Genomic DNA, 57,671 nt, shown 5'->3' with positions numbered 1-57,671 from the left:
GTGGACTGGAAGAGCCGATCGCACCGGAAGCGATTGCGATGATGCATGATTTCAACCGGGGGCTGCTGGATCAGAACTATTGGATCGTGGAAGAGCTGATGGGAGCGCAGGGCCATGATGTCATCGGATACCTGCCGCGTCCGAATCAGGCGAAAATGTGGTCGTACCAGGCTTTCGCCCACGGCTGCTCCAATCTGCTCTACTTCCGCTGGCGCGGGATGACGAAAGGGGCAGAGCAGTTCTGCTATGGTGTCGTCGATCATGATAATGTGTATGGCCGCAAATACAAAGAGGTCCAGTCGCTGTTCAGCGAAATGAAAGATTACGGCGAGCTGCTTGATGCACCCATCCAGGCAGATATAGCCGTTCTCTATGATTATGACAACATTTGGGCGTGGCGTTCCCAGATTCAGAGCCGCGACTTTGATTTTACCGATGAACTTGTCCGCCTCTACCGCCCATTTTACAACCAGAATGCAGCCATTGATGTCATACCGGCGTACCGTGATTTATCCAGCTATAAGGTTGTGGTCGTACCGGTGATGCACGTGATGGACGCGGCGCTTGCCGAGCGGCTGAGAGCGTTTGTACAGAACGGAGGGACCGTTCTCTTTTCCTACCGTACAGGGTTGAAAGGCAAAGACAACAACCTTCGTCTCGGTGAAGTTCAGCCGGGACTCGTCCGCGATCTTGTCGGCGCCCGGGTGGAGGAAATCGAATCGCTCACCAAGGATCACCATCTCGAGCTGGAGGGTGAAGGACGCTTCTCAGAAGTTCCCGGCACCGTCAGCATCTGGCGTGATCTGCTCGTACCTGAAACAGCGGAAGCTCTGTACCAGTACACGGATGCGTTCTATGACAGCTACGCAGCTGTCACGAAAAACAGCTTCGGAGAGGGGCATGTGTACTACATCGGCGGCGGGCTCAATGAAGAAGCTCTCGATCGGATTGGTGAGGAGATTACGGAACATCATCAGATTGAAACGATTTCTTCGGACCGCGGAGTTGAAGTGTACCGCCGCAGAAGTGGGAAGGACTCCTACTTGTTCGTGATGAACCACACCAGTGAAGAGCAGCGGTTCCAAGGAGAGTCGCTGGCACCATTTGAAAGCCGATTGATCCAGGAATAATATCGAAGGCCCTTCCATGTCCGGAAGGGCCTTTTTTTTGTATTTTCTGCGTGAGAGTAAAGATGGGAAAATGTCCTTCCATACATTCTTTTCAAAGGTCTACAGGGGACGTGCATGTTTCCTTGAAAAGAAAAGTTAGCTGAAAAATTCCCGGCACGGCGGTGTTTTTGTCGAAATGCGCAGTAAATCTGATCATTCTCCCAAAAAATAACTTTGATTTTAATATTCAGAACATTATAATGATTGGTATATTTATTTTCATTAAGGGGGAGAGGTATGAAACAAGAGCTTACGAATTTATGGAAAGACTGGCGTTTACATATGATTGTGCTCGCCATCGTCCTCCTGACAGAGGCGATCGGTACGCATTCCTTTACGGTCGGTCCCGGCGTAGTTCTGCTGCTGCCGATGCTTTATGCCATCATCATTGGTCTTGGATTATTTTTCACACCGCTCATTAAGGACAAACAGTCGAAAAACGCCGAGCCGCTCATCGTTCTTGGTGTCACGCTGCTGATTGCCAAAATCGGCGTGATCATCGGTCCATCGCTTCCACAGATTATTGAAGCAGGTCCGGCTCTATTGCTGCAGGAATTCGGGAACCTTGGGACGATCTTCATCGCCCTGCCTGTCGCGATCATGCTCGGGCTGAAGCGGGAGAGTATCGGCATGACCCACTCGGTCGCCCGTGAGCCGAATGTCGGTCTCATTATGGACAAGTACGGGTTCAATTCACCGGAAGGACGCGGCGTCATGGCCATCTACATATTCGGTACGGTATTCGGTGCGGTTTTCATGGGCTTGATATCCGGTTTTCTGGCCACACTGACACCGCTCAATCCGCTGTCCTTTGCCATGGCTTCGGGTATCGGAAGTGGAAGCATGATGGCTGCCGCCAGCGGCTCGCTCGTCGCCGCTTTCCCACAGATGGAGAACGATATCCTCGCTTTCGCCGGGGCAAGCAACCTGCTCTCCTTATCGACAGGTCTGTATATGAGTATTTTCATCGGTCTGCCGCTTACAGAGAAGCTTTATGAAATCATGACGCGCAGAAAGAGCACCAGCTCTCGCGTAGAAAAGGGGGCGTAAGCGATGCTGAAAAATATACAGGAATGGCTGCTCATGCTTGCGATTTTCGGAGTGACCGCCCTTTTGGGGAACTGGATCGGTTATGAGGTCATCGTCTGGGAGGCGGTGCCGGGCATGCTTGTGCTTATCGGCATCTGTCTCGTCGGTTTGATACTGGGAAAAGTGCTCCCGGGAAGCATCCCGAGTGTCGCTTATGTTGCGCTCGTCGGTGTGCTCGTGTCGATGCCGTGGATTCCGGGTTCCTCGTTTATCGTGGAGACGACGAGTGAAGTGAACCTGCTTGCGTTGACGACACCGATTCTTGCCTACGCCGGTATTGCCATCGGCCGCTCATGGGCGGATTTCGTCAAGCTTGGCTGGCGCAGCATCGTTGTTGCGATGTGTGTCATGCTCGGGACGTATATCGGTTCGGCATTGATCGCCGAAGTGATTTTACGCTTCCAGGGGATCATTTAAGGAAAAAGGCTGCAGCTCACTGGAGATGGTGACCGGCTGTTTATCGGTCCAAGTGGAACACCTATCAGTCTTTCCGCGCGGATATCGGTCGAAATGCTGATATATCGGTCAATCGAGCGTTTTATCGGTCAAAAAGCGGATAAATCGGTCTCCTGCTGGTTTCACACCTGAAATAAAAAAAGCTGCAGGATCATGTCCTGCAGCTTTTTCGTTATTCTTTTCCGGAAGGGACTTCACAGCCGTCTTCGGTGCAGGCCGCACCATTGTCTGTGGAAAGGTCTTCAAATGCTGGTTTGTTTTCTTCATCAAAGGCTTTCTGAAGGCCGTTGACGAATACTTCCGTCGGCTGCGCGCCGGACACAGCATACTTACGGTTGATAACGAAGAAAGGAACGCCCTGCACACCGATTTCATGCGCTTCTCGTTCTTCCATGCGTACCGCTTCTGTGTAAGCGTCACTGTTCAGGACGTCTTCCACTTCGCTGCGCTCGAGACCAGCGTCAACAGCGAGGCGTGTAATCGTCTCATAATCACCGATATCCTCAGAATCCGTCAGCACGGCTTTGAAGAAGCGCTCCGCTGTTTCCTTGCCGAGCCCTTTTTCGTTGGCCAGCTGAGCCACACGGTGGGCGGCGAACGTGTTCGTTGGAATCATCGTATCAAAATGGAAATCAAGACCGACACTTTTCGCCTGCTCGGTCATATTGGCTGTCATGCCGCGCGCCTCTTCCAGAGAGCGGCCGTATTTATGAGCCAGGTGCTCATGCATGACTGGTTCTGTGTTGCGCCCGGCATTCGGATCAAGCTCAAAGCTCTTATATTCAACTTCTACCGTTTCGTTGGGGAACTGCTTCAACGCTTCCTCGAGACGGGCCTTTCCGATGTAGCAGAAAGGACAGACGAAATCGGACCATACTTCTATTTTCACAGGGATCACCTCTACTAATAATTTCTCTTCCCATTGTACGAGTGTTGGAGAACGAATGCCATTATTCTGTTTGTCAGGCATTTGGTTGATATATTCGGAATTTCGTTGATATATCTGAGAAATAATCGATATATCGAGAAAATAATGGATATATCCACAAAAAAATCGATATACGCAGAAAATCATTGATATCGCCCGTCCGCCCCATCTGTGAACAAAAAGTGAAAGCCGCCGCGGGTGATTGCATCTCCTTTCCAGAACCATTAAGATAGAACTAGTGAAAGCGCCATCCCAGGGCGGCGCCGCTGATTTTTTGCGATAAAGGAGACAGCGCATGCTTAAAACACCCATTGGTAAATTGCGAGTGATGGGATTCCTTGAGGGAATGTCCTTCCTGGTTCTGTTATTCATTTCAATGCCGCTGAAGTATATGTTTGATTATCCGGAGGCCGTTTCTGTCAACGGCGCCATCCACGGCGGGTTGTTCGTCATCTATATGGCTGCCGTCGCGTATGTGACCTTCACCGTCCGCTGGCCGCTCAAATGGGCCGCAGGGGCGTTTGTGGTTGCGTTTATTCCGTTCGGGAACTTCATCCTGGATCACCAGCTGAAGAAGAACTTCACAAGTCAGCCGGACAGTCTGACCGCTTAATAAGCCGATAGACACCGAATCCCTTTCTGCTTCGATTATAAAAGCAGGGAGGGATTTTTTTATGATTACATTGGAAACGTTAAAATCGCGGAGCAGGAACAATATGGGGAACGTCCATCCGGAAGTGCAGAAGAAAGTGGAGAAGCTGTTAACGGAAGCGTACGAGCGGAGACTGTTCGTCCAGATCTCCTCCGGCTACCGGACGTATGAGGAGCAGGCGGCTTTATATGGAAAAGGACGTCCCGGCTACACGTATAAAGGGAAAACGTATGGCAGAAGCGGGACGATCGTGACATATGCCGAACCGGGAGAGAGCAACCATCACAGCGGCCGCGCCGTCGATTTCTTTTTAGTCACCCCGGATGGACGGACAGCCCTTTGGACGGTTGATCATAACTGGCGCTGGGTGGCGGAACGGGCGAAGGAAATGGGTTTTTCCTGGGGAGGCGACTGGTCAAGCTTCAAGGATTATGCCCATCTTGAGCTGCCGATCGTCCATTACGTCCGGCGCGGCAGTCAGGGGAGCCTCGTCAATGACGTCCAGAAGAAGCTCCGGAACCTCGGCTATTACACGGGGGAGATCGACGGAAGCTTCGGCCCGCTGACAGAGGAGGCCGTCTTCACCTTTCAGAAAAAAGAAGGTCTCCAGGTCGATGGGAGTGCCGGTCCGGAAACACTGCAGCGGCTGGATATCCGGACATACCCGGGTACACCGCTTAGAAAAGGGTCACGCGGGGAGGAAGTGAAGGCTGTTCAGAAAAAGACAGGCGCAGAAGCGGATGGGATTTTCGGAAGCCGGACAGAAACTGCTGTTCGCGCTTACCAGGACTCCCGCGGTCTTGAGGTCGATGGAATTGTAGGTCCGAAGACATGGAGGTCGCTGTTCGGGAGGTAAAGCACCCATTGCGGGTGCTTTTTTCGTTATGGTTCTTTTTGACTGGTTGACATTATTTGATATTTTTAGAATAATACAGGGTGTAATATTCAGTTTTTTCTAATTATTAAAAATTTTTACAGCGTTATGGTAACGCTTACACAAGAAGGAGGTGACATCCAGGTGCTTATTCCGCTGCTTCTTGCATTCATAACCATCGTTTCTGTTGTGGCTGCAGTAAGAAAGAGAAAACCGGTGCTGTTTGCCCTGCCACTGGCCGCTTTATTTGTCGCTGCGCTGATCAAGGTGATCATGGTTCCGCTGCCGTTCTGGGAGACGGTCGTTTTTATTTTCAACTTAAAAGGATAGGGAGGAAAATACATGAAGAAGATGGATCCAGAGCAGGCGAGGGCGTATTTCCGGCTGAGAACGACACTGATTATGATTTACCTCGGTATCGGTCTGCTGGTGTCCTTTGGCATCGTTTTGTTTGCAGAAAGTCTTTCGTCCTTTACAGTGATGGGGATTCCGCTGCCCTACTACATGGGGTCCCAGGGAGCCATTTTAACGTTTATCGTCCTTCTTTTTTTCAATGCCGTCATCAGCGATTATGTGGATAAAAAATTCGGCCTCGTTCCAAAGGAGAGCTCCAAGGAATCGGACCAGGCTGCCAATCAATAAGACAGGGGGAAAAGTATGGATGCTCAGTTTCTCGTTTCATTAGGATTAATTGTTGTGACGTTTGCCCTCTACATCGGCATCGCCATCTACAATAAGGCGAAAGAGACGTCGGACTTCTACGTCGCCGGCCGAGGGGTGCCGCCGGTGTTCAACGGCATGGCGATCGGTGCTGACTGGATGAGTGCCGCTTCCTTTATCGGTCTAGCCGGAACCGTCATGATTTTAGGCTATGATGGGCTTGCGTACATTATGGGATGGACGGGGGGTTATCTGCTGCTTACATTCCTGCTTGCCCCGCAGCTCCGGAAATACGGGCGTTACACAGTCCCCGAATTTATCGGTGACCGCTATCGCAGCAACACCGCTCGGCTGATTGCCGCTGTTGCGACGATCATCATCAGCTTTACATACTCTGTCGGACAGCTGTCAGGTTCAGGAGTCGTCATCGGCCGGCTGCTTGAAGTGGATACGATGATCGGGACCCTCATCGGTGTCGTCCTGATCGCTTTTTATTCGGCGATGGGAGGCATGAAGGGGATTACGTGGACACAGGTGGCGCAGTACCTCGTCTTAATTGTTGCCTATTTAATACCTGTGATCTTCATGTCGATGCAGCTCACACAGAACCCTGTTCCTTGGCTCTCCTACGGGGAAGTCATATCGGAAATGCGCTCCATCGATCAGGAGCTCGGGATATCGGAATACATCGTTCCGTTCACAGAAGCCTCCAAATGGCAGTTCATGGCACTCATGTTTACGCTCATGGCCGGAACCGCCGGTCTGCCGCATGTGATTGTCCGCTTTTATACCGTAAAAACGATGAAAGCCGCCCGTTGGAGCGGAGCGTGGGCTCTATTGTTCATCGGCCTGCTGTATTTATCTGCTCCCGCCTATGCTGCTTTCTCCCGGTTCATTTTAATGACGGAAGTTGCCGGTTCCTCGCTCGGGAACCTGCCGGCGTGGACGCAGCCGTGGGTCGATACAGGCAAGCTGTCCCTTGCGGATGGCAATAGTGACGGCGTGCTCCAATGGACCGAGCTTGCCATCAGTAATGATATCGTCGTCATGGCCACACCGGAAATCGCCAACCTCGGGATTTTCGTCATCGGTTTGATGGCGGCCGGTGCGATGGCAGCGGCCTTATCGACGGCCGGCGGTCTGATGATTGCCATATCGGCTGCCCTCTCACATGATATTTACTACCGGTCCATCAACCCGAACGCCAGTGAGAAGAAACGGCTGTCTGTCGGACGCTGGTCCATTGTCCTCGCAACGGTGGTGGCTGGTCTGATCGCCTTGAATCCGCCGGGGGCGATTACTCAGATTGTCGCCTGGGCCTTTGCGCTCGCTTCCGGCTCCTTCTTTCCGGCTCTGCTCCTTGGGGTATGGTGGCGCCGTGCCAACGGTCCAGGTGTCATCGCCGGTATGATCACAGGCCTCTCGGTTACGCTTGGTTATATTTTCGCAGCCAAGTACGGCGGGTTTACGATCCTTGGAATCATCGACACAGGGGCAGGCGTCTTCGGAGCCGCTGCCGCCATTATCGCCAACATCACCGTTTCACTGCTGACGGCTCCGCCGAGCAAACAGACGCAGGATGAAGTCACGGACCTCCGTTATCCGGAGCAGATCCAATACAAGAACGGCGAATATTATAAAAAGGATGCCCAGTAAAGGAACCTGATGGAAAAACGGAGGACAGACAAGAAAGAAACGCCTGCGGTATGGAGCGTCTCCACTGCCGCAGGCGTTTCTTTTCCCCGTAGGAGAGGAAACATGTTCCGTTTATGAAAATTCCCGGGTCCATCCGCCTTTGATTTTCGTGTCCCCTTCAAAGTACTGGACCGTAATCCGGCCGTCAGAAAATGAAAATTCGTCTTGAAGAAAATCGGCAAAGGCTTCGAAAATCTCTTCATCTCCATCCTCCGGTTCCCGGTTCAGATCGAGATAAATCGATGGAGCGGCCTCCACCTTACCGACACTCGGCGTATCTTCCGGCGTGTAGCGGTGCTGACTGCTCGTTGATTTTTCAAACTGGATATCGAGGTTTTCGACTCCTCCCAGCTGTTCGTCCAGATACGTCATGGACGTCTGTTTGACTTCGTCCTCCCATTTGGAGGACACATACGTATCCACCAGCTGGTTATCTTCATTCCGATAGACGAGAAATTCAATCCCGTCCTCCACATGCCTGACCTCGGCGGCGGCCTTGAACGGCTGATTGCCCATTGAATCATACATCACACCATATACTTCGGTTTCACCAGTAAATCGGTCCTCTGTATAGGCTTCGGCGTCTTCTTTTACCGCGTCCTCATTGTTGCCGCTGATGGCGATGAAAACCACCAGTACAGCGAGCAGGCCGACGGCAGCAAAAATCCCGGCACCGATGAGAAAGCGTCGCAGCGTTTTATTCATACGTCTAGCTCCTGTCCTTCATATTCTTTTGTTATTATTTCAAAAAACCCCGTCGAGGGCAATGATGAGCTCCCGCTGACAGTCGTTTTAGAGCAGAAGCAGGACAACCCTCCCACATTTCTGATAGACTATTGAAGTTAACAGAAATGCTCGATAAAGGAGGGAGAGTATGGCGATATTCTTCCAAGTCGTTCTTCCGGTCATCCTCGTCTTCGTGGCCGGATATATCCTGCAGAAAAGTCTGCATCTGGAGATTAAATCACTGTCTACGGTTACGTTGTACTTGATGCTGCCCTGCCTTGTGTTCAAAACTTTCTATGAAGCGGATTTCAACCGGGATTACTACATGATGATCCTCTTTTCCCTGACGCTTTTACTAAGTATTCTGATTCTGAATAAAATCGGTGCCCGCCTGTTCCGTTACGGGACACCGACGGAAAGCGGCCTGATCTTGTCCACCGCTTTTATGAATGCGGGCAATTACGGAACTCCGATCGTGCTGTTCGCCTTCGGGGAGCAGGGGTTCGTCTACGCGGTGACATTCATGGTGCTTCAGCAGATCGTCATGAACTTTTTCGGTGTTTATTATGCCGCCAAAGGCACCGCTGGGTTCAGCATGGCTGTCCGCACGATTTTGAAAATGCCGCCGACCCACGCCGTCTGGATGGCCTTGTTGTTTAAAGCGGCCGACGTGAACATCCCGGATAATCTGTATTCCAGTATTGAACTCGTCGGCGATGCGACCGTGCCAAGCATCATGATTCTGCTCGGAATGCAGCTGGCGAACATTACCATCAAAAATCTCGACTGGAGCAAGGTTTCCTTTGCGGCATCCATCCGACTGGTCGCTTCTCCTCTGATCGCCTGGGGGCTGACGACTGTTCTTCCAATGAACGACCTGATGGCTTCGGTCCTTATTGTAGCAGCGGCGATGCCGTCCGCCGCAACGACGACGATGTACGCTGTCCAGTTCGACGCCAAGCCCGACCTCGTTTCCAGCATCACGCTGGTGACAACCATCCTGAGTGTGGTTACGCTTCCGCTTCTCCTGACTCTATTGACGTAGAATAAGTCCGCCGTTCGCCGAGGGACTTTAGATATTCATTGTTTCTGCGATGAAAAGGGGGGCACGAGCCGCTTATCGGTGGATGCTTGCCGCGGGCACGGCCTCAGCTAACTTGGACAGGAAGACCACCTGCCCAAGTGGATCTTCGGCTCGTGCTGTTCCCGCAGGCGTCACCACCGAACGCTCTTCGTGACGCGAACAGACTATTCCCGCCTTCATTTGCTTTGAAAGAAGGACTTCCCCTGTTGAGTAGCTGGCTTTTAGGAGAAAGGAGCGTTCCTCCGGGAGTGGTCATTCAGTAATTTATGACCTATTTCTCAAGTGAATCTTCGGTATTCCCAGGATGAAAAAGCAGAAGTTCCACTTTCAAAGGAAGAACAAAAAAGGCTGTCGGGAAAAGTTATCGACAGCCTGAGGCTCCGCCAGTTCCGGCGGAGCTTTTTTATTCACTTTTTGAAGCATTACGTTTTTCACGCCAGAACAAATATAGATTCCCAAAGAAAAAAGCGACACTCAAAACGCCGCCGACTGCTGACATTTCCACCGTGTCGGTGAACCATCCAAGCAGCACATAAATGAGAAAAAATCCGGCAAATGCAAGATAAAGCATAATCTCTTCCTTTCCAAGTCAAACGTCCATCGTTAGTATAACATTCCTGGAAAGGTTATGCGGGGGGATACATATGGAAGCGGTAGACGGTGAATTGTTCCCCCATCTCGATGCTGTAGGATTCGATCGGGATGGCTTCGTAAAAAGTGCCGTCGATCTGCTCAATCGATATAGAAAGAACATATTCCTTATTTTCCATAATCGGTATAGGGAAGGGGTTCACGATTTCAATCATCCATTCATACGCGAGCCGTTCCACAAAGGCGTGGGTGTAGGTCGTCGGTGCCTCGTCGAGCCAGATGCTGGCAAGGGGAGTCAGGGAGCGGGATGTCTCTTCCAAGGCGATTCCTCCGTTTAGTTGATATGATAGTCGTTTTCCCTGTATTTTACATGTATAAACGCGCAAGCTTCGTTCTTAAGATCCTGCGCCGCCGGTAAAAGGTCGAGGAGCTGATGTTCATCCGGGCCGCAATCTCCACATTTTTATAACCGTTAAGAAGGTCGGAGAGGAGGCGCTTTTCAAAAGGAGATAGAGTGGAGGTCGGAGCAGGATCTGCCGCTGGGAGGGGTTTTTCAAAGGAGGCGAACGTATACAGCCGGCTCTGGGCCGCTGTTCTTTTTAGGTCGTTGGAGACGAGGGTTTGGTAGTGATGTCGGAGTTTGGTGTGGAAATAGGTGGAGAACTGACTTTTCGCAGGATCATAGCGTGCCTTGGCCGCGTGATAGACGAGGTAGCTTTCCTGGAAATAATCGTCGTACGGGGGTGGGAGGTGCAGGGTGTGCATCACCTTGTAAATGAGTTTTTCCAATTCGTGAAATTCCTGAATCTTTGACATGAGTCACTCCTTTCTACTTTTCTATTGTCCTACATTCGCCGCCGGCTTCCCAGCAGAAATTGCATTTTTCCTGGTGGAAATTATATTTTTTGAAAAAAGATGACACGAAAACTTCCATTTTCTTCGATTATAGAGTGAAGGCAGAAAATGAGAAGGAGTGAAGTCATGGATACGGAACAAGATTTTGAACAGCTGCTGGCCGAATGGGAAAGGAGCATCCATTACCACATCCGTAAGCTGCACATCATCGATGCGAACGGTGACTTTTATGCCGAAGGATTGTTTGCCTTATGGCAGGCCCACCGCACGTACAATCCCGAGGCTGGAGAATTTTCCACCTATGCCCACTGGAAGATCCGCAACGCGCTCATTGACCAGATCCGCCGCGAAAACAACCGTCAGGACAGGGAAAACCGGTTTGTAGAAGAACTCATCCACAGCGAAGATTACATATGGGAGGACGAACCGGTTGATACATACTTCTGGGACCAGGTGAAGAACCTGCTGACACCCAACCAGTGGAAATGGGTATCCCATCGTGTGAAGCAGGGCCGTTCTGTTGCGGAAACGGCCCGGATCGAAGGCGTGACCCAGGATGCTGTGAAAAACTGGGGACGTCATGCCCGAAATAAACTGAAGTCCTGCAGACACCTTCTTTAATCCCCACTCTTCCATCCCCATAAAAAAGTCCGGCGCCTTCCAGAAAAGCGCCGGATGTTCCTCATCGATCGATGGTTATGTTAATTTTCGTCAGTCCCATAGCCCGGGCAGCCTTGATCATCTTGGCTGCTTCCTGTTCGGCATTCTGGATATGGATTTCGTTCCTGGATATACTCAAGGTTGTCCCGCCAGACAACACGGTTGGTTCTTCCGGAGTCTCCTGGGCCAAGGCCAGCAGGGACTGGGGCTGCTGCTGTTCCGCCTGGATTTCTTCCTGACGCATACGATTGACGCGTCCACGGATTTTACGACCATGATAAACGACACTAGCATAAGGGCATCCCGTTTCGGCCGCGATTTCGCGATAGTTTTTATCAGTCTCACCGATCAGACGCTTCACTTCGCCAAGGTCATAATCGTACTGCTTACTTTTCTTTGCCACTCTCGAATCCCCCTTTTTTTCTTTCCATAAGCAATTGTATACAAGATTACAATATTTTAATAGTAGGTCCTATGAATTTATGAAATTTTTTTTAATTCCTGATATTTATAGTAGACTATTCATATGTCTTTCAGCTATTTTATTTAGAAAGTGTGAATGATTTGTATAAAAGGTTAATCTTTACTATCCTCCCATTTGCAGTGATGGGCCTGATTTTTTACTTTTCCTCCCAGCCCTATGGAGAACAGGATATGCGTCCATCGTTATCGATGTATCTTCCGCTCGATCTGCTTCGGCCGCTGCTGGCGCCGGTTTCGTTTACCTACCACGGGGAAGAGGTCAGTCTGGCCAGCCACGGCATCGACGGCATGGTGGAATTTTTCATTCGGAAAGGGGCTCATATCAGCATCTTTTTCGTATTGATGATTACCGCGTATGGAGCTTTCCTTGTGAACACACCCTGGAAAAAAAGGACAGCAGCCGTCAGCGCTCTGGTTGTAACGGTGCTGTATGCATGTCTGGATGAATACCATCAATCCCTGACGCCGGACCGTACCCCGTACATCGGGGATATCGGACTCGACAGTGTGGGGGCCCTGATCGGCCTGATCCTTATTTTGGCAGGGAACAGAAGAAGAAAATAAAAGAACCAGCGGGAATGAGCCCGCTGGTTCTTCGTTATTCAGGATTCGGCAGCTGGAACTTCGTTTTTCTGGATGGTTGTGACTCCATCCAGTTCAACAGCAAGCGCTTCGACCGTGTAGGAGGAAAGCTTATTTTGAAGCCGTCGTTCCTTCTCCTTCGTCCATTCATCAAAAACAGCCACCATCGTCGGTCCGGCACCGCTGATGTAATAGCCGAGCGACTGCTCACCTTCAAGGACCTCCGTAACAGCATCGAAACCAGGAATCAGCATTTTCCGGTACGGCTGATGCCACTGGTCGTTCTTCATCATTTTTCCAGCGAGCGCCCAGTCTTTAGAGGCAAGAGCAGCCACAAGGACATTGGCTCTCGAACTGCTTCGGACGCCCTCCTTATAATCGATCTCCAATGGAAGAATGCTCCGCGCCTTTTCGGTTTCCAAATGATAATCAGGAACGACCGAAAGCCACGTCAAGGAATCCAGGTCCTCTGTAAAATGGACATAGTCAAGGTGCTCGCCGTCATAGTTCGAGACCATGATTCCTCCATAGACGGCAGGTCCGACGTTGTCGGGGTGTCCTTCGATATCACAGGCGATCTTGAACTTCTCGTACCGTGTCAGCTCTAGATCCAGCAGCTGATCGGCAAGTTCAATGCCACCGACAACCGCCGTCGAGGAGCTCCCCAGCCCGCGGGCGACCGGCACATCGTTCGTCAACGTCACATGGGTGGGAGGGAGAGAATCAAAGCCGCGCGTCTGAGCGGCGGCCAATGCTGTTTGATAAATCAAGTTGCGCTTATCCGAAGGGATATGCGCCTGATCTTCTGCCGGAACAGAAAAATGCCACTCCTCCGCCGGCTCACAATCCAGGGTCACGTATTTGGAAAGCGCAATGCCGACCGAATCAAATCCTGGTCCTAAATTGGCGGATGTTGCAGGCACCCGGATCTGGAACCGGCTCATGACTGTACTCCTGTGACGGCGGAAGCGAACACTTCATAGTCGTTTTCAATCCGTGCCGGTTTGACAGGGCTCGTTTCAATCGCTGTCGTTGGATCTTTCAACCCGTTACCAGTCAGAACGTGGACGACTTTGGAGTCTTGAGGAATCGTACCTTCCTTCACTTTTTTAATCATGCCGGCAAGCGAGGCGCAGGAAGCAGGCTCGGCAAAGATGCCCTCCTTCTGGGCCAGCAGTTGATAAGCTTCGACGATTTCTTCATCGGTCACTTCATCAATCAACCCTTCCGACTCGTCGCGGGCCTGGATGGCTTTATCCCAGCTCGCGGGGTTTCCGATACGGATGGCTGTCGCCAGTGTTTCCGGATCTTCAATGACTTGATTACGGACAATCGCCGCAGAACCGCTGGCTTCAAAGCCCATCATTTTCGGCAGGCCGGACTGGAAACGGTCATGGTATTCCTTGAACCCTTTCCAGTAGGCTGTGATGTTCCCGGCATTTCCGACAGGGATGCTGAGGATGTCCGGTGCGGAACCGAGCGCGTCCACTACTTCAAAAGCGGCCGTTTTCTGGCCTTCAATCCGGTAAGGGTTCACCGAGTTCACCAATGTCACCGGTTCTGTTTCTGAAATTTTACGGACCATCTTCAACGCATCATCGAAGTTCCCTTTGATCGCAAAAATTTCAGCGCCGTACATGACGGCCTGGGCAAGCTTGCCTTCTGCGATTTTACCGTCCGGAATGACGACGATACAGCGGATGCCTGCACGTGCGGCAAAGGCGGCTGCTGCGGCGGATGTATTCCCTGTGGAAGCACAGATGACCGCTTCGGACCCTTCTTCAATCGCTTTGGCCATGGCCATCACCATGCCGCGGTCCTTAAAGGAACCGGTCGGATTGGCTCCTTCGAATTTCACATAGCCTTCGATTCCGAGGTCCTGGGATATCGCCGGAATCGGAAGCAGCGGAGTGTTTCCTTCGTGTAGCGTCAGTTTTGGTGTACGTTCATTGATGGGAAGAAACTCCGCATATTCATGGATTAATCCTTGCCACATGGTCATTCTCCTCCTTCGACACGGAAGACGCTGTCGATTTTTCTGACGGAATCCAAGGTTTTCAGCTCTTGAAGTGCTTTTTCGAAGTCTTCTTCACTGACTTTATGCGTCACCATCATCAATTCACGCTCGCCTTCCTGATCGGTGGCTTTCTGGGTGAATTGATCGAAGGAAATCGAATACTCGGCAAAAATATTCGTCAATTCCTTCAGCATACCGGATTGATCATCCACATGAAGACGGATGTACTTTTTCGTCAGTTTCTCGCTCTGGGCGCGCACCTGTTTCGGGAACTGTGGCTGGACGTAAGCGGTTCCCGTCGTGCCGAGTCGTATATTCTTCAAGACGGCAATCAAATCAGAAACAACGGCTGTGGCTGTCGGAAGTTTTCCGGCTCCAGGTCCGTAGAACATCGTTTCGCCGACTGCATCACCGTACACATACACCGCATTGAATTCATCGTTGACAGAAGATAATGGATGTTCAACCGGCAGCAGCGTCGGTTCGACACTGACGGATACACCGTTGGCATCGTTCTCTGCAATCCCGATCAGTTTGATGCGGTACCCGAGTTCTTCGGCATACGTAATGTCGTCAGAGGAAATGCCGCGGATGCCTTTCACATCAACATCCTCCAGACTGTACGGCATGGAGAAGCCGAGAATGGACAAAATCGTCATTTTACGAGCCGCATCAAGGCCATCCACATCAGCGGTCGGATCGGCTTCGGCAAAACCGAGGTCCTGCGCTTCTTTCAGCACGCTGTCGAAATCGACGCCGTCCTGGGCCATCTTCGTCATGATGTAGTTGGTCGTTCCGTTCACGATTCCCATCATTTTCGTAATGCGGTCGGAAGAAAGGCCGTCCATGATCGAGCGGATGATCGGGATACCACCAGCTACACTGGCTTCATAATAAAGGTCGCAGTTGTGTTTCTGGCAGGCTTCGAAAAGCTGCTCCCCGTGCTGGGCGACAAGATCCTTGTTCGCCGTTACGATATGTTTGCCGTGCTCAATGGCTTCCAGCATGATCGTCAAGGTGTGATCGATCCCACCCATCACTTCCACGATGACATCAATGTCCGGATCTCTCGTAATGTCCTCGTAGCGGTCCGTCAGTTCCGTTTCAGCCGGAACCTCACGTTCTTTCGCCATGTCACTGACAAGCACCGATTTAATCGTGACATCGCACCCCGTTTTATGTTCAATGCGTTCTTTATGATCGCGCAGAATTTCAATGACACCTGATCCGACTGTTCCCAGACCGAGCAGTCCTACCGTAATGGATTTGTTCATTCTTCACACTCCTTCTCTCTGTCTCCTATATATACACAGAATTCTTTGTATAAAGGACATTGTAACGGAAAGGAAATTGAAGTACAAGAGTGAATTATCCGACGATTACAAAGGGCGGACTCCAAGGTTTACAGGAAATTAACAATCGTGTGAAAAAGCCCTTTTAATTGCCTTGGAAACCCGCTTTTTCCAAAAGGCTTATTAATATAGTAGAAAAACAGGTTTTTCAGAAAGAAAAGAGAAAAAACACAAACCTGGAATGCATAATGGGGGAGTTGACGTTTTCCAGAAGGTGGATTATAACTAAGTGTGAAAAAAGAACCAGGAGGTGAGAACTATGTATCGTGGAGGTCTGTTTTTCTCTGGACTTATGATTAAGTATGAAAAGTACTACAAGATTCTGCTGCTCGATCTTGGATTAAGCGGCAAAGAACATGAATTCGTTCAAGATGCGCAGGAAGTGGTTCAGGATATTCAGAGGAAACTTGAGACGGCAGCAAGCGATCAGGAGAAGTGCGCCCTGTTTTACTCGGCGCTGAGGAAACGGCTGGTCGACATCTATGGCGGAAATGGAAGCACCCCCGTTTAACACTGCATCCATTGAAAGGAATGCCCCCTCATTTGAAAGGCCTCACGCATACAATCACCTCATCAATAGAAGAATCAGGCAGGGAAAATGGGAAAGTCACATAGAAAAAAAGACAGGGATTCGGAAGCGGAGAAATTCCATAAAAAACCTTGTCCGCTTCCCGTTCTGTCTGCAGGACTTATGATACAATACAGATAGAATCACTGGGAAATCAAGGAACTGATTCAATTTCTTTATCCGGATACATACACAAATTTTTGTCGTCTTGACAGGAACTTTCCCCGTTCATGACGAATGAAACGTTTAAGGCTTGACCAGTGAGCCGGAACTCTACATAACAGCGCGGAGCGGCCCGGCCGATCCGCCAAAAGACAAAGGAGTGTTGGACATGTGGAAAGACGAATACAAACGCTGGAAAGACTTTTCTGATCTTGATGAGAATCTGTCCGTCGAATTGGAAAAGATCGTAGAAGACGAGGCATCTTTAGAGGATGCTTTCTACAAGAACCTTGAGTTCGGTACAGGCGGTATGCGCGGGAAAATCGGTCCCGGTACAAACCGGATGAATATTTACACCGTTCGGAAAGCCGCTGAAGGTCTGGCTTCCTATGTCAATGACCAGGGGATGTCCAAGCGCGGCGTTGCCATTGCGTACGATTCCCGGTATATGTCGAAAGAATTCGCAGTTGAAACAGCGAAGGTTCTTGGACGCCACGGCATTCCTTCCTATGTATTTACATCCTTGCGGCCGACACCGGAGCTGTCTTTTGCGGTCCGTCACTTGAAGGCGGCGGCAGGTGTTGTCGTCACCGCCAGCCACAATCCTCCGGAATACAATGGCTTCAAAGCTTACAATGAAGACGGCGGACAGCTGCCTCCAGCCCAGGCGGAAGTGATGATCGACTTCGTCAACAAGGTCGAAAATGAGCTGAACGTAGAAGCAGCGGACCAAAAGCAGCTGGAACAGGACGGTCTGCTCCGCTGGGTGGACGAGGACGTCGATGCCGCTTATATGGAAGCTTTGAAAACCGTAAGTGTCCGCGGCGACCTGCCGAAAGATCTTTCGGTCGTGTTCACACCGCTGCATGGAACTGCCCGCCACCTCGTGGAGCAGGGCTTGAAGCAGAACGGCTTCAACTCTGTGCACATCGTCGAAGAGCAGGCCACGCCGGATCCGGAATTTTCAACGGTGGCTTCACCGAACCCGGAAGAACACCAGGCCTTTGAAATGGCGATCGATCAGGGGAAAGCAGTGGGCGCGGACATCCTGATGGCTACAGATCCGGACGCAGACCGTCTCGGCGTTGCCGTGCCGGATGAGAACGGGGAGTACAAAGTGCTGACTGGTAACCAGACAGGGGCCCTGCTTCTTGATTATATTCTCGGCCAGAGCGCTTCCATTCCGGAAAACGGCCTGCTTGTGAAAACGATCGTAACGTCTGAATTCGGCCGTGTGATCGCTGATTCCTACGGGATTTCCTCTCTGGATACATTGACAGGCTTCAAATTTATCGGAGAGAAAATCCGCGAGTACGAACAGTCCGGCGAGTACAAGTTCCTCTTCGGCTACGAGGAAAGCTACGGCTATTTAGTGAAGGATTTCGCCCGTGATAAAGATGCCGTCCAGGCTGCTGTACTTGCCGCAGAGGCGGCGGCTTACTGGAAGAGCCAGGGGAAAACACTGGTGGAAGCCCTGGATACGCTGTATCAGAAGCACGGCTATTTCCTTGAAGACTTGAAGTCGGTCACATTGGAAGGAAAATCAGGAGCGGATACGATCGAGAAAATCATGAACGATTTCCGTGAGGCGGACATTCAGGAAGCCGGCGGAAAGAAAGTCATGGCAGTGGAGGATTACTCCACAACGGTCCGCCAGCTGGTACAGGAAGGAACCACAGAGGAAATCGATCTTCCGACCTCCAATGTCGTGAAGTTCATTCTTGAGGATGACTGCTGGTTCTGCCTGCGTCCATCCGGAACAGAGCCTAAAATCAAATTCTATTACGGAGTGAAGTCCACTACACGCCGTGAAAGTGAAGAACTGCTTGCGTCCGTCAAAGCTGCGGTCGACGAGCGTCTCCACGCCATCATCTAATCAAATGAAATCCGGTCTCCTTTTCAGGGGACCGGATTTTTAATTTCCTTCTTCCTCTCATAGAGGCGCCCCCCCCCTTTTTGTAGGTGGGTGGTCACGTTCCGCTTATCGGTGGATGCTTGCCGCGGGCACGGCCTCAGCTAACTTGGACAGGAAGACCACCTGTCCAAGTGGATCTTCGGCTCGCGCTGTTCCCGCAGGCGTCACCACCGAACGCTCCACGAGACCTTACCCAGTAAGGATCGGAAAATCCTTTTCAATTCCGAAAGAAGCGCAGACCATTCAACTCCTGCGGAAAAACGGACGGCCGAGGCCCCGCAGGGCGGTCTCCCCGAGGAGACTTGGCCGTTCGTCCGCGGAAAGGGAATGGTTTGCGCTCCTGGAGGGCCTGGAGGATATCGGTTATGCCTGCATTCTGAAAATCCGGTCTCCTTATTCAAGGGGCCGGATTTGTTCCGCCTAACTTTGCGGATCCATCTAGAAAGGGCTTTCAATTGATTGACAAATGAGCGATAATAGAATAAAATACTGAAAATTCAGATATAACATAAAAAGGGGTGGGCCCATGTTGAACATAAAGATGTTGAAGCCATATTATGTTAAAGAAGATAAACGTTTTATTCGCATCGTCTTAGCCTACCAGTACTTTTCATTGTTTATTGACGACGAACTTTATCAGTTTATTCCAATGGAAGCAAGAGAAATAATCATCGACCGCAATCGTCAGAAGGTGCACAATGTCTTCGATATTTTCGTGTTTCAGCGCGGTAAAAATATGGTGTATGTATCCGTAGCGGATTTGCTGCAGCTGCCGGAATTTCTGACACACCTTCATTCGATTGTGTCGCCGTATTATGAAGAGGGGATTGACATCAGCCAGCAATCATCTAAAGAAGTGAGAGCCATCATCCGTGAATTGGAAAAAGAAAACCTCCGGCGCCTGATCGATCAGGCCATTGATGAGGACGATCAGGAAGCTTTCCAAGTGCTGACCGAGAAATGGAAAGCGATGCATTCATAGGTGCCGGGCTGATTATTTTGGCCCGGTTCTTTTTGTCTGATATACTATTCTACATAAAACCACAACGATTTTCCTAAAAATACTGAAATATAAGTGATAAATGTTAAAAACATATGAATTTTTTTCAAATGTGGTGGCGTATAATCCATTATAATAGGTTTATACTTACAGGATTAGGAAAAGAAGAACCGGGAAACGGGGAGGTTAACAAGATGAAAGCGATGCCTAAAGATCGTCTGCTGGATGATGAGTGGATCGACTTGATACAGGAAGCGAAAGCTTTAGGCCTGAGTAAGGAAGAAGTAGAAAATTTCCTGCGCGGCGGAACGGAACTGTATAAACTAGTATAACACCCTTTATTTTTCAAGGGTGTCTTTTTTTATGCCTCCCATTATAATGAGTATATAGTAGTAGTTGGAAGGAGGGTCGGCATGAAAAACTTTGAAATGATCAATCTGCTCAAAGATTGTGCCATTGCATTCAATATACCAGTCCATTTAATCGATCGAAAGAACGCAGCCATCTTTCAATATCCTGACACTTTTCTTAAACCACCGGAAGAAATTCTGGAAACCCGCCATCCTTATCTTCAGGAAGCAAGGAAGATGCCCGGCACCCTGCACCTGTTAAAGGATCCTTTTAACCAGTATGCTTTTTTTTATGCGTATGAAAATCCACAGAAGGAAACCGTGGTCGCCCTGCTCGGTCCATTCCTCCATGAAATATCAGACTATAAAGAGGTCCAGCTGAGTTTGATTATGAATGATCTTTCCTCCTCTCTTGCAGAGGAATTTGCCGGATACCTGGATCATCTGCCGGTAAGGACGCCGAAGGAACTGGCATCCATCCAGCGCGTCTTACAGCATGTGCTGCCAGGGAAAAAGGAAAAAGAGAAGAAAGATCCAACAGAGCCTGATCTTCTGCATCATTATGAAGAATATGCGGCATCGCTTGAATCCTACCCGGATACGGTGGCGTCGAAGCAGGAATTCATGGAACGTTTCAAACGTGGGGAAAAACAGGCAGTGGAAGCGTATTATGCATTGATGGACAATAACCTCTCTCATATAAAAAATCATGTGCGTTCCTTTAAAAACCATCTGATCCGTCTGGTTACGGAATTGAGCCTTCTTTGTGTAGAAAAAGGAGCGCAGCCGGATGAAACAGGGTCATTAAGTGATTTCCATATCAGTTTTCTGGAGACGAAAGAGACCGTCGAGGAACTGGAAGGATTGGAATCTATCATTCTTCGTTCGTTCCTGGAAAGAATCCAGGGGGTGGGGAGGCAGTCCTTTTCTCCGTTGGTGGAGCGCGCACAGAAATATATTTTCCAAAACCTGACGAAAGATTTGACGTTAAAGGAAATTGCGGAAACATTGAACGTCAATCCGAATTATTTATCCGGCGTCTTCACAAAAGAAACCGGCGTATCGATCACCCAGTTCATCAATCAGCAGCGGATTACCGAAGCGAAAGAGCTCTTATGCATCACAGAGCATTCGCTTATGGATATCAGTATGCTGCTCGGCTACAACAGCCAGAGTTATTTCACAAGGGTTTTCAAAAGTGTGGAAGGGATCGGTCCGAAAGAATTCCGTCAGAAATATCGAATAAAGGAAAAGTAATCAGCTGATCCAGTTTCAGCTGATTTTTTGTGAGGAATTGTTCTTAAAAACGGACTATTTGTGAGTATATAGAAGATACAAGCAGGAATGTGTGGAATATATGTTCTTTATAATGAAAAATGGTTGTTTATTTCCAATGGAACAGCGTTTATAATATTCTTAATAACGAACAAAAAGATAGGTTAATTATGTCAGGAGTCATCTGACGATGGAAGGTGAGGTAGGTGGAAGTGACGCCGATTGGTGAAAAAATCCGTATCCTGCGCACCGGCAGAGGTTTATCTGTCAACGAGTTTGCCAAACGTTCTGGTGTATCCAAATCGTATATCAGCAACATTGAAAGAGGGGTACAGAAGAACCCTTCCTTAATCGTGATGGGAAAACTCGCCCGGACGCTGGAGGTACCGCTGGAAGAGTTATTAACGCATAAGTATGCCGAAGAAACGGGGAATGGACAGAGCCGATAGCGGACGAAAGGAGACGATCATATGGTGAAACAGGAGGAATACAGAGAATGGGTGACTCTGATCAAAGAAGCCAGACAGCTCGGTCTGAGTCTGGAGGAGGTCAAGGATTTCCTGGAGAATCCCCGGGTGCCGGAACTTCTCACCGAAGGGACGGGGGACTGTGAAGGGTAAAACCGTCTTCACGAGAGAAGCAGGCTGGCGCAATGTCACAGCGGTTTCCCCGCGTGTCACGGACAAACGCAGAGCCTGCACACTCTCTTCCATAGTGGATCAGTATTCCCAGCTGCTCATCAAGCCTGGATGGGATATCTTTGTGATCAACGGCAGGATAGGAGGGAGAAAGAAAGAAACGGTTCAATGGGAAGAATCGTTCATGAAGGCTGTGACGGGGGATGAGTCCCCGCTTTCCTACCTGCAGGCGTCCCTCTGTTATCACCATCTGCTGGAATATACGAACGAGACGTCCGGAGTCATCACCCAGGCCGTCCTCGACGATAGGTATGCCCGTACACTTGATCTGTTCGGTGCTTGGCCGTTTGGAAAGCAGCTCCGCAGCTTCAATCCACTGTTCTTCTATGATTCTCTTTTTCATCCGGCTGTCGTCTTTTTTACGTACCATCGTGAAGGTGGTGCGGTCATACGGAAACATGTCCATCGTTTCGCTCATGGAAGCTATGAGCTGAAGACATTGACGCGCAGGTGGGCAGCCATTTCTTAACCGGCCTTTATAAAAGGGCCGGTTTTTTTGCGATGTCGAAAGATCAACGGCCTTTTCTACCATTTTCTTCTTTTCATTCTGACAAAAATAGATTATGATGTAACAAAGTATTTTGAATTTTATTGACAGATCATTCCGAGAAACGTAGAAAATATGGGGACGCTTATTCCAAGACGGCATACAGCAGGAAGTGTCCTTACATGAGGACCGTCGGAAAAAGGCGTTTGATACCGAACCGTTAAGTAAATAGGAATATATAGGAACATCATAAATGAAAAGGTGGGTCGTATGGAGAATCTTAAAGAAGTGCTGGAGAACATCATCCAGCGGACGGAGAATTCCGAACTGTTATCATCTCAGGAAGTCATCAACCAGCTGATTCAGCAGCTGCAGGAATAGATCGTGTGGAGCATCGCTGAGGACTATGGCGGTGTTTTTCCATGTTCCGGGTTTTACATAAGCTGAGAAAAAAGGCTCACGGGAAAGATAACGGAATCTTCGCGTGCCTGTGATATACTAATACCGACAAGAGTAAACTTACCAAGTAAGCGAGGATTTCTATGAACATTACTGTTGAAATTATCGTAGCGCTGCTGCTGTCGATGGCGGTCAGCTATGCGCTTGTATTCCCTGTTATGAAGCTAGCTGTTAAATGGAAAATGATGGATTATCCGGAATTGCGTAAAATCCATAAAGAAATCACCCCGCGCATGGGCGGGCTGGCAATCTTTGGAGGAGCAGCCGCCGGCATGCTGTTTATCCGCCCGGATATGCCGTATATAGGACCGATCATCATCGGAGCGTTCATCATCGTCTTGACCGGATTATTGGACGACCGCTATCAGATCCGGCCGATCTTCAAGCTTGGCGGCCAGGTGGCTGCTGCGGCTGTTTTGATCTTTTCCGGTTTGAAAGTGGACGTGCTTAGTATTCCGTTCATCGGAATGGTCTCTCTGAGTGATCCCATCAGCATCATCTTTACGTTTCTATGGATCATCGGTATTACCAATGCCATCAACCTGATTGACGGCCTGGATGGACTGGCGGCCGGTGTATCGACTATATCCCTGATCAGCATCGCGGTGATGGCGCTTGCCATTGAACCGCAGATTTCCATTGTCTATTTATGTATAGTTCTGATCGGAAGCAACATCGGGTTCTTGTTCCACAACTTCAACCCTGCCTCGATTTACATGGGGGACACAGGATCCCTGTTTTTAGGTTATTCCATGGCCGTCATTTCCATGGTCGGTCTGTTCAAGAACGTGACATTGTTCAGCTTTGTCATTCCGATCATCGTCCTTGCTGTGCCGGTGTTTGATACGTTGTTCTCGATTTTGCGGAGAATGATCAACAAGCAGAAGATTATGATGCCGGATAACAAACACATCCATTATCAAATTCTTGCCGCCGGCTTCAGCCACAGAGCAACGGTTCTGATCATTTATGCCTTCAGTGCCTTATTCGGCCTGCTGGCGCTCTTATTTTCGCTGACATCCTTCGGGATATCGCTGATCATCACGTTCGTCCTTTTGTTTCTGCTTCATCTTTTTGCAGAAATGACAGGAGTCGTCTACCGCGGCAAGCGGCCGATCATCGGTTTGTTTTCGAAAAAGGAACGCGAAAAAAACAAAGAAAAAGAAAAAGCATAATAAAAAACAAGGCTGTCGAGACTTTATCGACAGCCTTGTTTTTTTCTGATTTCTTTTTTTTTTCACCTTGTTCATTTGTTATCCTATAAAAATTGTAATTATAGAAGAGCTTGTCCCGGAAAATCACTTACTCCGTCATAGGTTTCTCTTTTACCTCCCGAAAAAGTACGGCCCTGCTATTCTGAAGACAATGGACGTCCTTCCCTGGATCCTCTTGTATGATTCAAAATGATGTGCATCGGGTTATTTTATGGCATCCGTTCCGAACGTGAGTTTCAACGGCAGATTCAAAAAAACGGCTGCTTATGGATGATTCTCAAGGTTGAACTTCACGGACTCCTTCCACAATATGAAAGAATTTTTCCTCCATCCAGCAGAGGTGAGCGGGGTGAAGGAGAGTCTTTTTCGATGATAAAGAATTCCTAAGGAGCGGTGCCCCTTTCACTCCTGCGGAAGAACGAGTGGGCCGAGATCGCCGAGCGTGGGTTTTGCGAGGAAGCTCGGTCGCTCGTCCGCGGAAAGGGAAGGGGCTTTCGCTCCTGGCGGTAAGAAAAAAGCTTGTAAAGAAACAGAGGTTTCTCTACAAGTTGAGGAGCAGCGGCTTCCCTTGCTTTCTTTAATAGGAATCGACATCTCCGGGTGTGATGAACCATTTATCCGGGTCATTCATGTCGGTATTGTCCGATTCGATTTCTTTTCCGACGAGCGGCATCGGACTGTCTTTATGGACGAATCCATTCTTTTTCATCAGGTGCGCCGGCATCATCGACGGCAGAGCCCATGACTGGACGACATCCGCTTCCCTCAGGACGTTGAGCGCTTCTTCAAGGAGAGCCCGCCAGGCGTCGTCATCGACCGCCAGCCAGTCGACGATCATCCCGTTACGGAAGCGTCCTTCTTTTTCATGCGTAATGACGAACCCTTGCAGCTGTCCATGCTTATAGAGGGCGGTCATCTTATAGGGATGGACAGGATGGTCGAAGTAGCGCCAGTTCAAGTACGCGGCATCACGGACGACGAGTCCGTCCGCCGTATGTTTCGTCTCTTCAGCCAGGTTATCGAACGCTTGGTCGCACCGGGTGATCCGTTTTACCTCATAGCCGTGCGGTGTTTTTTTCGACTGCCGGAACATTCCATATACACGGTCCAGCGGCTTGAGGACTTTCAATGGGGACAGCTTGGAAGCGAGCAGGCTGACAGGCTTCTGCACATACATCCAGCGCGGCATATCCGTCAGATGGCTCGCACCGGTGTAGCGCAGGAATAATTCCTTCGCTTTCGGGGCAGGAAAACCATACAGGTATGTGATGCCGGCTTTGCGTCCTTCTTCGATCAAGGCGTCATTCAAGTGTTTGTAGATGCCTTTGCCGCGGGCATCGGGATCCACCATCGTGTCGACACGGACACCGACCGTTTCGATGCATCCTTTGATGTAGGCGCTCATCAGCCATAAGCTGATGTGGCCGAGGATCTTCCCGTTTTCCTCGAAGACGAGGATGAAGGGTTCTTTATGTTTAGGGTTTTGTTTGAATTTCCATTCCCAGGCGTCAAGAGGACGCTCCTGGTGGAAGGTCTTTTGAAAAAGGGTCTGAATCTGGGATTCATCGCCTGGTTGATAACGGCGGACTGCCATAATGCTTCTTTCCTTTCCGTATAAAAAAATACTTCCCAAAGTATAACAAAGAACGCCCGTGGATGGCAGAAGGTCTCTGTTACAAGTTCGTGACGTTTCATTAAATCCCGATGGCATTCAAGCGACATTTTTATCTCAAGATAGAACTCTGTCATAAAATCAGCTATAATGGAAGGTAATGTCATGGAACGTTTGACCGTGTACGGCTGACGGGTATTAGATGATGTCGAAAGCATTGCATAAACAGGTTCTCACCCCTCTCCATCACCGGCAGACGTCATAAAGATAGGAAGTTGTCGAATGATATAAGGAGAAGGGCTGCGGAATCATTCAAAAAATACATGATAAAACAATAGATCTAAGGAACCGCATCTTGATTATGGATGGGCCAGAGAAAGGGAGTATTGTTGTATGAAGAAGTCACTATGTGTAGTCGGATTAGGATATATTGGTCTTCCTACATCCGTCATGTTCGCCATTCACGGGCACAAAGTGCATGGAGTTGATGTGAATCAGAAAGCTGTCGACATGATTAATGCCAAGCAGCTTCATATAGAAGAGAACGGTCTGCAGGAACGCCTGGAGGAAGCGGTTGACGCCGGTAACTTCAAAGCGGCGGTGGAGCCGGAAGAGGCCGATGTTTTCATCATCGCCGTCCCTTCCCCGATCCGCGAAGATAAAACCGCCAACCTCGATTATGTACGTAAAGCGACAGAGGCGATTGTCCCTTACGTACGCGAAGGCAACCTTGTCATTTTGGAATCCACCGTTCCTCCACGTACCGTCGAAGACGTGATGCTTCCGGTCCTTAAGGACACCGGTCTTGAAATCGGAACTGATTTGTTCGTTTCCCATTCCCCGGAGCGCGTCATTCCAGGGAAGGTCTTCCAGGAGCTGGTCGAAAACGACCGGATCGTCGGCGGAATCAATGAAAAATCCTCCGAAATGACGAAGGATCTTTACCGTTCTTTCGTTAAAGCGAATATCCACTTGACGGATGCGACAACAGCGGAAATGGCCAAGGTCATTGAAAATACGTACCGCGATGTGAACATTGCATTTGCCAATGAGCTCGCCTTGATCAGCGACCAGATCGGTGTCAACGCATGGGAAGCGATCAAGCTTGCCAACTATCACCCGCGTGTGAACATCCATACACCCGGCCCGGGTGTCGGCGGTCACTGTATAGCTGTGGATCCTTGGTTCCTTGCTGAAATCCAGCCGGATCTTTCCCAGATGATCCAGCTGTCCCGGAATACGAACGATAACATGCCGGTGTACACAGCCAATCAGATCGAGAAGCTGATGAAGGACCAGTTCATTCAGGATCCGAAAGTGGCCTTGTTCGGCTTGTCCTTTAAAGCGAACATCGATGACCAGCGTGAAAGTCCGTCCTTGAAAGTGATTCTTGAGCTCGTTGAAAAAGGAATCAGCTTCAAGACGTTCGATCCGCATATTAAAGAAAACGTCGCCTCCAACCAGACACAGGATATGGATGAAGCGCTTGAAGGAGCGGACATCCTTGTCATTCTGACGGATCACGATGAATTCAAGAAGCTCGACCCAGCCTACATCAAGAGTAAGATGAACAACCGCGTCGTTTATGATACGAAGAACGCCCTGAACCTCGATAACTGGACAGAAGCCGGTTTTATCGCCAAGCGTCTGGGTGACTCCAAAAACGGATAAAGATCAGGTGAAATCATGAAGGAAAAGTTTTTAGGTGTAGACGTCAGCAGCCACTCGTACGAGCAGCTGAAGCAGAATGTATTGGATGATATCAATGAAAAGCGCCAGTCTTTCATTGTGGCGATCAATCCGGAAAAGATTTTGAAAGCCCAGGAAGATCAGGATTTAAAGGCGCTTTTGAACAAAGCGACGTACCAGATTCCCGACGGTGTCGGCGTTCTTCTGGCTTCCAAGCTGAACAAAGGCGGCATCAAGGAACGTGTAACCGGGATTGATATGCTGCTTACCCTTTGCGAGCAGGCTGCAGACAACGAAAAGTCCGTCTTTCTTTACGGGGCGAAACCCGGCGTTGCAGCGGAAGCGAAGGAAAAGCTCATCGATCAGTATCCGAACCTCCACGTTGCCGGTGTACTGGACGGTTATGAAAAAGATGAACAGAAGGTCATCCAGACGATCAATGAGTCTGGTGCCGATATTCTATTTGTAGCCCTCGGCAGCCCCCGTCAGGAGTATTGGATCGTCGATCATATGAAAGAGCTCAATGTCAGCATTTTCCAAGGTGTCGGCGGCTCCTTCGATGTCATTTCCGGCCGCGTCAAGCGCGCCCCGGCGCTTTTCCAGCGTTTCGGTGTGGAATGGCTCTACCGGCTGATTTCTGAGCCGTGGCGGATTAAACGCCAGATCCGCCTTCCATTGTTTCTGCTGAAGGTATGGAGAGATAAGTAAAAAGAAAAAGCAGCGGTGCTTGCACCGCTGCTTTTTTATGTGGACGGATTTCGTGATGATGGAAGCAGGGGGCTTTCATCACCGTTAGAAAAAAGGGGAGGTGGAAGTAGTTCGATCCTTCTACGTGATTTCTGTTACTTTTGAACTTAAAAAGTTAAAATTGCGCAAAGATACGCCGAGGTATGTTGTTTGCCGTCGAATCCTCTTATATAATGAACATATTATTCTCGTAGAGGCTTATTTTGGAAATACATAGAGAATCATGTAGAAATTTTTCGGAATTTCTTCCCGAATATTTAACCCTTTCGACAAATAAGCCGATATACAAACTACCGGCACGTATTCATCCATCGGATCGAATGACCATGAAAGTTTGCATCATTAGACACACTACTACCCTATTGACTATATACCCGACTAAACAAACCAGCAAACCTACCATTATATACGATTGAATCACACTTTTTATGGGATCAGAGCCAAAACAAAAGGAGGGGACTGCTCCGCTAAAATCGCTGCATGAAACCATATATCACTGTCCGTCCACTTTAGACTCTAGCTATCTATGATTCATATTATGCAGGAGGTTCATATGAAAAAAACACATATAGGCGGCTTCTTTTTGCTGTTCGCACTTTTTGTCATTTACCCGGCCCAGGCACAGGCTGAAAAAACAGTTATCCTTGATCCGGGTCATGGAGGAAGGTTCTCCGGAACGACCGGATATTCCGGTATATCCACGGGTTATTATGAGAAGCACTTCAATTTGGAAATGTCCAAAGAAATTAAGGAAGAGCTCGAGGATGCCGGCTACGACGTACATATGACACGCACAGATGACAGCCATTTTGCCTGGAATCTGCACGATGATCTGCAGGCGCGTCTGGATATCGCCCACGACGCGGTGAATGGAAACAATGATAACTCAATCTTTTTGTCTGTGCACTCGAATGCACTTCCATCCAACCCGTATATGAGAGGGTATGAAACCTATTTCTTTGATATTGATGAAGGGATTAACAAGACCTATCCGCCATCCGAGGAGCAGATCGAATATTCACCGGAAAGTAAGCGGCTGGCTTACACCGTCCATGAAAACATTCTTGATGGAGCCCCGTTGAAAGAAGGGCGCGGCCTTGTCCCATCCGACTTGTATGTTACACGGAACGCCCACATGCCGGCAGCTCTTTTAGAGTTCGGTTACATGTCCAACCCGGATGAAGAAGCCCTGATTAAAACATCGTCCTTCCAGCAGAAAGCAGCGGAGGCTGTCGTTGACGGTGTCAATGCCTATTTCCAAGTGTATGAAGTGTACGACATGGACGGCGAACGGCTTGAAATCTTTTATGATCAACAGGACGCGATCGATTACGCCAAAGACGAAGCCAACGTCTATGTTCTTGATAAGTACACGCAGGAAAAAGTCTATGATAATACGAAAAAACGGTATGGCGCTTATCATTCCAACCAGTCTTCTGTAACGAAGCTGTTCGTGAAAAAAGAAGACGCCATCGACTATGCCGATGACTGGAAGAATATGCGCGTCGTTGATAACGAAGAAGGCGAAGTCGTCTGGAGCAACTACTTGGACAAAAACTATGTCGTCGAGCATTCCAACAAAGGGGCCCTGTACGAATCCTACAACCTTGATGATGCTGTCACTTATGCGGTGAAGTGGAAAAACACATCTGTTTTGGATCAAGCCCAGGACGAAGTGATCTGGAGCAACTATCTGGATAAAGACTACACGGTTTCCCATTCTGACAAAGGTGATCTGAAATCCTTCTACCGCGAACAGGAAGCGGTCGCCTATGCCGAGCAGTGGAAGAACACGAAGGTAATGAACGATGGAGATGTGGTCTGGTCCAATATGGATGACAGCTACAACTATTCGTTTGAAACGACTGTACTTGCCGGTAAAGACCGGATGAAGACAGCGATTGAAGTGTCCAAGCAGCTGTATCCGAATGGGCTGGACGGAGAAAAAACGGTCGTCCTTGCGACAGCGTTTGAGTTCGCCGATGCCTTGTCTGCCGGTCCGCTCGCTGCTCAGTATGACAACGCTCCGATTCTGTTGAACCGTGACGATGAACTCAGTGACGATGTGAAACAGGAACTGCAGCGGCTGAATACGAAAAACGTCGTTATTCTGGGCGGGACGAACGCCATCTCTGAAGGCATTGAAAAAGAGCTGAAGCAGAGCTATAACGTCGACCGCATCTCAGGATCCACGCGTATCGAAACGAATCTTGAAATCAATGAAAATCTGAAAGGCGCAGAAGGTGTGTTTGTTGCATCAAGCACCAGCTTCCCCGATGCCCTGGAAGCCTCCTCTGTCGCAGCAGCCAATGGCTGGTCCATCGTTTTGACAGGAGAAGATGAAATCAGCAGCGACAGCTTGAAGTACTTGACCGGGAAAGAAGTCGTGATTCTCGGCGGAACCGCTGTAGTTTCGGAAGATGTTGAAAAACAGCTTGTCGAGGCGAACGGAGCGGATCGTGTGGAGCGTCTGTCCGGAGCGACCCGTTATGAAACCGTTGCGGCTGCGCTCAAGTACTTCCAGGATGACATGAATTCCGATACCGTCCTTGCGGCGACAGGTAAGAACTACCCGGATGCGTTAACAGCTTCGGCGCTGTCCGCGAGAACGTCCGCACCCCTCGTACTCGTTGGGGACAAGCTGAACCCTGAGCTTGAAAAACAGCTCGATCTATACGGCGGGGAAAACGTCGTCGAACAGCTTCAAGTCATCGGAGCTGTCGTGGATGAGGACAGCCAGAAACAAATCGCTGACCACTTAAACTAAATCAATCAGTACTTTTTTGAACAAAGGAGAGGGATTGGATGAAGAAACTCAGCTTTATCGCCCTGTTCTTTGTTCTTCTGCTTTCAGCCTGTTCCGGCACCGATGTCGACCAGGCTGAACAGCTGGAAGAACCAGAGAACAGTGAAACGGAACCAACGGAAGAAGAGACCCCATCAGAAGACACCTCGTCAGAAGAAACCCCTTCAGAAGATACGAAGGAAGAAGCAGAACCTTCTGAAGAGGAACAGACGGAAGAGGCTCCTGAGGAAGAAGCGCCTGCAAAAGAAGAAGCGCCGACCGAAGAGGAATCTGACGTTGAAGAAAAGGATCCATCAGAGGAAACCGCTGCAGAGGAACCGACAGAAGAAGAACAGCCGGAAGAAACGACGGATGAAGACGAAGATACTGTCTCTTCCGCATCCGATGACTCGGAAGAAACTGAGGAAGCAGGCTCCTCCGCCGGTCTGAAGGCGTACATGCCGAAAGGGCCGATGACGAAAACATTCACACAGAACGAAGATTACAAAGTGAAACATGAAGTGGTGGATGTGAACGACCGCTTCGTCCAGCAGATTGTGACGTTCGGAGACATGGTGACCCTGCAGATTCTTGAATTCACAGAAGGCAGAATTGCTGTTGTCTACCAGGAGTCCAACCCGGAGGATACGTCCAGTCAGCTTGATTCATTTGAAGCGCATGAAACGATTGATGTTCTTGTTGATGCCACCGGCAGCTCCGCGAACTTCCAGATTCTTGATGAAGCTCAGACGACTGCTACGCCTTATGGAGAATTTGAAAATGTGTTCGTTGTTCAACGAACGTCCGGTTCCAAGGTGACATCGATGTACCACTATGCCCCTGAGTACGGCCTGATCCGTGAAAAGGTCGAGGACAAAGGGGACAACGGCTATACGATGACATCAGAACTGACGGAGATTCAGGAATAAAAAACGATAAAAGGACGGATGAGTGTGAAAAGACTATTAACATGCATTTCTGCTTTTCTATTGGCCTGCCTGACCGCCCCAGCCTTTGTTAGTGCAGAAGATTCCAACACATGGGTCGTCGAGGAGAGCGAAGCTTCCTTTGAAATCAATGACTCTGTGACCGCTGACGTTGAAAACAAAGAACTTGAAACGAACCTTTCTGTAACCAAAGAAGGGAAAGAACTGCTTGAAGAAACGACACAGCTCAGCACGATTACGGATCTTATTCTTGTTGAAGAAACGCTCGTTGTCGTTTATCGCGCCGACGGGTCAGCTCAAAGTTTGTTCTTTGATGCGTACAACTTGTCTAATGGAAAGATAGTGTTCGAATCCGAAGCCTATGACCGCTCGACATTCGAACTGTCCGGAGAAGAACTTATGATACAATATCCGATTCTTGATGAAGACAGCATCGATACAGAGCCGGAAGCCCTGGCGGAAGATGCGTTCACGATTGCCGGCGGTGACGTGACGAAAGGGAAAACAGAGGAAAAAATGTCTCTGCAGAACACGGTCACATCTCAAGCCGCGGTCAATGAAAAATATAAGAATCCGAGCTATGCCGAAATCAACCGCATCTTGACCGAAGAAGCCGAAAATTTCGATATTCCCCCGGAAATAGTCAAAGCGATTGCCTATCAGGAAAGTGGCTGGCAGCAGTACTGGGATCCGGGCCGCACGCCTGTCACCCATTATCAAAATTCCTGTACGCCTTCAAAAACACGAGGAATTGCCTGGGACGGAACGAACCTGAAGCTTGGTTATGACTGTATCGGAATCGGCATCATGCAGGTGTCCGACTACCGCTTCATTGAGAACGACCAGGAAAGAAAAGAAGAAGTGTACAAGCTTTCCACTGATATCCGCTACAACATTCGTGAAGGGCTGAAGATTCTTGAGTCCAAGTGGAACTATGCCAACTACGATCTTATTCCTACGGTCAATGACGGCGACCGTGATGTGATTGAAAACTGGTATTTCGCTATTTTAGCTTATAACGGCATTTCCGAGCGTAACAACCCGATTACGAACGGGTATATTGCCTATCAGGAAAAGATTTATGACCGCATGCGCAACTATGGATTGTTTAACGTCACCCCATTCCCGACGCACAAGCTGAACCCTTATCAAGACGGCATCATGCGTTTTGAAGAAAGCAACGTGGAAACAACCGGACCTCTTCATACGACGAAGCATGATTTCGGTACGGGGGAAAAAGTATACGTAACCGCAGGAAGTCTAAATGTGCGCAAAGCACCAAACAGTACAGTTGTCACAAGCCTGAAACGCGGCGAGCAGGTCACAGTGACCGGCGCCCCGGTCGGCTATGACAGCAACACCCAGCACTGGGCATGGTACCCGGTGAAAACGACAAGCGGGAAAACCGGCTATGTCGCCTCCAGCTACCTGTCTGCCACCCAGGAGCCGGACAGCTACCGTCTTTCCGGGATCAACCGTTATGAAACAAGTACCGCCCTGTCCAACTACGGCTGGCACTGGAACGAACCGAATGTCGCAGTGATCGGACGCGGGGATCTGCCGATCGACTCCCTGACTGGAAGTGTACTGGCCGCTTATCACAACTCTCCGCTTCTTTTGACACAGACGGACCAGCTTCCAGCAACCGTGGAAAAAGAACTGGAACGTATGGACCCGACGAAGATTTACCTTCTTGGAAGTGAAGGAGCGGTTTCCGCTTCTGTTGAAAACCAGCTGAAGCAGAAATACGGCTCTTCGAATGTCGAGCGCTTGTCCGGAGCCAACCGCTTCGAAACCGCTTATGAAGTGGCCGACGAAGTAGCGGATGAAGTGAACGTCGATGAAATCTTCATCACAACCTCTGATGAAACATCAACGGACGCCCTTTCCATCGCCCCATATGCCGGCGATGAGAACACACCGATCCTTCTGACACTGCCGTACAAGCTTGAAGACAACGTCATCAACTTCATCCGTGAAAACGGCGTGGAAAAAGCGACAATTGTCGGCGGTACAGGGGCTGTCCACCAGACCGTTGAGAACCAGCTGAAAGGTATCGTCGACACGGTCGAGCGTGTGAGCGGACCTGACCGCTACAGCACAAGCGTGCAGATTGCCGAGAAGTACTTCAACGACCACCGCCTGGAAGAGGTGTTCTTCGCCCAAGGGGAGGAAGTCGTCGATGCTCTTGCCGGCTCACCGCTCGCCGCTTCCTACGAAGCACCGATTCTTTTGACGAGAAAAGACAACGTACCATCAACCGTGAAGAATTACTTGAACCATCTGCCGATCAGCCCGGAGAACTACTACCTGGGTGGAAATGCAGCCATTTCCGAAGAGGCCGAGGTGGAGCTGGAAAGTATCCGCCGCTGATATAATAGAAGAAAACCGGCTGTTCCCTTGAGGAGCAGCCGGTTTTTTTGCGTTGGCGGGGGGTGTGCGGGTGGATATCGGTCGGAGCGCGGATATATCAGTCAAATCCGCATTATATCGGTCGAATCACGGATATATGGGTCGCCACCCCTGCGCAGCCGCCGCCCTTCATAGCACATATCAACGAAAATCCGCCGATATCAATGATTCTGCGGATATATCAATGATTATCCGCATTTATCAATGATTATCCGCGTATATCGATTATTCGGCTCATATATCAACGAATTCCACGATAGATCGACAAACCCACATCCCCGCCGATCCACCTCAACCCCCACCCCACTCAGGTCGCATGAGCTTCTGCCCATATATGGAAAAGATATGACTAGACGATTACGATTCGTTTAAGGTTATGGTAAAATCAACAAGTATGGATTATAGTGTTACATAGCGAAATTTGTTTGATTTTAGCAAACGTGAAAGAGGTATTTGTGTGAAATCTAAATTAGGTTTAGCGAGCATACTGTTTATCGGCGCCACTCTGATCCTGAAAGTCTCCGGACTGATCCGGGACATGGTCATCGCCTACTACTTCGGGGCAAGCTACGTGGCGGATGCGTACCTGGCTGCCTTCATTATTCCGAATATGCTGATTTTATTCATGCAGAACGGGATGAAGAATGCGCTCGTTCCGAGTTATATCCAGGCGGCGGAGGAACAACGCGGCCGCTCGCATCTGGGACAGGTCTTCAAAGGAACCGCCGGACTTGCTCTTGTTCTTTCGATTATCGGAATGGCCATCGCACCGGTGCTGATTCCCCTCTTGTATCCGGATTTCAGTCCGGAAGCGAGTCAGATCGCCATCTGGGTGACGGTCATCTTCTTTGCGTGTATATCGTTCGTCGGCATGAACTCGGTGCTGGAGGCGTTCTTTGACGCGGAAAACAAGTTCTCCCTGTCGATCGTTTCTCAAATCATCGTCATTTTAAGCTCGATTGCCGGCGCATTCCTATTCGCCAACCAAATCGGGGCGTACTTGCTGGCGATCGGTTATGCGGTAGGTACCGTCCTATCCCTCATCTTCAAGGCGTTCATCGTCGTTCCGCAGAAGTCGTTGACGCTGAAAGAGAAATTCGACTGGCCGGAAGTGCGCCAGTTTTATTGGATCTTCCTGCCTGTAGGACTGACGGTTATGGTCGGCCAGGTGAACCTGCTTGTCGGCTCGGTCTTTGCCAGCTACCAGGGCGAGGGAGCGGTCATGTACATCAATACGGCGAAGAACTTCGTGCACATGCCGCAGGCGATCTTCGGGGTGACGATTGCAACGATTATCTTCCCGTTATTATCTAAAGCGATTACAACGAACGATACCGGGCAGTTTAAAAAGGGTATCGAAAAAGGGCTCACAACGATGTACCTCGTGTTGATGCCGTCGATCATCGGCATGATGCTCTTGATGCCGAACTTGATCGAGCTGTTGTATGAAGGCGGTGCCTTTGATAACAAGGCGACCGAAGCCACGACCCAGGTCGCGTATTTCTACTTCGGATCCGTCCTGTTCTTCAGTCTCAACAACATCATCAACAAAGGCTTTTATACTATGAAAAAGGGCCACCTGATCCTCATGATCAGTGTCGGTTCCATCTTATTGAACGTCGTCTTCAACTTCGTGTTTGCCGAATGGCTCGGCTACCTCGGCATCCCGCTTGCGGCATCTGTGATGGCGCTCTTCTATACAGGGGCATGCCTCATCGTTTTCACAAAGCTTGTCGGTGGACTCAACTTCAAGTCCATCCTCATCGATTACGCGAAAATCACAGCCGCAGCCGCGCTTATGACGGGAGCCGTCCTGGCCGTCAAACCGCTGATTACAGGTCTTCCCAACCTATTCATTATTATCATCGTCGCCGTAGTCGGCGCGGTTGTCTTTGTCGGATCCGCTTTTGTTATGAAGTCGGACGCCTTTATGTTTCTACTCCATAATGTTACGAAACGGAAAAAGAAAGGAGCAACGTCATGAGTCGTAAAGAATTGTTCATGAACGCGGTGCGTCCGGTCAACGCACCGATGACGAAATTCATCCTCGGCCGTCACTATAACGCAGACCTGATGGCGCTGAAAAATGAACCGGTCCAGAAGGTGCTCGTCCTCGCGCCCCATATGGACGACGAAACGATCGGGCCGGGCGGCACCCTCCGCCAGCACGCCGATCAGGGAGCAGAGGTCCATTGTGTGTTCATCACGGATGGAGCGAGCAGTGTTTCTGAGATGAGTGCGGAGGAGCTGAATGCCAAGCGCCGCCAGGAGATTGACAAGGTCAAAGACATCCTCGGACTGACGGACGTCGCCTACTTGAATCTTCCGGACGGCGGTGTATCAAGCACCCCGGATGCGATTCAATACTTGAAGGAAAAGATCGAAACCCTGAGCCCGGACATCATCTACACGACGCCGTTCATTGATGCGCATACCGATCACAGCGCTACCGCCAAACTGCTCAGCGATACGCTGAAGCGGATGGATAACGTACGCTCGAAAATCCGCATGTATGAAATCAACTGTGCCTTCCCGCCGGATTCGATCAACTGCCTCGTCGACACGTCCGAGCAGCATGAGAGGAAAGTGGAGGCGACGGAAGTGTTCGATTCCCAGGCCATCGCTTTTGACGGCTTCCTGGAGCTGAACCATTACAAAGGAAAACTGGCGTCTGATCCTGTAGAGACTGCGGAGGCGTTCATCGAATGGGACAAATCCAACTTCGTGAAACACGTCGATGTGCTCGATCAGATGGGCTATGATTTCCCGGAGAAGTTCAAGCAGGTCAACCGTACCGATACACTGCTGTGGGCGATTTTCAAAAACTACGCCATGAAGAAGGATTTGTACCGCAAAACCATCAACTAATCATCATAGAAAAGAGGTGTCCCCCATGCCTATCCCATGGAGAAAACTATACTTCGTGTTCGTCGCGCTTGCGCTTTTCTTCATCGGCGCAGCTCTCGATAACACGGTGATCGATCTACTGATCATGCTGTTCTTCGCCGGCTACGCACTCTTCAAGCCGAAGAACTCGCTGCTGATCTTATTTACGTATTTCCCGATCCGCCCGTTTCTGCTGGAATTCAACCCGGCATTAAAAGGGATCGGCGACATCATCATCTTTGCGCTTTTATTCCGTGTCCTACTCATGTACCGCAAGGATTTAAAAAAGCTGTTCCAGTTCTACTGGTTTGAATACGCCTTTTTCGGCTTCCTTATTGTCGGAGCGGTATCGGCGTACCTGACCGGTGTATCCCTGACAGCGATCATCTTCCAGATACGCGGCTTTCTGCTGTTTTACCTCGTGTTCTACATAGCAAGAAGGCTGCACATTACGAAGGAAGACATCAACAAGTTTATTCTCACGACGCTGATCATGACCTTCCTGATCTGTATCCACGGCATGGTTGAAAAGCTGTCCCTACGCGGCGTCTTTCTCCCGCAGAGCTGGCAGGATATGCCGCTGTCTGCAACGAACCGGATCCGTATTTACGGAATGACAGGAAACCCGAACGTGCTGGCGTATTACCTGTCCTTTTCCATCATCATCATCATGTACTTCCGCAACCGTTTTACAGGCAAATGGCTGTGGCTCACCTACGTTTCCCTTGCCTGCCTGTTCGGCGTCTGGAGTCTCACGTATTCACGTGGAACATGGATCGCGTTCGCACTTGCGCTTGCGATTTACGTTGTTGTAGCAAGAAAGTGGAACTTCCTGAAGCCGCTGCTCATATCGCTCGCCGCCGGTGTAATTCTTATCGCTGTGCCGGTCAGTATCGGAACGTCGATCGTCGAGAACACCGACTTCGGAAAAGAGAAGAAAGAGAAGCAGTCGCAGTATGACGACAGTGAAGGAAGCTTCAAAGACCGACTCGGCTCAACGATCGATAAAGAAACACGTGAGCAGTCGAGCCAGTCCGGACGTATTTGGATTGTCAGCAAAGGCTTTGAAATTTATCTCGATCATCCGATCATCGGGACCGGCTTTGCTACGTTCGGGGACGGGGCGACATTGAGCTATGATTCACCGATCTACGATGACTACGGCATTGAACGGGAGTTCTTCTCGGACAACCAGTACATCCAGATCATCACCCAGACAGGGGCCGTCGGTGTCATTTTATTCGCCATCTTCCTGCTGAACATGCTGTACCACATTTGGAAAAAGCGGAACGAAACGCTGCTCGGTCCGGTGCTCCTCGCTGTTCTGCTTGCGGCCTATGCCGCCGGGATGGTGTACAACATCTGGGAAGGCGATTCGTTCACGATCTTCTACTTCGCCATGCTCGGCTACCTTTTGAATATGCGGCCGGAGCATGAATATGACCTCTAATCGAGGAGGGCGCTTATGAGTAAACGTGTGCTCGTCATCAGCAACATGTATCCGAGTCACCGCACACCGACGTACGGCATTTTTGTGAAAAATCAGGTGGAGGCCCTGAAGGAAAAAGAGATCTCCGTTGATACCGCCGTCAACCGTGATAACCGCGGAGGGAAAGGCAGCCTCATCCGCAAGTATGTGATTTGGCTTTTGAAAATCCTTGCCCGCTTCATTACGAAAGGGCGGTCGTATGATGTCGTGCATGCGCACTACATCTTCCCGAGCGGCCTGCCCGGACTGTTGTTCAAGAAGCTGTTCAAAACGAAGCTGATCGTCACCTCCCACGGCGGTGATCTCGATCAGATGGCGAAAAAAAGCGGCCTGATCAAGAAGCTGACGAAAAAGATCCTTCATGAAGCTGATCACGTCATCGTTGTGGGCAAGGCATTGAAATCGGAAGTGATCGACGGCTTTGGGGTCGCGGAAAACAAGGTGTCCCTCATTAATATGGGGGTCGACCGCCGTGTCTTCCAGCCGGTCGACAGTACCGAAGCGAAAAAAGAACTCGGGCTGAACCCGGATCATTTTCACATCCTGTTTGTCGGCAACCATATCAAGGCGAAAGGGCTCACCGAGCTTCTGGAAGCCGTACAGAACATCCAGAAGCAGAATAAACAAGTAGAGCTCCACCTCGTTGGAAGCGTCAAAGAAGAACGTTACCTCCAGGAATTGAAAGAGAGCGTCCAGCAGGAAAACAGCTCCCTCGTTCATTTTCACGGACCGAAAGACCAGCAGACGGTCGCCACATGGATGGCAGCGGCGGATGTGTTCACCCTGCCGTCCTACATCGAAGGCTTCGGTCTCGTCGCTCTTGAGGCGATGTCGTGCCACACCCCTGTGGTCGGGTCCGATGTCGGTGGTCTTTCCTACCTGCTGGCGGATGATCACGGTGTGCTCGTTGAGCCGAAGAGTGTGTCTTCCTTACAGGCCGGCCTGCAGCGGGTGATGGAGGATGAGCTCTTGCGTAAGCGGCTGATCGAGAACGGCGAACAGGCAGCCGAGGAAAGCGATACGGAGCGGCTGCTAAATGAAATCATTGATCTTTACAACCGTGCATAGCCTGCCGGTTTAGATGAACCATAAGGAAGGGAAGCGGACGACGGCTTCCCTTTTCTTTCACCTCGTTTAAGGTGGATTACTTACATAATCCTCTGACATGTTTTATACTATAGGCGGTGTAAATGAATCGTACAGAGAAACAGGAGGTAACAGGAAAATGGACGAACAAAGCAACCAAAGTCAGCTTGGAATCGATTCCGCTCAGCTTATGGATGATATGACTTTCGTATTATTCGGAGCCAGCGGCGATCTTGCCAAACGTAAAATCTATCCGGCTTTATACAATTTATATGTCGAAGGAAAAATGCCGTCCTCTCTATCTGTCGTAGGCTTAGGCCGCCGGCCGTATTCCCAGGAGGACTTCCGTGAAATCATCAAGGAGTCGCTGTCTACGTTCTCCCGTAGAGAAGCGGATCCCTCCCATATGGAAGAGTTTCTGGAAAGCTTCCGCTACTTCATCTTTGACGCAATGGAACCGCAGTCGTACGCCGACTTGAAGGCTTTCATTGAAGAGCGTGAAACAGAGAAATCCATTCCACAGAACCGTCTGTTCTACTTATCTGTGGCGCCGAGCCTTGTCGAGCCGATTACGGCATCGCTTCAGAAGAGCGGCATCACAGAAACCGACGGCTGGAAAAAGCTGATCGTGGAGAAGCCGTTCGGCAGTGACCTGCATACCGCCCGTCACCTGAATGCTGAATTGAGAAAAGCGTTCGATGAAGAAGAAATCTTCCGCATCGACCACTACTTAGGCAAGCCGATGGTGCAGAACCTGGAATCGTTGATCCGTCCGAACCCGATTCTGAAATCCTTGTGGAACCATGACCAGATTGCCAACGTACAGATTACCGCCAGTGAAACCGTCGGTGTCGGTACACGTGCGGGTTATTACGATAAATCCGGAGCGATCCGCGATATGGTGCAGAACCATTTGTTACAATTAGTGATGATGACCGCTCTTCACCACCCGGAAAAGCTGTCCGCCAAGCAAATCGAAGAGAAGAAATCGGCGATCATGCAGGCACTGCGTCCGGTTGATGAGGGCAATATCCAGCAGGATGTCGTCCGCGGTCAGTATGAAGCAGGCGAAGTGGACGCCCAGTCCGTTGTCGGCTATCACGAGGAAGATGGTGTCGAAGAAGGATCCAACAACGACACGTACTTCGCTGCCCGTCTGTACATCGATAACGAATACTGGAAAGGCATTCCGTTCTACATTCGTACCGGAAAGCGTCTTAGCCAGAAATCGACCCGCATCATCATCGAGTTCAAGAACGAAGTCGAGGATGAGCCGGATTCCGAAGGCGCTACATCCAACCTGCTTCTGATTGAAATCAACCCGAATGAAAGCATCGGTCTGCGCGTCAACCTGAAGGATGACGGCAACGAGAAATTCGAACCGGCCTACGTCAACTTCACGAAAAACCTGGATGAGCAGCCGGAAGCGTATGAAAACCTGTTGAATGACGCCATGGCAGGAAACGCCACGTACTTTGCGCACTGGAACGAAGTGGAGCTTTCCTGGCAGTGGATTCAGCCGATTCTTGAGGCCTTCGAAGCCGACGAGCTTCCGCTTCATACGTACAACGCTGGATCCCACGGACCGGAAGCAGCCGAGAAACTGCTGAACGAAGACGGTTATACCTGGTGGGAAGTATAAATTACGGATAGAGAAGGGGACTGATTGAAACATGGAGAAACAGAACATCGGTGTCATTGGTTTAGGAGTCATGGGTGCGAACCTTGCCCTGAACATTCAAGATAACGGATATAAAGTATCAGTGTACGACTACTGGACAGACCGTGTCGATGAGCTCGTCCAAAACAAAGAAAACACCGGCAACGTCAGCGGTGCCTACAGTGCCGAGGAATTCGTGGCTTCTTTGGAATCCCCACGTAAAATCCTTATGATGGTCAAAGCCGGTGAAACAACCGACAAAGTGATCGAAAGCCTTGTGCCTCACCTTGATGAAGGAGACATGCTGATCGACGGCGGGAACACGTATTACGAAGATACCGAGCGCCGTGCCGCCTACTTAGAAGAAAAAGGCATCCACTTCATCGGTACCGGCTTCTCCGGCGGAGAGGAAGGCGCGCGCCGCGGTCCTTCCATCATGCCCGGCGGACCAATCGAAGCTTACAAAGAAGTGCAGCCGATCTTCGATGCGATCGCAGCGAACGTTGAAGGTACAGCGTGTGCCGCCTACATGGGACTCGGCGGTGCCGGTCACTATGTGAAAATGGTGCACAACGGTATCGAGTACGGCGATATGCAGCTGATCTGTGAAGCGTACTTCATTATGAAGAACGTCCTCGGCCTGTCCGCTCAGGAACTTCACGAAGTATTCAAAGAGTGGAACGAAGGCGAGCTGGACAGCTACCTGATCGAAATCACAGCTGATATCTTCACGAAAGTCGACGAAGAAACAGGCAAACCGTTGGTTGAAGTGATCCTTGATACAGCCGGTCAAAAAGGAACAGGAAAATGGACGAGTAAGAGTGCCCTTGATCTAGGTGTACCGCTTCCGATCATTACCGAGTCCGTATTCGCCCGCTTCATCTCTGCAATGAAGGAAGAGCGTGCGAAGGCAAGCAAGTATTTGACCGGTCCTGAAGTGAACTTCACCGGCAACAAGGAAGAAGCGATCGAATCGATCCGCAAAGCGTTGTACATGAGTAAAATCTGCTCCTACGCGCAAGGATTCGCTCAGATGCAGTCCATGAGTGAAGAAAAGGGCTGGGACCTTCAGTACGGCGATATCGCCATGAACTTCCGCGGCGGCTGCATTATCCGCGCGCAGTTCCTGCAGAAGATCAAGGAAGCGTATGACCGTGAAGACCACCTGTCCAACCTGCTGTTGGACCCGTACTTCACAGACATCGCAACAACGTATCAAAAAGAGCTTCGCGAAACGATTGCGCTTGCAATCCAGAACGGTGTTCCAGTACCGGCGTTCTCCAGTGCGCTTGCTTACTACGACAGCTACCGCACAGAGAAACTCCCTGCGAACCTGCTTCAGGCGCAGCGTGACTACTTCGGTGCTCACACGTACAAGCGTGTCGACAAAGAAGGAACGTTCCATACAGATTGGATGAATATTTAATAAACAAAAACCCAGGCCAAGCGCCTGGGTTTTTTTATGCTGTCGAGAAATTATAGAGGCTCTTGTCGTGTTTACGGCCGCGCATCGCTTATCGGTGGATGCTTGCCGCGGGCCCGGCCTCAGCTAACTTGGTCAGGAAAACCACCTGTCCAAGTGGATCTTCGGCTCGTGCTGTTCCCGCAGGCGTCACCCCCGAACGCCTATCGTGTCATCACCGGTGCCCCCGCCCGTCGCCAGGGTTTTTGGTGTGTACATGTGTTAAAATGCCATTTTGTGGTATATAAGAACTATACAAATGATGGGAGATGAGGATATGAACGATAAGATGGCAGCAGGTTTCTGGGTGAGGCTGGGCGCAAGGGTCATTGACGGACTTTTAATAGGTATCGTTGTTGCGGCGCTGAACTTTATCATTTTTCAAGGCTTCAATCAGGACACTCCTGCTTTTAACTCCGTTGGAACCCTTTACTATGTTATCCTGCCGGCGCTGTGGGCCGGGTACACCTTAGGGAAGAAGGCCGTCGGCGTGCGGATCGTGAAACAGGATGGCACAGATGTAGGATTCGGCAAGATGATTTTGAGAGAAGTTGTCGGTGGACTTGTCTACATCTTAACCCTCGGCATTGGAGCGATCGTCAGTGCCTTTATGGTCGGGATCCGCGAAGACAAACGCGCCATCCATGATTTTATCGGCGGCACGTATGTGACGCATAGGGAACCGGAAACATCGGAAACAAGTCAGGCTGTTGAAAGCTCAAATATCTGAACATAAAAAAAGGAGACGACCTGAGGTCGTCTCCTTCTACTGTGGAAAAGTGTTGTCTTATACGTGTTTTATATCATTATTCACGTTCCGCTTATCGGTGGGTGCTTGCCGCGGGCCCGGCCTCAGCTAACTTGGTCAGGAAGACCACCTGCCCAAGTGGATCTTCGGTCCGTGCTGTTCCCGCAGGCGTCACCACCGAACGCTCCTCGTGACTTCAACAGCCTGAGGTTCGTTCTAAAGCTGTTTTTTATTCCGATTCTGTTTCTGTGCTTTCGGATTCCTCAGCTTTCTTTGCAAACACGGCACTGACCTGTTTGTTGCGGTTCATCTTTACGGACGTGCTGGCGCTCGATCCTGTGACGTCCCCTTCCCAGCGGACGAAGGTGTAGCCTTCATCTGGTACGGCCGTGACAGAAATGGACTGTCCTGCTTTCACCGTTTTATTGGACGCCTGTATCGTTCCTTCACCGATGACCGACATTGTCAGTGAGTAGCTCTCCGGCTCAGGCTCCGGTTTTGGCTCCGGCTTAGGTTCAGGTGTTGGTTCTGGATCAGGTTCGGGCTCTGGTTGAGGCGCTGCTTTTCTTTCAAAGTTCGCTGCCACAACCTTGCTGCGGTTCATCTTCAACGTGATGGAGGATGAGGAGGAACTGGCATCCCCGCTCCATCCGGTGAAACGCCAGCCATCCGCTGGAATTGCAGATAAGCTTACGTTCGTTCCATCTTTGAACTGGCTGCCAGACGCACTTTTCTGGATACGACCCTGGCCGTTAATCGCCACATTCAAGGAATAGGTTTCTACAGCTTCTGTCTGTTCTTCTTCCTCTTCCTCGGAATCCTCTTCGTCTGTTTCTTCATCCACTTGTGTAAAAACAGCGCGAAGCGTTTTGTCTTCATTCATCGATACAACGATATCAGAGGTTTCTGAAGTGAGTGATCCTTCCCAGTGATCGAATTCCCAGCCGTCAGCGGCACGGGCACGAAGCGACACTTTAGCGAGGTGTTCAAAATCTGTTTCCAACGTGTCCCGCACGACTTCGCCTTCTCCGGTCTTTGCCAGCGTCAAGGTGTGTTTGACAGGCTCAAAGACAGCTGTCACATTCATATGGTCTTCCACCGTAAGGTTAACTGAATTCACGGTACCATCAAGATCATTTTCCCAGCGGACGAATTCATAGCCTTGAGCCGGGTGAGCCTCTATTGTAATGTCTTCGCCGACACTATAGCTTTCCTGATCAGGATAGACCGTAACGGTTCCCTGACCCTGGGATTTTGTTTGAACGATTTTAGATGACCCTTCAACGAAAATGTCGATTTGTTCCTCAAAATCTTCTAAGCGGACGGTCAGTACATCCTGACCTTCTTCTACTGCAGTCAACGTGGCTGTCTGATCCTGCTGCACATCCAGTTCAAACAGCTGCTTTTCGATCGACCATTCGGGTTGGATGCTCATTTCTTCTCCGTCCGCATCATACCCGGTCACCGATAAGTCGAGGGTTTCTCCAACCGCAAGCGGTTCGATTTCCTCCGGTGTCACTTCAACCTCGTCCAGCAGCTGGTCTACGACTTCCACTTCTATATCTTCTGTGTAGGATTCCCACTCGGCAGTAACCAACACTTTACCGAGTTCCTCTGCAGAAAAAGTCGTCCCTGTGACACCTTCGACCGTGACCAGTTCACCAAGGCTGTCTTCTTCCTTCGTCCACTGCGCCTCAAGAGGAATGAACTTTCCTTCTTCACTCTCCCAGGCTAATTGCAGATCACGCTCATAGCCTTTCTGGACACGAGGTCTTTCCGTTTGTATGGAAATCTGTGATTCCAACGTTTCCATGGCTTGTTTGACAGCATCCGAATCGTTTTCACTGTATTTGATACCTTTTTCTAAGGAACTGTACGCTTTTTCTACATCCTGCAGCTGCAGCTGAATGTCGGAGGATTTTGTATACAGCTTTCCTTCTTCCGGTGTTTCATAAATCCCATCCGACAAAGTCTTTACAGCTTTTGAGGATTCCTTTACAGCGACAAAAGCATCCGCAAGTCCCAGTCTTGCATCTACAAATGCCGGGTCTTTCTCTAATACAGATTGATATAAGTCAATGGCTTCTTCATAGTTTTCCTCTTCCAAAGCTGTCTGGGCTTTTTCATATGTACTGTCCACAGAGTTTGCGCCAACGCCGTTCATAGTAAAAAAGACACCCGCACCAACAGCGAGCACTGCGATGACAGCAAGTATGAGCACTTTCTTGTTCAAATGGTTCCCCGCCTTTCTTTCATACATAGGTTAAATGTCTCTTCATTATACAGGAACAGATGAAAGATTTGGTAAATGTCCCGTTAATTTGTCTAATAGAGCAGAATGATAAACAATCAAATTAAGCGATTTGAACTAATTTCGACAAAATTCTAAATAATGGATAGCGTCATGCCGATACTTTAACAAGATGTGGTACAAGAGGTTTGTTAACATTTTGAAAAAATACGCAATCCTCCCTCTTTGAAAGAATAAGAGTGTGCTATAATGTTCCTATCTGTAAATTCGACAAATATTGGAGGTTTATTAATGGAAGAGACCATTTCCTTGAAAGAAATTTTCGAGGTGATCAAAAAAAGAGTGTGGCTGATCGTCGGCTTAGCGGCTGGAGCAGCGGTCATCAGTGCCTTAATTACATTGTTTGTTCTGACACCAACGTATCAATCATCGTCCCAGTTTATTGTGAACCAGTCCAGCAATCAAGACCAGAGTGCTGCTTACGATATCAATGAGATCCGCTCGAACGTCGAACTTATTAATACATACAACGTTATCATTCAAAGTCCGAGAATTCTGGATCAGGTGGCTGATGAATTGAACCTTGATATGACAGCAGGAACTCTATCCAGCAAGTTGTCTGTCACAAATGCCGAGCAGTCCCAGGTTGTGAACGTTACCGCAACGGACGAAAATGCTATGCTTGCGGCTGATATTGCCAATACAACGGTTGAAGTATTTAAGCAGGAGATTCCACAGTTGATGAACGGAGTAGATAACATTAATGTCCTGTCTACAGCTGAGGTGGGATCGAATCCAACACCGGTAAGCCCGAATACCGCTTTGAACATTGCGATTGCTTTAGTGGTTGGGTTAATGCTTGGTGTAGGCCTTGCCTTCCTACTGGAGTACCTCGACAACTCGATCAAGACTGAAACGGATATCGAAGATGCACTAGGTCTTCCGGTTATGGGTGTCGTTTCCACGATCACATCCGATGATACGGTGGATCTAGGGAAAGCACGGAAGTCAAAGAACCGCGTATCTGAAATGAGGGGTGAATCTGTTGGCACGTAAGAAGAAAGCAGCAGCAACGACGACAAATACAAGAGCGAAAAATCTAGTTACAAAGAACAATCCTAAATCTCCAATTGCCGAACAGTTCCGGACCATCCGGACGAACCTACAGTTCACATCCGTTGATAAAGACTTGGAAACGATGGTGGTCACGTCAGCCAACCCTTCAGAAGGGAAGTCAGTCACCACTGCCAACGTGGCTGTTGTCTTTGCCCAGCAGGGGAAAAGAGTCCTCCTCGTAGATGCGGATTTGCGAAAACCGACGATTCATTATACGTTCCGTGTACCGAATACGATTGGTTTGAGTAATTACTTGATTGGTGCACAGAAGGTATCTGAAATCGCTAATCATACCGACTTAAATAAGCTGGATGTCATCACATGCGGTCCCATTCCACCAAACCCATCAGAGTTACTTGGCTCTAATAAAATGAAGGAATTCATTGAAGAAGCCAAACAGACATATGACATGATCATTTTTGATACACCACCGGTTCATGCCGTCACCGATTCCCAGGTGCTTGGTAACTTCGTTGATGGAGTCCTTCTCGTTGTTCGTAGTAAACAGACTGAGAAAGATTCTGCAGTGAAAGCGAAGGAGCAGCTGGAACAGTCCCAGGCCAATATCCTTGGCGTCGTGTTGAACGACCAGGACATTAAGTCGAGCAACTACTACTATTATTATGGGCAATAAAAAAGAAGGTCTCAGGCCTTCTTTTTTTAATAGACTTACTGGTTATAACTTCAGTCACATAATTCTACAAAGTAATAACAAATGTCATTGTCTTGTTCTTCATATCCATGCTTATTCTTGATATAATCGTCGTTAGTTTGTAAAAAACTAGTTTGATAGGTTGGAATAAGAAAGGGGAGTTTACCATGATTGATATTCACAGTCATATTCTGCCTGGTGTAGATGATGGTGCTCAAACGATTGAAGAAAGTATACAGATGGCCAAAGCAGCGGTCGCCGATGGAATTACAACCATTGTAGCAACACCGCACCATAAAAATGGTACGTATGATAATTATAAACATGACATTTTGATTCAAGTGGCTGAACTGAATCGGACGTTTCAAGAACAGGGTATCGATTTAGAAGTGCTACCCGGTCAGGAAAACCGTATCTACGGTGAAATGGTTCAAGGACTAGAAGTAGATGAAATTCTAGCTATAGATGATAAGACGAAGTACGTCCTGGTAGAATTTCCATCCAGCTCTGTTCCGCGTTATGCCGAACAGCTCTTCTTTGACCTGCAGGTAGCAGGGTACACTCCTGTCATCGTGCATCCGGAGCGTAATAAACAGATCATAGAAAATCCCGACCTTTTATATTCCTTCGTTAAAAAGGGAGCCTACACTCAGGTCACCGCCGGCAGTCTCTGTGGACACTTTGGGAAGAAAATCAAGAAGTTTTCTGAGCAATTGCTGGAAGCGAACCTCGCTCATCTAATAGCCTCAGATGCTCATAATACAAAGACCCGCGGTTTCTGTATGAAAGAGGCCTACGAAGGGATCAATAAGAAGTTTGGAAATGATATGGTTTATTTATTGATGGAAAATGCAGAAGATGTGCTGGATGGTAAAGTGTTAGCATCTGAGCCACCTAAACATATTAAAAAGTCTAAATTTTTAGGTGTATTTAACCGCTAGTCTAATATAAAAAGGGCACATGGAACTATCTTGATTGTGTCCTTTTTCTTCTTTTGAATAATATCGAAAGCGTATTCATAACAAACTTTTACATTTTATATAAAAGTTATGTAAAAATCTGCGTCGCAGGTCTTCTTTTGGATGGAGGAAAATGGTACAATCAAATTTGTTACAAAAGAGTTACAGTTGTGGGAATTATCAGGGTTGCATCACAATTAGAAAAGAGGTAGCTTTCATTGAATAAACTTCCAAAATCAGTCGTCAAAACCATTCGATATATCAAATATGAAGCCCCAGAAGAAAAGTTATACATCTTACATAAAGAAATAGAGAAAGCCCTGATTCAAAGACAATTTAAAAAGGAGGAAGTTCATTGACCACTGCATATAGAAGAAGGCTGCTTTTATTAATTCTGATAGATTCACTCATTGTTTCCTTCTCCATCTATATGTCCCATTTTTTCCTTAATCCATATGTTGCTGTTTTTGATGGAGTTATGTTGGTTTTATCATTAACTCTGTTAGTTAGTCACCATTTATTTTCCAGTATTTTTGGGATGTATAAAAAGAAATGGCGTTACGCAAGCACGGAAGAATTGTTTGGCATTATATCTGTCGTTACGATGTCAATTATTACTGCTGCTCTTATACAGTTAATTTCTTACGGTGCTATTTATGAAAGAGCCCTTGTTGTTACTTGGATGTTACATATTTTGCTTATTGGCGGAGTCCGTTTCGCCTGGCAGTATTACAAATCCTATGGTTTTACAATTAACCCTAAGTTTAAAAAGGCTCGTCTCTTTAAAAAGGACCCTAGCCATCAGCGAACTCTAATTATTGGAGCAGGGTCTGCTGGCAGAATGCTTGCCAGGCAGATGATGAATTCAAATGAAGTAGATGCTGAACTTGTAGGATTCGTAGATGATGACTTCACTATGCATCATTTAACAGTTGCTAATCTTCCTGTATTGGGGAGTACAAATGAAATTAAAGCAATCGCAAGTGATTATCAAGTGAACCACATTGTCCTTGCAATGCCGTCTGTTGGTAATGATCGAATTAAAGAAATCATTACTGAGTCCAAGCAAGTTGTGAAGAATGTACAGACACTCCCAATGATAGAGGATATTGCCTTAGGTAATGTATCAGTTAACCAAATTCGAGACGTACAGATCGAAGACCTTCTAGGTCGTGAGCCTGTCGAACTCGATATAAATTCCATAGAAACGGAAGTAAGAGGGCAGACCGTCATGGTCACAGGTGCTGGAGGAAGTATAGGGTCCGAAATCTGTCGGCAGCTCGTCAAATTTGGACCAAAGCGCCTTATTTTACTTGGCCATGGGGAAAATAGTATTTATACCATTCATATGGAGTTAAAACAATACGATATAGATACCGAACTTGTTACCGTCATTGCAGATGTTCAGGACCGAGAGCGTATTTTTCAAGTTGTTCAAGATTATGCTCCATCTAACATTTATCACGCCGCTGCTCATAAGCATGTTCCATTGATGGAAGCGAACCCTAAAGAAGCTGTAAAGAACAACGTCATTGGAACAAAAAACGTTGCTGAAGCAGCTCATCATGCAGGAGTGAAAGCCTTTGTCCTCGTTTCCACAGACAAAGCAGTAAATCCACCTAACGTGATGGGCTCTACGAAACGAATTGCAGAAATGGTTGTGCAGAACCTTGGTCGACAAAGCAAGACAAAGTTTGTTGCTGTTCGTTTTGGTAACGTTCTAGGAAGTCGCGGTAGTGTTATTCCACTATTTAAGAAGCAGATTGCTGCAGGTGGACCGGTTACCGTTACCCATCCTGATATGACACGGTACTTTATGACAATCCCGGAAGCTTCGAGATTGGTACTTCAAGCAGGTGCTCTTGCACGCGGTGGAGAAGTGTTTGTTCTCGATATGGGTGAACCTGTGAAAATTGTTGATCTTGCAAAAAACTTAATCCATCTCTCTGGATTCACTGAAGAACAGATTCCGATTCAATTTAATGGCATTCGCCCTGGCGAGAAGATGTATGAAGAGCTTCTGAGTGATAAGGAAGTGAATAAAAAACCGGTATTTCCAAAGATCTTCATTGGTAAAACGTTAAATTTCAATTATGAACTTGTAGAATATCTTGTTTCACATTATCCCACAAGTAGTGTGGATGATTTGAAAAAGTATGTAATTGATTTGGCTAATAATAGATTACCCTCGAGAGAGAAGGTTGTTGAACGTATCTTATAAATGATTATGGAATTTAGCTTCACTTAAGCAAAAGTTAAATATTTTCTGCATTTGATAAGTTATATAAAACTAATATTCAAGTCAGTAGGAAGGAAGTTGTAATTGTGGGAGAACGTGTATTTTTGTCTTCCCCTCACATGAGTGAAGAGGGGTATGAACGACAGTACGTACAAGAAGCGTTTGATACAAATTGGATTGCACCTTTAGGTAATAATGTTAATCAATTTGAATTGGAATTAGCTGAAAGAGTAGGATCTAAAGCAGCTGCAGCTTTGTCATCTGGTACTGCTGCTATCCATTTAGCGTTGAAAGCAGCAGGGGTTCAGGAAGGGGATATTGTTTTTTGTCCAACATTAACCTTTTCTGCTACTGTAAATCCTGTAATTTACCAGAATGCTACTCCTGTTTTCATAGATAGTGATTATGAAACATGGAATATGTGTCCAAAAGCATTAGAAGAAGCTTTTGAAAAGTATCCTGAAGTTAAAGCGGTAATCATTGTCCATCTATATGGTTTATCTGCTGATATGGATAAACTAATGAATATCTGCAACAAGCATGGTGTAGATGTTATTGAAGATGCAGCGGAATCATTGGGAGGCTATTATAAAGGTCAACAAACTGGAACATTTGGAACTTATGGTGTCTATTCCTTCAATGGTAATAAGATCATTACAACGTCCGGTGGTGGAATGCTTGTATCGAATAATGAGTCAAAAATAGAAAAAGCGAGATTTTGGGCAACTCAATCTCGTGATCAAGCGAGGCATTATCAGCATAGTGAACTAGGGTTTAATTATCGTATGAGTAATGTAGTAGCTGGAATTGGAAGGGGACAATTAAAAGTATTAGATCAACGTGTTAGTAAAAAGAAATATATCTTTGAATTTTATAAAAAAGAATTAGATAGTCTGCCTGGGATTGATTTCATGCCGGTGAATAATTGGGATGAACCGAATTTTTGGTTAAGTACAATTATAGCTAATGGTCATGTTAAGCCTTTGGATATTATAAATGCTTTAGAAAAGAAGAATATTGAATCTAGACCAATATGGAAGCCAATGCATATGCAACCTTATTTTAAAGATTATGAAATGATTGGAGAACAGAAAGTTTCTGAGAATTTATTTTCAGAAGGTGTATGTTTGCCTTCTGATACAAAAATGACTGATGAAGATTTAACAATGGTTGTGGAAACTATTAAAGGGTTGTGGTTATAAATTGAAAAAAAATCAATCTAGTATTTATAGTAGTATCAATAAAAGAATAGGTGATATACTATTATCTATTCTCTTATTGGCATTATTATCACCATTATTCTTGGTGCTTTATATTTTATTAAGATCACAAATTGGTAAGCCGGTTCTGTTTGCTCAAAAAAGACCAGGATTAAATGGTGAAATTTTTACTATGTACAAATTTAGAACGATGACAAATGAAAAAGACGAGTTTGGTAATTTACTCCCTAATGAGTTAAGGCATACTAAGTTCGGGAAAATAATAAGGGGCACTAGTTTAGATGAGCTCCCTGAACTTATTAATGTACTAAGAGGTGATATGAGTTTGGTAGGGCCTAGACCGTTATTAGTTGAATATTTACCTCTTTATACCCAAAAACAATCACAGAGACACAATGTAAAACCTGGTATTACTGGGTATGCTCAAGTAAATGGAAGAAATTCATTGACGTGGGAAGAAAAATTTGAAAAAGATATTTACTATGTTGAAAATCTAAGTTTTTTGTTAGATATAAAAATACTACTAAAAACAGTAAAAAAAGTTCTTGTCAAAGAGAATATAAATCAAGACGAAGATACGACTATGGAGCGGTTTAAAGGGTCAAATTGAATTTTTCATTGAATTTGGAATAAGTAAAGAGGTGAATTGGCAATTACACATATTGAAGAATGGTTGGCACTCTCACAGCCGGGTGAAAAGATTATAGTTATTGGCGCTGGTAGTCTAGGTAAGATGACAATAGATTGTATTATCAATAACGGGAAACATGAAATGAGAAATATTGCAATTATTGATGACAATACTAACATTCAAGGTCAACGGATGTTAGGCATCCCAATAGTAGGTGATACCTCCTCTTTGAAATTGTTGAACGTAAAGCAAGATATATCGTTTATCATCGCAATTGCAGACAATAGGGTGAGAGAGAATATTGCAAAAAGTAACCCTAATCTCAACTATACTAATATAATTAGTGAAAAAGCAGCAATATCAAATTTTTCTTCAGTAGGAAAAGGCTCGATAATACTACCAGGAACAATTGTAGATCCAGATGTCAAAATTGGCAGTCACGTTATAGTTAATAAACTCTCTACAATCGCACATGATGTTACTCTTAGAGAATTTTCACAAGTTTCTCCAGGTGTTAATTTGGGTGGCTATGTTGAAATAGGTGAAAGGTCATTTGTGGGCTTGAATGCTTCACTTTTACCATTTGTCAAAATAACAAGCGATGTGATTATAGGAAGTGGAGCAGTTGTTACAAAAAATATTGATGTTTCCCCATCTGTATTCGTAGGTAATCCAGCAAAAATTCTAAAGCGAAAGAGTGTATAGTGATATAAGTGAAAATCATAATTAAGGATGGGAAAATAAAAGTATGAAAAAAAAAGTTTGGATTTTAAATCATTATGCTACAAATATGTATTTTAATGAAGGCGGTCGACACTACTGGTTTGCTGAGTATTTGAATGCTAATGGTTATGATCCTGTAATATTTTGTGCTAATACTAGGCATAACCACTCGGACAGTGTGAAAATAACTGAGAATAAATATACGATAAAGGAATCCAGGGGCGGCATTCCATTTATTTTTGTGAAAACATCTCCATATGATAATAATGGTATTAAGAGAATAAGAAATATGATTTCCTTCTATAAGAATATTCTTTCAGTTGGTAAAAAATACACTGAAATCTATGGTAAACCAGATATAATAGTAGCCTCCTCCGTCCATCCACTTACCTTAGTAGCTGGAATACAAATCGCAAAGAAGTTAGGTATACCTTGTTTATGTGAAGTAAGGGATCTTTGGCCGGAGAGTATAGTAGCTTACGGAGCTTTAAAAAGGGAAAGTATAATAGCTAAATTACTATACTCAGGTGAAAAGTGGATATATAAGAAGGCAAACAAAGTTATTATGACATGGCCCGGTGGCAGGGATTATATTTTAGATAAAGGCTGGGAAAGTGAAATTGATTTAAACAAAATCACTCACATTAGTAATGGAGTTACAATCGATTCGTTTGATAGAAATTGCAAAGAAAACAGATGTGATGATCCAGATCTTTTCGATGTGAAAGTTAAAAACTTTGTTTATGCAGGATCAATACGTAAAGTGAATAATTTGGGTTTACTGATAAGTGCTGCAAAAATAGTTCAAGATAAAGGAATAAAGAATGCGAAGTTTTTAATATATGGTTCTGGAGATCAAGAAGAAATGTTAAAAAAGAGGTGTGAAAGAGAGAATATTAGCAATGTTATATTTAAAGGGCGTGTAGAAAAGAAATATATTCCTTCAATATTATCAAACGCTTATGCTAATATTTTGCACAATACTAGTACATCTCTTGATAAGTATGGACAAAGTCAAAATAAATTCTTTGAATACTTGGCATCTGGCAAAGGAATTATTCAAACATATACCACGGGATATAGTGTTTGTGAGAAGTTTGATTGTGGAATTAGCGTGCCTGTACAAAAAGCTGAAGAAATAGCTTCTGCAGTAATTGATTGTATCAATGATGAAGATAGTCAACAGAAAAGAGGAAAAAATGCACGTAAAGCTGCATTGGAATACGATTTTAAAAAATTGACAAATGAACTCATTAAAGAAATTGAGAATGTATAAGTAGGGGAGAGGTAAAGAGAATGCATTTATTTCAAAATATACAAAACAAACGAGAAAAAATTTCTATAATAGGACTGGGCTATGTAGGTCTACCATTAGCTATTGAACTAGCAAAAAAGTTTAAAGTAATTGGATTTGATAATAACAGCTCAAAGCTAGAAAAGTATTTGAGTGGTATTGATGTTACTAATGAAGTGGGAAATGAAGTAATAGCTAATACAACATTAGAATTCACAGATAAGGAGAATGAGTTAAGGAATAGTAAATTTCACATAGTTGCGGTTCCAACTCCTATTAATAGTGATAAAACTCCAAATTTGTCACCAGTTATTGAAGCTAGTAAGACAGTAGGGAGAAACCTGACTAAAGGTTCAATTGTTGTTTTTGAGTCTACAGTTTATCCAGGAACTACCGAAGAAGTATGTATTCCAATCCTTGAAGAAGAGTCAGGTTTAAAATACGGGATAGATTTCAGAGTAGGTTATTCTCCTGAAAGAATTAACCCTGGGGATAAAGTGAATACCCTTACTAAAATAATGAAGGTTGTTTCAGGTTCTGATAAACTAGCACTAGATATTATAGCGAAAGTGTATGACTCAATTATCGAAGCAGGAGTACATAAAGCTTCATCAATCAAAGTAGCTGAGGCTTCAAAAGTTATTGAAAATTCTCAGCGAGACATAAATATTGCGTTTATGAATGAATTATCTATGGTCTTTAATAAGATGGATATTGATACAAATGAAGTATTAGAAGCAGCTGGTACTAAGTGGAACTTTTTGAAATTCACTCCAGGATTGGTTGGAGGTCATTGCATAGGTGTTGACCCTTACTACTTTACTTATAAAGCTGAGCAATTAGGGTATCATTCACAGATTATTTTAGCGGGAAGAAAAATAAACGATGATATGGGGAAATATGTTGCTAATAATATAATTAAGAAATTGATTAAAGCCGAACAGCCTGTAAAGGGTGCTAGAGTTGCAATCTTAGGAATTACATTCAAGGAAGATTGTCCAGATGTGAGGAACACAAAAATTATAGACATAGTAAATGAACTTGAGGAGTTCGGTGTTGAAGTCTTAGTTCATGATCCCATCGCAAATAAAGATGAAGTTTGGGAAGAATATAGAATAAATTTAGTAGATAAAAAAGCATTACAAAATATTAACGCTAGTGTATTAGCAGTGTCACATAAAGAATTTATTGATAATTACAGCATTGAATTTTTCAATAGCCTCTATAGTAGTGATAGAAGAGTAATAATTGATATTAAAAATGCTTTAAACAAAAATGAATTCTTAGAAAACGGTTTTTATTATTGGGGATTGTAAATTTGTTGATTAAGGATGGTAACTATGAATGTGTTACACATTTGCTCATATTATATAGGAAATAAACTATATAAAAACCTTATAAAAGAATTAGGAAATCACAACATAAACCAGCATGTATTTATACCTATAAAAGACGAAAAATACAAAGGTGAAAATCAATTAATTGGAAGAGATAACTTTATCACATATTATTATGCAGATATAATAAAGAGATGGCATAAGTTTTTTTATTTAAGTAAAATTAAAAAACAATTTAATGAAGTGGAAGATTTGGTGTTAGATAAACAAGAAATAAACTTCATTCATGCTCATACGGTGTTTAGTGATGGTGGAACTGCTTATTATTTAAACAAGAAATACAGTATTCCGTACGTTGTTAATGTACGGAATACTGATATAAACACCTTTTTTAAGTATGCAATTCATTTAAGGCGGTTTATGTATAAAGTACTTGAGAATTCAAATGGTATAGTTTTCTTGTCTGTTGCATATAAAAACAGTTTATTTTCAATGTTACCAAGGCATGTTGTCAAAGAAATTTCACACAAGACATATGTTATTCCTAATGGTATTGATGATTTTTGGCATCATCAATCAATAAAAACCAAAAATAAAGTTCAAGATACAAAAATCAACTTAATTTATATAGGGCAGTTAAATGATAATAAGAATACGAAAAGTATAATTAAGGTATGTGCAAAGCTTAACGAAATGGGGTATGATTTTAGTTTAAAAATTATAGGAAAAGGGCCGATGGAATTAAATCTTAAAAAACTGGCGAAATCACTCAATTTGGAAAGCAAGATTGATTTTTACGGTTACATAAAAGAACTAGAATCAATTAAAAATTTACTTCTTGAAAGTGATATTTTTGTTATGCCTTCAATAAAGGAAACTTTTGGTTTAGTTTATATTGAGGCGATGTCAATGGGAGTGCCAGTTATATACACAAGAGGTCAAGGAATTGATGGCCTGTTTAGTGAAGGAAAGGTTGGTTATTCAGTATTACCTAATGATATAAACATGATTAGCACAAAAATTTTAGAAATATATCAAAATATAAACATATATTCTAGAAATTGCATCGAACTATCTAAAGAATTTAATTGGATAACAGTTTCTGAAAAATATTTAGACCTCTATAAGTATTAATTTTAAATTTTGTTGGGAGTTTAAAATGAATATATTAATTTTCACTACATATTATCCGTATAAAAATGATAACACACCTGAAAATACTACTAAAGCTATTCATTATTTTGCTAGGGAATGGGTTAAAGAAGGTCACAATGTGTTAGTGATACACAACTATATACAGAAACCCAAAATTTTTGAACTCTTGTCCTTCTTTAAAAAAGGTAAGAATTATAGGAAAGAGCATCTTGAGGAATCACAGCAGACTATAGAAGGTGTAAATTCATATTTACTACCTATTAACAGATATATACCACGAAGGAATTTTTTCTTTAAGAAAGATCTTAAGAAGCAAAAAAGAAAAATAATTGAAATATTAAATGATAATGATTTTACGCCTGACGCTTTAATTACTCACTTTTGTGTTGCTCAAATACAAATTGTTAAATCCTTAAAAAAACAACTAAGTTGCACTCGTGTTGGCGTGTTCCATAAATCAGATATAAATTATTTAAAAAGAATATATAAAAAGAAAAAAGTTAGAGATTTACTCAATATTTATCATAAGTTTGGTTTTAGGTCCAATAGTATAATGGATGATGTAGTAGA

Annotated in this window: 54 protein-coding genes (2 of these 54 running past the window's edge); 43 read left to right on the top strand and 11 right to left on the bottom strand. The window is 46.8% G+C overall.

Features of this window, described 5'->3' with window-relative positions; translation table 11 throughout:
* The 3 genes from ACXAD6_RS15705 to ACXAD6_RS15695 all read left to right on the top strand — a co-directional run.
* On the top strand, window positions 1-1,130 hold the 3' portion of the coding sequence (locus tag ACXAD6_RS15705) for a beta-galactosidase (RefSeq protein ID WP_474969682.1). 823 nt of this gene lie to the left of the window's left edge; 1,130 of the gene's 1,953 nt are visible here — the last part of the coding sequence; its start codon lies beyond the left edge, outside the window; the stop codon is at window positions 1,128-1,130.
* Between the two features lie 276 nt (window positions 1,131-1,406).
* Window positions 1,407-2,219 (top strand): DUF3100 domain-containing protein, encoded by an 813-nt coding sequence (locus ACXAD6_RS15700; protein ID WP_474969681.1) that lies wholly within the window; start codon window positions 1,407-1,409, stop codon window positions 2,217-2,219.
* A 3-nt stretch (window positions 2,220-2,222) separates the two neighbouring features.
* Window positions 2,223-2,675 carry a hypothetical protein gene (locus ACXAD6_RS15695; protein WP_474969680.1) on the top strand — a complete coding sequence of 151 codons (453 nt, stop codon included), beginning with the start codon at window positions 2,223-2,225 and terminating at the stop codon, window positions 2,673-2,675.
* Window positions 2,676-2,886: 211 nt separating this feature from the next.
* Here ACXAD6_RS15695 and ACXAD6_RS15690 read toward each other — a convergent pair whose 3' ends face one another.
* Window positions 2,887-3,603, bottom strand: a complete 717-nt coding sequence (locus ACXAD6_RS15690) for a DsbA family oxidoreductase (RefSeq protein ID WP_474970440.1) — start codon at window positions 3,601-3,603, stop codon at window positions 2,887-2,889.
* 334 nt (window positions 3,604-3,937) lie between these two features.
* On the opposite strand from ACXAD6_RS15690, the gene ACXAD6_RS15685 reads away from it, so the two are divergent.
* The 5 genes from ACXAD6_RS15685 (at window position 3,938) to ACXAD6_RS15665 (ending at window position 7,484) form a co-directional block, all read left to right on the top strand.
* Window positions 3,938-4,255, top strand: a complete 318-nt coding sequence (locus ACXAD6_RS15685; protein ID WP_474969679.1) for a DUF3817 domain-containing protein — start codon at window positions 3,938-3,940, stop codon at window positions 4,253-4,255.
* 61 nt (window positions 4,256-4,316) lie between these two features.
* A complete protein-coding gene (locus tag ACXAD6_RS15680; protein ID WP_474969677.1) occupies window positions 4,317-5,150 on the top strand; it encodes a peptidoglycan-binding protein in 834 nt (277 codons plus the stop codon).
* A gap of 126 nt (window positions 5,151-5,276) precedes the next feature.
* Complete coding sequence (locus tag ACXAD6_RS15675; protein WP_474969676.1) at window positions 5,277-5,498, top strand: hypothetical protein; 222 nt, start codon at window positions 5,277-5,279, stop codon at window positions 5,496-5,498.
* A gap of 12 nt (window positions 5,499-5,510) precedes the next feature.
* Window positions 5,511-5,810, top strand: coding sequence for a DUF4212 domain-containing protein (locus tag ACXAD6_RS15670; protein WP_474969675.1), 300 nt, complete (start codon window positions 5,511-5,513; stop codon window positions 5,808-5,810).
* Between the two features lie 15 nt (window positions 5,811-5,825).
* Window positions 5,826-7,484 (top strand): sodium:solute symporter family protein, encoded by a 1,659-nt coding sequence (locus tag ACXAD6_RS15665; protein WP_027954821.1) that lies wholly within the window; start codon window positions 5,826-5,828, stop codon window positions 7,482-7,484.
* 111 nt (window positions 7,485-7,595) lie between these two features.
* Here the strand turns inward: ACXAD6_RS15665 and ACXAD6_RS15660 are convergent, their stop codons facing one another.
* Complete coding sequence (locus ACXAD6_RS15660) at window positions 7,596-8,228, bottom strand: hypothetical protein (protein ID WP_474969674.1); 633 nt, start codon at window positions 8,226-8,228, stop codon at window positions 7,596-7,598.
* A 169-nt stretch (window positions 8,229-8,397) separates the two neighbouring features.
* On the opposite strand from ACXAD6_RS15660, the gene ACXAD6_RS15655 reads away from it, so the two are divergent.
* Window positions 8,398-9,294, top strand: coding sequence for an AEC family transporter (locus ACXAD6_RS15655; protein ID WP_474969673.1), 897 nt, complete (start codon window positions 8,398-8,400; stop codon window positions 9,292-9,294).
* Window positions 9,295-9,736: 442 nt separating this feature from the next.
* Here the strand turns inward: ACXAD6_RS15655 and ACXAD6_RS15650 are convergent, their stop codons facing one another.
* From ACXAD6_RS15650 to ACXAD6_RS15640, 3 genes are read right to left on the bottom strand one after another with little or no spacing between them, the layout of a single operon-like run.
* Complete coding sequence (locus ACXAD6_RS15650) at window positions 9,737-9,904, bottom strand: hypothetical protein (protein ID WP_206933208.1); 168 nt, start codon at window positions 9,902-9,904, stop codon at window positions 9,737-9,739.
* 55 nt (window positions 9,905-9,959) lie between these two features.
* Window positions 9,960-10,244 carry a hypothetical protein gene (locus tag ACXAD6_RS15645; RefSeq protein ID WP_474906408.1) on the bottom strand — a complete coding sequence of 95 codons (285 nt, stop codon included), beginning with the start codon at window positions 10,242-10,244 and terminating at the stop codon, window positions 9,960-9,962.
* Between the two features lie 46 nt (window positions 10,245-10,290).
* Complete coding sequence (locus ACXAD6_RS15640; protein WP_474906410.1) at window positions 10,291-10,740, bottom strand: helix-turn-helix transcriptional regulator; 450 nt, start codon at window positions 10,738-10,740, stop codon at window positions 10,291-10,293.
* Between the two features lie 165 nt (window positions 10,741-10,905).
* Between ACXAD6_RS15640 and ACXAD6_RS15635 the strand changes: the two genes are divergently transcribed.
* Entirely contained in the window at window positions 10,906-11,400 is a 495-nt protein-coding gene (locus ACXAD6_RS15635; RefSeq protein WP_474969672.1) for a sigma-70 family RNA polymerase sigma factor, read from the top strand.
* 61 nt (window positions 11,401-11,461) lie between these two features.
* Here the strand turns inward: ACXAD6_RS15635 and ACXAD6_RS15630 are convergent, their stop codons facing one another.
* Window positions 11,462-11,842 (bottom strand): hypothetical protein, encoded by a 381-nt coding sequence (locus tag ACXAD6_RS15630; protein ID WP_027954827.1) that lies wholly within the window; start codon window positions 11,840-11,842, stop codon window positions 11,462-11,464.
* Window positions 11,843-11,994: 152 nt separating this feature from the next.
* Between ACXAD6_RS15630 and ACXAD6_RS15625 the strand changes: the two genes are divergently transcribed.
* Window positions 11,995-12,486, top strand: coding sequence for a VanZ family protein (locus ACXAD6_RS15625; protein ID WP_474969671.1), 492 nt, complete (start codon window positions 11,995-11,997; stop codon window positions 12,484-12,486).
* A 38-nt stretch (window positions 12,487-12,524) separates the two neighbouring features.
* Here the strand turns inward: ACXAD6_RS15625 and thrB are convergent, their stop codons facing one another.
* The 3 genes from thrB to ACXAD6_RS15610 are packed head-to-tail and all read right to left on the bottom strand — an operon-like array spanning window position 12,525 to window position 15,795.
* Window positions 12,525-13,448 carry a homoserine kinase gene (gene thrB / locus ACXAD6_RS15620; RefSeq protein ID WP_474969670.1) on the bottom strand — a complete coding sequence of 308 codons (924 nt, stop codon included), beginning with the start codon at window positions 13,446-13,448 and terminating at the stop codon, window positions 12,525-12,527.
* Complete coding sequence (gene thrC, locus ACXAD6_RS15615) at window positions 13,445-14,500, bottom strand: threonine synthase (RefSeq protein WP_474969669.1); 1,056 nt, start codon at window positions 14,498-14,500, stop codon at window positions 13,445-13,447. Before thrC ends, thrB begins: the two co-directional genes overlap by 4 nt.
* Window positions 14,501-14,502: 2 nt before the next feature.
* Window positions 14,503-15,795 carry a homoserine dehydrogenase gene (locus tag ACXAD6_RS15610; protein WP_474969668.1) on the bottom strand — a complete coding sequence of 431 codons (1,293 nt, stop codon included), beginning with the start codon at window positions 15,793-15,795 and terminating at the stop codon, window positions 14,503-14,505.
* A gap of 337 nt (window positions 15,796-16,132) precedes the next feature.
* Here ACXAD6_RS15610 and ACXAD6_RS15605 point away from each other — a divergent pair, with 337 nt between their 5' ends.
* From ACXAD6_RS15605 to ACXAD6_RS15565, 9 genes are all read left to right on the top strand, one after another.
* Entirely contained in the window at window positions 16,133-16,384 is a 252-nt protein-coding gene (locus ACXAD6_RS15605; RefSeq protein WP_027954832.1) for a hypothetical protein, read from the top strand.
* A gap of 388 nt (window positions 16,385-16,772) precedes the next feature.
* Window positions 16,773-18,479 carry a phospho-sugar mutase gene (locus ACXAD6_RS15600; RefSeq protein WP_474969667.1) on the top strand — a complete coding sequence of 569 codons (1,707 nt, stop codon included), beginning with the start codon at window positions 16,773-16,775 and terminating at the stop codon, window positions 18,477-18,479.
* A gap of 565 nt (window positions 18,480-19,044) precedes the next feature.
* Window positions 19,045-19,500 (top strand): IDEAL domain-containing protein, encoded by a 456-nt coding sequence (locus ACXAD6_RS15595; RefSeq protein ID WP_474969666.1) that lies wholly within the window; start codon window positions 19,045-19,047, stop codon window positions 19,498-19,500.
* 212 nt (window positions 19,501-19,712) lie between these two features.
* On the top strand, window positions 19,713-19,850 hold the full coding sequence (locus ACXAD6_RS15590) for an anti-repressor SinI family protein (protein WP_474969665.1): 138 nt from the start codon (window positions 19,713-19,715) through the stop codon (window positions 19,848-19,850).
* Between the two features lie 81 nt (window positions 19,851-19,931).
* Window positions 19,932-21,125 (top strand): AraC family transcriptional regulator, encoded by a 1,194-nt coding sequence (locus ACXAD6_RS15585; protein WP_474969664.1) that lies wholly within the window; start codon window positions 19,932-19,934, stop codon window positions 21,123-21,125.
* 224 nt (window positions 21,126-21,349) lie between these two features.
* Window positions 21,350-21,592: a helix-turn-helix domain-containing protein gene (locus tag ACXAD6_RS15580; protein ID WP_474969663.1), complete on the top strand. Its 243-nt coding sequence runs from the start codon at window positions 21,350-21,352 to the stop codon at window positions 21,590-21,592.
* 21 nt (window positions 21,593-21,613) lie between these two features.
* Window positions 21,614-21,763 carry an anti-repressor SinI family protein gene (locus ACXAD6_RS15575; RefSeq protein ID WP_474969662.1) on the top strand — a complete coding sequence of 50 codons (150 nt, stop codon included), beginning with the start codon at window positions 21,614-21,616 and terminating at the stop codon, window positions 21,761-21,763.
* On the top strand, window positions 21,753-22,310 hold the full coding sequence (locus ACXAD6_RS15570; RefSeq protein ID WP_474969661.1) for a hypothetical protein: 558 nt from the start codon (window positions 21,753-21,755) through the stop codon (window positions 22,308-22,310). The genes ACXAD6_RS15575 and ACXAD6_RS15570 overlap by 11 nt, the downstream gene beginning before the upstream one ends.
* A 560-nt stretch (window positions 22,311-22,870) precedes the next feature.
* Window positions 22,871-23,962: an MraY family glycosyltransferase gene (locus tag ACXAD6_RS15565; protein ID WP_474969660.1), complete on the top strand. Its 1,092-nt coding sequence runs from the start codon at window positions 22,871-22,873 to the stop codon at window positions 23,960-23,962.
* A 616-nt stretch (window positions 23,963-24,578) separates the two neighbouring features.
* On the opposite strand, the gene ACXAD6_RS15560 is transcribed toward ACXAD6_RS15565, so the two are convergent.
* Window positions 24,579-25,595, bottom strand: coding sequence for a GNAT family N-acetyltransferase (locus tag ACXAD6_RS15560; protein WP_474969659.1), 1,017 nt, complete (start codon window positions 25,593-25,595; stop codon window positions 24,579-24,581).
* Between the two features lie 411 nt (window positions 25,596-26,006).
* Between ACXAD6_RS15560 and ACXAD6_RS15555 the strand changes: the two genes are divergently transcribed.
* The 12 genes from ACXAD6_RS15555 to ACXAD6_RS15500 all read left to right on the top strand — a co-directional run bounded on the left by ACXAD6_RS15555 (window position 26,007) and on the right by ACXAD6_RS15500 (window position 43,506).
* Window positions 26,007-27,284 (top strand): nucleotide sugar dehydrogenase, encoded by a 1,278-nt coding sequence (locus ACXAD6_RS15555; protein ID WP_474969658.1) that lies wholly within the window; start codon window positions 26,007-26,009, stop codon window positions 27,282-27,284.
* Between the two features lie 15 nt (window positions 27,285-27,299).
* A complete protein-coding gene (locus ACXAD6_RS15550) occupies window positions 27,300-28,010 on the top strand; it encodes a WecB/TagA/CpsF family glycosyltransferase (RefSeq protein WP_474969657.1) in 711 nt (236 codons plus the stop codon).
* Window positions 28,011-28,602: 592 nt separating this feature from the next.
* Window positions 28,603-30,816, top strand: a complete 2,214-nt coding sequence (locus tag ACXAD6_RS15545; RefSeq protein WP_474969656.1) for a cell wall-binding repeat-containing protein — start codon at window positions 28,603-28,605, stop codon at window positions 30,814-30,816.
* A gap of 38 nt (window positions 30,817-30,854) precedes the next feature.
* Entirely contained in the window at window positions 30,855-31,763 is a 909-nt protein-coding gene (locus ACXAD6_RS15540; protein WP_474969655.1) for a hypothetical protein, read from the top strand.
* A 24-nt stretch (window positions 31,764-31,787) separates the two neighbouring features.
* Window positions 31,788-34,154, top strand: a complete 2,367-nt coding sequence (locus tag ACXAD6_RS15535; protein ID WP_474969654.1) for a cell wall-binding repeat-containing protein — start codon at window positions 31,788-31,790, stop codon at window positions 34,152-34,154.
* A 496-nt stretch (window positions 34,155-34,650) separates the two neighbouring features.
* Window positions 34,651-36,177 (top strand): murein biosynthesis integral membrane protein MurJ, encoded by a 1,527-nt coding sequence (gene murJ, locus ACXAD6_RS15530; protein ID WP_474969653.1) that lies wholly within the window; start codon window positions 34,651-34,653, stop codon window positions 36,175-36,177.
* Window positions 36,174-37,061, top strand: coding sequence for a PIG-L deacetylase family protein (locus ACXAD6_RS15525; RefSeq protein ID WP_474969652.1), 888 nt, complete (start codon window positions 36,174-36,176; stop codon window positions 37,059-37,061). Before murJ ends, ACXAD6_RS15525 begins: the two co-directional genes overlap by 4 nt.
* A gap of 25 nt (window positions 37,062-37,086) precedes the next feature.
* Complete coding sequence (locus ACXAD6_RS15520) at window positions 37,087-38,529, top strand: O-antigen ligase family protein (RefSeq protein WP_474969651.1); 1,443 nt, start codon at window positions 37,087-37,089, stop codon at window positions 38,527-38,529.
* Between the two features lie 15 nt (window positions 38,530-38,544).
* Window positions 38,545-39,636, top strand: coding sequence for a glycosyltransferase (locus tag ACXAD6_RS15515; RefSeq protein WP_474969650.1), 1,092 nt, complete (start codon window positions 38,545-38,547; stop codon window positions 39,634-39,636).
* 208 nt (window positions 39,637-39,844) lie between these two features.
* Window positions 39,845-41,296: a glucose-6-phosphate dehydrogenase gene (zwf, locus tag ACXAD6_RS15510; protein ID WP_474970439.1), complete on the top strand. Its 1,452-nt coding sequence runs from the start codon at window positions 39,845-39,847 to the stop codon at window positions 41,294-41,296.
* A gap of 31 nt (window positions 41,297-41,327) precedes the next feature.
* The gene (gndA, locus tag ACXAD6_RS15505; RefSeq protein WP_160836548.1) at window positions 41,328-42,740 is read left to right on the top strand and encodes an NADP-dependent phosphogluconate dehydrogenase; all 1,413 of its coding nucleotides are present in this window, start codon (window positions 41,328-41,330) and stop codon (window positions 42,738-42,740) included.
* A gap of 313 nt (window positions 42,741-43,053) precedes the next feature.
* On the top strand, window positions 43,054-43,506 hold the full coding sequence (locus ACXAD6_RS15500) for an RDD family protein (protein WP_474969649.1): 453 nt from the start codon (window positions 43,054-43,056) through the stop codon (window positions 43,504-43,506).
* 247 nt (window positions 43,507-43,753) lie between these two features.
* Here the strand turns inward: ACXAD6_RS15500 and ACXAD6_RS15495 are convergent, their stop codons facing one another.
* Window positions 43,754-45,784, bottom strand: a complete 2,031-nt coding sequence (locus ACXAD6_RS15495) for an InlB B-repeat-containing protein (protein WP_474969648.1) — start codon at window positions 45,782-45,784, stop codon at window positions 43,754-43,756.
* 282 nt (window positions 45,785-46,066) lie between these two features.
* On the opposite strand from ACXAD6_RS15495, the gene ACXAD6_RS15490 reads away from it, so the two are divergent.
* From ACXAD6_RS15490 to ACXAD6_RS15440, 11 genes are all read left to right on the top strand, one after another.
* Window positions 46,067-46,831, top strand: a complete 765-nt coding sequence (locus tag ACXAD6_RS15490) for a YveK family protein (RefSeq protein WP_474969647.1) — start codon at window positions 46,067-46,069, stop codon at window positions 46,829-46,831.
* Window positions 46,821-47,525 carry a CpsD/CapB family tyrosine-protein kinase gene (locus tag ACXAD6_RS15485; RefSeq protein ID WP_474969646.1) on the top strand — a complete coding sequence of 235 codons (705 nt, stop codon included), beginning with the start codon at window positions 46,821-46,823 and terminating at the stop codon, window positions 47,523-47,525. Before ACXAD6_RS15490 ends, ACXAD6_RS15485 begins: the two co-directional genes overlap by 11 nt.
* 185 nt (window positions 47,526-47,710) lie before the next feature.
* Window positions 47,711-48,484, top strand: a complete 774-nt coding sequence (locus tag ACXAD6_RS15480) for a tyrosine-protein phosphatase (RefSeq protein ID WP_474969645.1) — start codon at window positions 47,711-47,713, stop codon at window positions 48,482-48,484.
* Between the two features lie 373 nt (window positions 48,485-48,857).
* The gene (locus tag ACXAD6_RS15475; protein ID WP_474969644.1) at window positions 48,858-50,723 is read left to right on the top strand and encodes a polysaccharide biosynthesis protein; all 1,866 of its coding nucleotides are present in this window, start codon (window positions 48,858-48,860) and stop codon (window positions 50,721-50,723) included.
* Between the two features lie 104 nt (window positions 50,724-50,827).
* Complete coding sequence (locus ACXAD6_RS15470; RefSeq protein ID WP_474969643.1) at window positions 50,828-51,943, top strand: DegT/DnrJ/EryC1/StrS family aminotransferase; 1,116 nt, start codon at window positions 50,828-50,830, stop codon at window positions 51,941-51,943.
* Window position 51,944: 1 nt separating this feature from the next.
* Window positions 51,945-52,571, top strand: coding sequence for a sugar transferase (locus ACXAD6_RS15465; protein ID WP_474969642.1), 627 nt, complete (start codon window positions 51,945-51,947; stop codon window positions 52,569-52,571).
* Between the two features lie 36 nt (window positions 52,572-52,607).
* The gene (locus ACXAD6_RS15460; RefSeq protein ID WP_474969641.1) at window positions 52,608-53,297 is read left to right on the top strand and encodes an acetyltransferase; all 690 of its coding nucleotides are present in this window, start codon (window positions 52,608-52,610) and stop codon (window positions 53,295-53,297) included.
* A gap of 43 nt (window positions 53,298-53,340) precedes the next feature.
* Window positions 53,341-54,591 carry a glycosyltransferase family 4 protein gene (locus tag ACXAD6_RS15455; RefSeq protein ID WP_474969640.1) on the top strand — a complete coding sequence of 417 codons (1,251 nt, stop codon included), beginning with the start codon at window positions 53,341-53,343 and terminating at the stop codon, window positions 54,589-54,591.
* 20 nt (window positions 54,592-54,611) lie between these two features.
* Complete coding sequence (locus ACXAD6_RS15450) at window positions 54,612-55,925, top strand: nucleotide sugar dehydrogenase (protein ID WP_474969639.1); 1,314 nt, start codon at window positions 54,612-54,614, stop codon at window positions 55,923-55,925.
* Between the two features lie 24 nt (window positions 55,926-55,949).
* Window positions 55,950-57,080, top strand: coding sequence for a glycosyltransferase (locus ACXAD6_RS15445; RefSeq protein ID WP_474969638.1), 1,131 nt, complete (start codon window positions 55,950-55,952; stop codon window positions 57,078-57,080).
* Window positions 57,081-57,105: 25 nt separating this feature from the next.
* A protein-coding gene (locus tag ACXAD6_RS15440; RefSeq protein ID WP_474969637.1) for a glycosyltransferase crosses the window boundary here: on the top strand, window positions 57,106-57,671 show its start. The gene runs 637 nt beyond the window's last position; 566 of the gene's 1,203 nt are visible here — the first part of the coding sequence; the start codon lies at window positions 57,106-57,108; its stop codon lies off the right edge, out of view.

The sequence above is a fragment of the Halobacillus sp. ABH2_015 genome (genome assembly GCF_056158945.1).
This window is presented reverse-complemented; position numbering and strand designations above follow the sequence as displayed.

What these genes read in the sequence shown, in the direction of transcription:
- ACXAD6_RS15700 (WP_474969681.1), top strand. Translation starts at nt 1,407, where the DNA reads ATGAAACAAGAGCTTACGAATTTATGGAAAGACTGGCGTTTACATATG.
- ACXAD6_RS15695 (WP_474969680.1), top strand. Translation starts at nt 2,223, where the DNA reads ATGCTGAAAAATATACAGGAATGGCTGCTCATGCTTGCGATTTTCGGA.
- ACXAD6_RS15685 (WP_474969679.1), top strand. Translation starts at nt 3,938, where the DNA reads ATGCTTAAAACACCCATTGGTAAATTGCGAGTGATGGGATTCCTTGAG.
- ACXAD6_RS15680 (WP_474969677.1), top strand. Translation starts at nt 4,317, where the DNA reads ATGATTACATTGGAAACGTTAAAATCGCGGAGCAGGAACAATATGGGG.
- ACXAD6_RS15675 (WP_474969676.1), top strand. Translation starts at nt 5,277, where the DNA reads ATGGTAACGCTTACACAAGAAGGAGGTGACATCCAGGTGCTTATTCCG.
- ACXAD6_RS15670 (WP_474969675.1), top strand. Translation starts at nt 5,511, where the DNA reads ATGAAGAAGATGGATCCAGAGCAGGCGAGGGCGTATTTCCGGCTGAGA.
- ACXAD6_RS15665 (WP_027954821.1), top strand. Translation starts at nt 5,826, where the DNA reads ATGGATGCTCAGTTTCTCGTTTCATTAGGATTAATTGTTGTGACGTTT.
- ACXAD6_RS15660 (WP_474969674.1), bottom strand. Translation starts at nt 8,228, where the DNA reads ATGAATAAAACGCTGCGACGCTTTCTCATCGGTGCCGGGATTTTTGCT.
- ACXAD6_RS15655 (WP_474969673.1), top strand. Translation starts at nt 8,398, where the DNA reads ATGGCGATATTCTTCCAAGTCGTTCTTCCGGTCATCCTCGTCTTCGTG.
- ACXAD6_RS15650 (WP_206933208.1), bottom strand. Translation starts at nt 9,904, where the DNA reads ATGCTTTATCTTGCATTTGCCGGATTTTTTCTCATTTATGTGCTGCTT.
- ACXAD6_RS15640 (WP_474906410.1), bottom strand. Translation starts at nt 10,740, where the DNA reads ATGTCAAAGATTCAGGAATTTCACGAATTGGAAAAACTCATTTACAAG.
- ACXAD6_RS15635 (WP_474969672.1), top strand. Translation starts at nt 10,906, where the DNA reads ATGGATACGGAACAAGATTTTGAACAGCTGCTGGCCGAATGGGAAAGG.
- thrB (WP_474969670.1), bottom strand. Translation starts at nt 13,448, where the DNA reads ATGAGCCGGTTCCAGATCCGGGTGCCTGCAACATCCGCCAATTTAGGA.
- thrC (WP_474969669.1), bottom strand. Translation starts at nt 14,500, where the DNA reads ATGTGGCAAGGATTAATCCATGAATATGCGGAGTTTCTTCCCATCAAT.
- ACXAD6_RS15610 (WP_474969668.1), bottom strand. Translation starts at nt 15,795, where the DNA reads ATGAACAAATCCATTACGGTAGGACTGCTCGGTCTGGGAACAGTCGGA.
- ACXAD6_RS15605 (WP_027954832.1), top strand. Translation starts at nt 16,133, where the DNA reads ATGTATCGTGGAGGTCTGTTTTTCTCTGGACTTATGATTAAGTATGAA.
- ACXAD6_RS15600 (WP_474969667.1), top strand. Translation starts at nt 16,773, where the DNA reads ATGTGGAAAGACGAATACAAACGCTGGAAAGACTTTTCTGATCTTGAT.
- ACXAD6_RS15595 (WP_474969666.1), top strand. Translation starts at nt 19,045, where the DNA reads ATGTTGAACATAAAGATGTTGAAGCCATATTATGTTAAAGAAGATAAA.
- ACXAD6_RS15590 (WP_474969665.1), top strand. Translation starts at nt 19,713, where the DNA reads ATGAAAGCGATGCCTAAAGATCGTCTGCTGGATGATGAGTGGATCGAC.
- ACXAD6_RS15585 (WP_474969664.1), top strand. Translation starts at nt 19,932, where the DNA reads ATGAAAAACTTTGAAATGATCAATCTGCTCAAAGATTGTGCCATTGCA.
- ACXAD6_RS15575 (WP_474969662.1), top strand. Translation starts at nt 21,614, where the DNA reads ATGGTGAAACAGGAGGAATACAGAGAATGGGTGACTCTGATCAAAGAA.
- ACXAD6_RS15565 (WP_474969660.1), top strand. Translation starts at nt 22,871, where the DNA reads ATGAACATTACTGTTGAAATTATCGTAGCGCTGCTGCTGTCGATGGCG.
- ACXAD6_RS15560 (WP_474969659.1), bottom strand. Translation starts at nt 25,595, where the DNA reads ATGGCAGTCCGCCGTTATCAACCAGGCGATGAATCCCAGATTCAGACC.
- ACXAD6_RS15555 (WP_474969658.1), top strand. Translation starts at nt 26,007, where the DNA reads ATGAAGAAGTCACTATGTGTAGTCGGATTAGGATATATTGGTCTTCCT.
- ACXAD6_RS15550 (WP_474969657.1), top strand. Translation starts at nt 27,300, where the DNA reads ATGAAGGAAAAGTTTTTAGGTGTAGACGTCAGCAGCCACTCGTACGAG.
- ACXAD6_RS15545 (WP_474969656.1), top strand. Translation starts at nt 28,603, where the DNA reads ATGAAAAAAACACATATAGGCGGCTTCTTTTTGCTGTTCGCACTTTTT.
- ACXAD6_RS15540 (WP_474969655.1), top strand. Translation starts at nt 30,855, where the DNA reads ATGAAGAAACTCAGCTTTATCGCCCTGTTCTTTGTTCTTCTGCTTTCA.
- ACXAD6_RS15525 (WP_474969652.1), top strand. Translation starts at nt 36,174, where the DNA reads ATGAGTCGTAAAGAATTGTTCATGAACGCGGTGCGTCCGGTCAACGCA.
- ACXAD6_RS15520 (WP_474969651.1), top strand. Translation starts at nt 37,087, where the DNA reads ATGCCTATCCCATGGAGAAAACTATACTTCGTGTTCGTCGCGCTTGCG.
- ACXAD6_RS15515 (WP_474969650.1), top strand. Translation starts at nt 38,545, where the DNA reads ATGAGTAAACGTGTGCTCGTCATCAGCAACATGTATCCGAGTCACCGC.
- zwf (WP_474970439.1), top strand. Translation starts at nt 39,845, where the DNA reads ATGGATGATATGACTTTCGTATTATTCGGAGCCAGCGGCGATCTTGCC.
- gndA (WP_160836548.1), top strand. Translation starts at nt 41,328, where the DNA reads ATGGAGAAACAGAACATCGGTGTCATTGGTTTAGGAGTCATGGGTGCG.
- ACXAD6_RS15500 (WP_474969649.1), top strand. Translation starts at nt 43,054, where the DNA reads ATGAACGATAAGATGGCAGCAGGTTTCTGGGTGAGGCTGGGCGCAAGG.
- ACXAD6_RS15495 (WP_474969648.1), bottom strand. Translation starts at nt 45,784, where the DNA reads ATGTATGAAAGAAAGGCGGGGAACCATTTGAACAAGAAAGTGCTCATA.
- ACXAD6_RS15490 (WP_474969647.1), top strand. Translation starts at nt 46,067, where the DNA reads ATGGAAGAGACCATTTCCTTGAAAGAAATTTTCGAGGTGATCAAAAAA.
- ACXAD6_RS15480 (WP_474969645.1), top strand. Translation starts at nt 47,711, where the DNA reads ATGATTGATATTCACAGTCATATTCTGCCTGGTGTAGATGATGGTGCT.
- ACXAD6_RS15455 (WP_474969640.1), top strand. Translation starts at nt 53,341, where the DNA reads ATGAAAAAAAAAGTTTGGATTTTAAATCATTATGCTACAAATATGTAT.
- ACXAD6_RS15450 (WP_474969639.1), top strand. Translation starts at nt 54,612, where the DNA reads ATGCATTTATTTCAAAATATACAAAACAAACGAGAAAAAATTTCTATA.
- ACXAD6_RS15445 (WP_474969638.1), top strand. Translation starts at nt 55,950, where the DNA reads ATGAATGTGTTACACATTTGCTCATATTATATAGGAAATAAACTATAT.